We start from the raw sequence: 56729 nt of genomic DNA, 5'->3' as shown, positions 1-56729 counted from the left end.
AGCTCGATCATCGTCACCCTCGGCCTGTTGCTGGTGCTGCAGGCGATCGCCGGGATGATCTGGTCCAACGAGCCGCTGGCGTACCCGTACGCCTTCGACTTCGTCGGCCGGTTCTCCGCCAACGATCTGTTCGTGGTGCTGGTGGTGCTCGTGATCGCCGCGCTCGTGCTGGTGGTGTTCAAGTACACCCCGCTCGGCCTGCGGATGCGGGCCGCCGCGTTCGCCCCGGACGTCGCGCGCACGCTCGGCGTGCGGGTCGGGCTGATGCTCACCGTCGGCTGGGGCATGGCCGCGGCCGTCGGCTCGCTGGCGGGATTGCTGGCCACGCCGCCGTTCCTCTTCCCGAACGTCCTCGACGGCGTCTTCGTCTACGCCCTCACCGCGGCGGTGCTCGGCGGCCTGGACAACCCGCTCGGCACCATCGCCGGCGGGTTCGTGCTCGGCGTCGGACTGTCCTATGTGTCCGGCTACCTCGGACCGGAGATGGTGACGCTCGCCGCGCTGGCCATCCTCATCGTCGTGCTGATCGTGCGTCCCAGCGGGTTGTTCGGCCGCGCGAAGGTGAGGCGGGTATGACCGTGCGCACGAGTGTTCCGGAAACCCGCGTCGAGACGGTGAAGAAGAAGCGGGTGCTGCCGCCCCTGCTCCGCCACGTCCTGTTCGCGCTGGCCGCGTTCGCCGTCGTCGTGGTGCTGACTCTGGTCACCGACGAGTTCACCAACCTGCGGATCGCGACGATCGGCTACTACCTGATCGCGGTCGCCGGGCTGACCCTGCTCACCGGCCTCACCGGGCAGGTTTCGCTGGGCCACGGCGCGTTCATGTTCATCGGCGCCTACACGGTGGCGCTGCTGGTGCGGCGGGTCCCGACGTTCCCGCTGTGGGCCGACCTGCTGCTCGCCTCGGCCGCGGGCGGGCTCGCCGGGCTGCTGGCCGGGGCCGCCGCGGCCCGGCTGCGCGGCCCGTACCTCGCCGGGGCGACGCTCGCTTTGGCTGTCGGCCTGCCCGCGCTGACCCGCCGGTTCCAGGACTTCCTGGGCGGCAGCAACGGGTTGAGCTTCACCGTCCACAGCAGACCGGCCGGGCTGGTCGGCGTCATCCCGGAGCTGCGCTGGCAGACCTGGATCGTCTGGCTCAGTGTGCTCATCGCGCTGGTGATGGTGGTGAACGTCGTCCGCGGCCGGCTCGGGCGCGACTTCCGGGCGGTCCGCGACGACGAGGTCGCCGCGTCGCTGAGCGGGATCGCCGTCGGCCGCACGAAGATCCTCGCGTTCCTGATCAGCGCGGTGTGCGGCGGCCTGGCCGGTGGCCTGCAGGCGTTCCTGCTCGGCACCGCCGCACCCGGCTCGTTCACCCCCGCGCTGTCGCTGAGCCTGCTGGCGGCCGTGGTGCTGGGCGGGCTGGGCTCCCTCTGGGGCGCGCTGTGGGGCGCGGTCGCCCTCGTGTACTTCCAGGCGTGGTCCGAGGACCTCGCCGACGTCCTGCACTTGAACACCGACGTGGCCAACAACCTCCCGCTCGCGGTGTACGGCGTGATCCTCATCGTCGTCGTGCTCGCCTTCCCGCGCGGCATCCAGGGCGGGTTCCAACGGCTACGCGGGCTTCTCCGTCGAACCGCCGAAAAGAAGGAGAACCATGAGAACCACTAGAACCGTCGCGGGAATCGCGGTGTTGGCGCTCGCGCTCAGCGCGTGCGGCGGTGCGGGGGAGAGCGACGGCGGTGGCCAGCAGGCCGCCGACTCGGCCGTCGGCGTCACCAAGGACTCCGTCCTCATCGGCAGCCACCAGCCGCTGACCGGGCCGGCCGCGCCCGGGTACAGCAAGATCTCCGTCGGCGCCCGCGCGGTGTACCAGGCCATCAACGACGGCGGCGGGATCAACGGCCGCAAGATCGACTACAAGGTCGAGGACGACGGCTACAACCCGACGAAGACCGTCGAGGTCGTGAAGAAGCTCGTCCTGCAGGACAAGGTGTTCGCGATCGTCGGCGGCCTGGGCACGCCGACGCACTCGAAGGTCGTCGACTACCTGAACACCGAAGGCGTGCCGGACCTGCTGGTGTCCTCGGGTGCGCTCGCGTGGGACAACCCGCAGAAGGCGCCGATGACCTTCGGCTACCAGGTGGACTACACCCGCGAGGGCAAAATCCAGGGCAAGTACATCAAGGACACCTTCGCCGGCAAGAAGATCGGGTACTTCACGCAGAACGACGACGTCGGCCGCGACACCCAGGCCGGCCTCGACCAGTTCGTGAAGGACCAGACCGTCGCCCGGCAGGGCTACGACAGCGCCAACACCGACGTCACGCCGCAGCTGTCCGCGCTGAAGGCGGCGGGCGCCGAGGTCGTCGTCTGCGAGTGCATCCCGGCGTTCACCGCGCTGTCGATCCTGGCCGCGGCGAAGATCGGGTACAAGCCGCAGTTCGTCGTCAGCAGCATCGGCGCGGACCCGGCGACGCTGTCCGGGCTGCTGCAGGACTTCGCCAAGCGGGGCGGCGCCAGCGTCTCCAGCGCACAGCTGCTCAACGGGCTGATCGGCACCGGCTACCTGCCCGACGTCGCGCAGACGTCCGACCCGTGGGTCGCCTACTTCAAGGGCATCCACGACAAGTACATCCCGAAGGAGCCGCTCACCAACACACTGTTCTACGGGATGGTGCAGGCGTACACGTTCGGCCAGGCGCTGAAGGCCGCCGGGCCGGACCCGACGCGGCAGAAGATCGTCGACGCCATGAGCTCCGGCGCCCTCAAGGGACCGGGCCTGACGCCGTTCGGGTTCTCGAAGGACTCGCACTCCGGGTACACCGGGGCGTACGTCTTCAAGATCAACCCGGACACCACGACGACGGTGATCCAGCCACCGTCGGTCACCGACCGGAGCACCGGGGCGATCACGCCGTACACCGGTGAACGCGCCACTCCGGATCAGGTGAACCTGCTGGGTAAGTGAGGACCGGGCCGGCTCGCGGCGCCGCGCGAGCCGGCCCGCCCGCTCACATAGGGTGGCGACATGAACGTGCGGGACAAGGTCGTGCGGGCGGCAGTGCGCCTGTTCGCCGACAAGGGGTTCGAGGCCACGACGGTCCGGGAGATCGTCGAAGAGGCCGGTGTCACCAAAGGTGGGCTGTACCACTACTTCGAGTCCAAGGACGACCTGCTCTTCGAGATCTACGCGGCGATGCTGCGGATGCAGACGCGGCGGATGGTGACGATCGCCGAGTCGGACCTGCCGCTGCCCGAACGCGTGCACGCGATCATCGCCGACGTCGTCGTCACGAGCATCGCCGACCTCGACGCGGCGACGGTGTTCTTCCAGTCGTTCTCCCTGCTGGAGAAGTCCAAGCAGGTCCAGGTGCGGGCCGAGCGGCGCACCTACCACGAGCGCGTGCGGGACCTGGTTTCCGAAGGTCAGCGCACGGGCGTCTTCCGCGACGACGTCCCGGCCGACCTGGTGATCAACTACCACTTCGGCGCCATCCACCGCCTCGGCATGTGGTACCACGCCGAGGGCGAGCTGTCGGGGGAGCAGGTGGGCGAGCACTTCGCGAACCTGATGCTGGGCAGCCTCCGTCCTTGGTGACGGAGTTGCCCCGCTTCCCCGCCCACGTGCGGCGGGATCGTCTTGCGCCCGCTATCCCGCGCTGCGCAACAGGATGTCCCGCATCGAACCCATGCCGTACTTGTCCACCGTGCTCGACAGCTCCGCGACTTCCCGCAGCAGCGGCCCGACATCCACACCCGCCGCGCGCGCCTCGGTGCAGATGTCGTTCACCGCGAGGATTTCGTCGCGGGTGTCGCGGCCGTGGTCCCGGGCCGACAGGTGCAGGAGCCGGGTGCGGAAGTCCGCGCCCGGGAGGTGGGCGGCCCAGCAGAACGACGAGTACCGGTCGAACATCGCGCGCACGGCGGTGCGTGTCTCGTCGTCGCCGTGCTCGTAACGGTCCAGCAGTGCTCGCAACGCTTCCTCGGCTTCGGCGCGGATGCCGGCTTCGTCCAGGGGCTCGGCGGTGCGCAGCTTCTCCTGCCAGCCCGGGTCGGACAGGTCGACGGGACGCTTCGCGATCGGTTCCAGGCATCGGTCCAGCCGCGCGACCGTCTCCTCGAGTTCCAGCACACCTCACCGTAACCGGTAAGGTCGGGATCATGGCGAGCCCCGAAGCGTCCAGGGCCGGGCTGTCGGTCATCCCGGCAGCCCGGTAACTTCCGCTTCCCCGGGCCCCCGGGTGACCACGAATCGTCCGCCGACTTCGTGATCCCTGGAGCTTCGTGTGTCCCTGTACCTCCTTGCCCTGGGCGTGTTCGCCATGGGCACGTCCGAATTCATGCTCGCCGGGCTCGTACCCGGCATCGCCGCCGCGCTCGACGTCTCCGTCGCGCAGGCCGGGTACCTCACCTCCGCCTTCGCCGCCGGGATGGTCGCCGGGGCGCCGCTCATGGCCGCCCTCGCGCGGACCTGGCGTCGTCGGATCGCCTTGCGAACCTTCCTGGCCCTCTTCGTCGTCGCGCACGTCGTTGGTGGGCTGGCGACTTCCTTCGCCGTCCTGCTCGGGACGCGGGCGGTCGCCGCCGTCGCCAACGCCGGGTTCCTCGCCGTCGCCCTGACCGTCGAACGTCGGGGCCGTGGCATCGCCGTCCTCCTCGGCGGGACGACCTTGGCGTGCGTCGCCGGCATCCCCGGTGGGGCGCTGCTCGACGCCGCCTTCGGCTGGCGCTCGGCCTTCTGGACCGTCGCCGTGCTGTGCCTGCCCGCCCTCATCGGGGTGTCACGCATCGCCGACACCCCGGCCGGAGGCGGCGCCGACCTGCGGGGCGAACTCCGGGAGCTCCGCCGTCTGGTCGACGTGCTCCTGCTCGGCGCGCTCGTCAACGCGGCCACCTTCGGCGCCTTCACCTACCTGGCGCCGGTCGCCGGCAGCGCCGCGCCGGTCGTGCTCGCCGCCTTCGGCGCCGGGTGCTTCGCCGGCATCACGGCGGCGGGGCGGCTCGCCGACCGGTGGCCCGGCCGCATCATCGCGATCGGCGGCTCACTGCTGCTCGTGGGCTGGATCGTGCTGGCCCTGGTCCCCGGGGCACTCGTCGGTCTCGTCTTCACACAGGGCGCGTTGTCCTTCGCGGTCGGCGGCACGGTGATCACCCGGATCCTGCGCCTGGCCACCGGTGCGCCCACGATGGCGGGGTCGTACGCCACCGCGGCCCTGAACGTCGGCGCGACGGCGGGCCCGGTGCTCGCGGGCGCGGCGAACCCGTTCTGGGTGGCCGCGGCCCTGGTCGCCGCGGCGCTGGCTACCGCCGCCGCCGGACGTAGTGGACGACCAGCAGGACGAGGGCGACCGTCGCGATCGCGCCGGCGGTGATCCGGAGGGGCTCGGCCAGTCCGGTGAAGGAGCCGATCGCGTTGACCGCGGCGGCGACCAGCAGGACCGGCCAGAGGACGAGGGGAGCCGTGGTGCGGGCGGGGGAAACGTTGTCGTTCGTCATGACCGGAACACTACGAACGCGGCCCCGCCGGATCGATGCCGTCCGCACCCGGAACCGGGGTGGTGCCTGCGCTACCCCGCGTCGCGGCCGAGGTAGGCGAGCACCGCCAGCACCCGGCGGTGCCCGCCGCCCTCGTCCGACGGCAGGCCGAGCTTCGCGAAGATGTTGCGGATGTGCTTGAGCACCGCACCGTCGCTGACGACGAGCAGCTCGGCGATCGTGCCGTTGTTGTAGCCCTCGGCCATCAGCGCCAGCACTTCACGCTCCCGCGCGGTCAACGCCGCCAGCGGGTCCGCCGCGCGCCGGCGCGCCATGAGCTGGCCGATGACCTCCGGGTCCATCGCCGTGCCGCCCTTCGCGACCCGCTGGAGCGCGTCGACGAACCGCTCGACCTTCCCGACCCGCTCCTTGAGCAGGTAGCCGACCGCGCCGACGCCGTCGGCGAGCAGCTCGACCGCGTAGCTCGTCTCCACGTGGGCCGACAGCACCAGCACCGGCAGTCCCGGGTGGATCTCGCGGGCGCGGACGGCGGCGCGCAGGCCTTCGTCGCGGTGGGTCGGCGGCATCCGGACGTCCATCACGACGGCGTCCGGCCGGTCGCCTTCGACGAACGTCAGGAAGTCCTCGGCGTTGTCGAACGCGGCGACGACCTCGATGCCCGCCGTCTTCAGCAGCAGCGCGAGGCCCTCGCGCAGCAACGCGTCGTCCTCGGCGATCACGACCCGCATGGCAGCTCCACTCGCAGCACGGTCGGCCCACCGGGTGGGCTGGTCAGGGTGAGGGTTCCGTCGAAGGCTTCGGCGCGGCGGCGGATCCCGGCGAGCCCGCTGCCGCGCGTCTCGTCGGCGCCGCCGCGGCCGTCGTCCCGGATGTCCAGGCGCAGCACCCCGGAGCTCCCGCCGAGGGTGATGTCCACTTGGGACGCTTCGGCGTGCTTGGTGACGTTGGCCAGCATTTCGGCGACGACGAAGTACGCGGCGGCCTCGACCGCGGCCGGGCGGCCGGTTTCGTACTCGACGGTGACCGCGGCCGGTACCGGGCAGTGTTCGGCGAGCGCGCGCACCGCCCCGGCCAGGCCGCGTTCGCTCAGCAGCGGCGGGTAGATGCTGCGCACGACCGTCCGCAGCTCGGCGAGCGCGTCGGTCGCGGTGTCCTGGGCCTTGACCAGCAGGTCGCGCGCCGCGGTGGGGTCGCGGTCGTAGAGCTGGCCGGCGATGCCCAGCTGCAGGACGACGGCGGCGATCCGCGCCTGGGTGCCGTCGTGCAGGTCACGCTCGATGCGGCGCAGCTCGGCGCCGTGCGCCTCCAGTGCGGCCGCCCGCGTCGCGGTCAGTTCGGCGACCCGGTCGGCGAGGACGACGCCCGGCGCCGGCCGGAGCAGCCGCTGCGCGGTCCGGGCCTGCCAGCGCGCGGCCCGCGGCAGCAAGAGCGTCGCCGCGGCCATGGCGGCGGCGACCAGGAAGTCGAGTCCCGCCCGCGGCCACGAGTTCACCATGATCCCGAGCGAACCCTCGATCCCGCCAGGCACCGCGGGCCAGACGAGGACCGTGACGACCTGCTGGACCGCGCCCAGCGGCAGCCCGATCGCGAGGGCGCCGAGGACCAGCCCGGTCGCGGCGTGGATCGCGAGCCACGCGAGGTCGCGGCGGGTCGCCGGGTCCTTCAGCGGGGAGCCGTCTCGATACGGCTCGGGAATGGCTTCGCCGAGCCTGCGCGCGGCCCGGCGCCGGTCGACCCCGACGGGCCACCGGGCCAGCTTGATCGCGGGCGCGAGCGAGGGAATGCCGACGCCGAACGGGCACAGCAGCAGCACGGCGAAGAGCCCGGCGAGGGCGAAGATCGACAACAGCGACGTGCCGGCGCCGACCACGAGGTAACGAGCCGCCGACCAGCACTCGCGCAGGCGGGTCGTCACGCCGACAGTGTCCCACCCCACCGCCGTGGTGGTGCTGGCGCTACCCCGGATCCACCCCTCCACAGGATCGAGCTCCCGGCCCCGCCGCCCTAGTTTTCCTTGGGACAGAACAAAGGGGAACACCGATGACGACAGCGAACGCGCTGGAACTGGCCGGGGTCCGGAAGGTGTACGGCTCCGGTGACGGCGCCGTCACCGCACTGGACGGCGTGACGGCGGACGTGCCGCGGGGGACGTTCACCGCGGTGATGGGCCCGTCGGGCTCGGGCAAGAGCACCTTCCTGCACTGCGCGGCCGGCCTGGACCGGCCGACGTCGGGCCGGGTGCTGCTCGGCGGCACCGAGATCGGGCGGCTGAAGGAGAACGAGCTGACCCGGCTGCGGCGCTCCCGGGTCGGGTTCGTCTTCCAGGCCTACAACCTGATGCCGTCGCTGAACGTGCTGCAGAACATCACGCTGCCGCTGCGGCTCGCCGGCACCAAACCGGACCCGCAGTGGCTGCGCGAAATCGTCGAAGGCGTCGGGATGGCGAAGCGGCTGGAGCACCGCCCGGCGGAGCTGTCCGGCGGGCAGCAGCAGCGCGTCGCGATCGCCCGGGCGCTCATCGCCCGGCCCGACGTCGTGCTGGCCGACGAGCCGACCGGCGCGCTCGACACCCGCACCGCGCGGCAGGTCCTCGATCTGCTCCGCGCCGTCGTCGACGGCATGGGCCAGACCGTGCTGATGGTGACCCACGACCCGGTCGCGGCCTCGGCCGCGCACGGCGTGCTCTTCCTCGCCGACGGCAAGCTGGCCGGGCACCTCCCGCACCCCACCCCCGAGCGGGTCGCGGAGCGGATGACGCACCTCGGGGAGTGGTGACCGTGCTGTCCCTGGCCTGGCAGACGATCCGGACGCGGCTCGGCGGGTTCGCCGGCGCGTTCATCGCGATCCTGTGCGGCACCGCCCTGGTGGCGGGCTGCGGGGTCCTCATGGAGTCCGGCCTGCGTGCCGGCGTCCCCACCCAGCGCTACGCGGCCGCAGCTGTCGTCGTCGGCGGTGCCCAGACCGTGCACCCGCCGGGCGCCGACGCGCTGACGTCCGAGCAGGTCGGCGAGCAGCCGTCGGTGCCGGAGACGCTGGCCGGCCGGATCGCCTCGGTGCCCGGCGTCCGCGCGGCGGTGGCCGAGCAGAGCTTCCCGGCGCAGGTCGTGACGGCTTCCGGGGAGGTGCTCGGCGGCCCGCAGTCCCTGGGCCACAACTGGGACGCGGCCGTGCTGGCGCCGTTCACGCTGCGGGCCGGTGCGGCGCCCGCGGCCCCCGGCGACGTCGTTCTCGACGCTGACCTGGCCCAGCGGGCGGGTGTCGGCGTCGGCGGGCAGGTGCGGATCGCGACCCGGTCGGTGCCGCAGACGTTCCGGGTCAGCGGTGTCGTCGACGCCCTGTCGCGGCAGTCGGCGCTGTTCTTCACGCCGCAGCGGGCCGCGGAGCTGACCGGACAGCCCGGCCAGGCCCACGCGATCGGCGTCCTGGCCGAGCCCGGCGTGACGCCGGAGACGCTCGCCGAGCGGATCGGCGCGGTCGTGGCCGGCGCCGAGGTCACCACCGGCGTCGAGCGCAGCACGATCGAGTTCCTCGACGTCAGCCAGACGCGGCTGCTGCTGTTGGCCGTCGCCGGCTCGTTCGGCGGGTTCGCCCTGCTCGTGGCCGTGTTCGTGGTGGCGAGCACGCTCGCTCTGACGATCAACCGGCGGCGCCGGGAGTTCGCGCTGCTGCGGGCGGTGGCCGCTACGCCGAGGCAGATCCGCAAGCTCATCGGCATCGAAACGACGTTGGTCGCGCTCGTCGCCGGCGTGCTCGGTGGCGCGCTGGGCCTGGCGGTGGCGGCCGGGCTGCGGGACGCGTTCGCCGCGATCGGCGTGATCCCGCCCGACTTCGCGCTGGCGATCAGCCCGCTCCCGCCGATCGCCGCGGTGCTGCTCGGCCTGGGCGCGGCCCGGCTGGCGGCCTGGGCGGCGTCGCGGCGGCCGTCGATGATCCGGCCGGTCGAAGCGCTCGGCGAGGCGGCGGTCGAACGCCGTGAGCTGGGCCGCGGCCGCTCGATCACCGGCTGGAGCCTGGTGCTCGTGGGCTTCGGGGGTGCGCTGGTGCCGCTGTTCCTGCGCGGCGAAATCGGGACCGCGATCTCGACGATGGCGACGCTGGTCGTCGTCATCGGGCTGGCGGTGGTCGGCCCGCAGGTGACCGCGCTGGTGATGCGTGTGCTCGCGCCGGTGCTGGGGCGGGTCTGGCGGATCAGCGGGTACCTGGCCGGCGCGAACGCCCAGGCCAACACCCGGCGGCTCGCGGCGGCGGTGACCCCGCTGATGCTGTCGATCGCGTTCGCCTTGGCGACGTTCTACAGCCAGACGTCTTCGACGGCGGCCGCGGCGGAGGAGTCGGCCCGCTCGACGACGGCCGACTACGTCCTGAGCGGCCCGGCGGGTGTCTCGCCGGAGGTCGCCGCGGCGGTCGCCCGGGTGCCGGGGGTCGCGGCGGCGACGCCGGTGGTGCGGACGTCGGTGATCGTCGCGACGGCCACCGGCGACGCCATGGACGTCCAGCGGAAGCCCGCGCAGGGCTTGGCGGGCGACCAGGTCCGGGGCGCGCTGGAGCTGGGCGTCGACGCCGGGCGGCTCGCGGACCTGCGGGGGGACACGGTGGCGTTGAGCCGGTCGGAGGCGGACTGGCTGGACAAGAAGATCGGCGACGAGGTGTCGTTCTACTTCGGCGACGGCGTCCCGGCGAAGCTGCGCTTGGTGGCGACGTACACGCGTGACATGGCGTTCGGCGACTTCGTGCTGCCGGTCGGGCTCGCACGGGAGCACAACGGCGGCCGGCTGGACGACTCGGTGCTCGTCCGGCGTTCTCCCGACGCCGATCCCGCGGTGATCGCATCGGCGCTTCGCTCGTTGCCGTATCCCGGCTTGACGGTGGCTTCTTCGCCGTCGGCCCCCGAAGGCGGCGAGCGGCAGGCGCAGTTCTACTTGAACCTGGTCGCGGTCGGCGTCATCGTCGGGTACCTGGCGATTTCGGTGGCCAACACACTGGTCCTGACGACGGCGCAGAGGTCGCGCGAGTTCGCGTTGCTGCGGCTGGTCGGCACGACCCGCCGCCAGGTGACCCACATGATGCGGCTCGAGGCGCTGGCGACGGTCGGGATCGCGGTGGTCGTGGGGACGGTGGTCGCGGTGGTACCGCTGGCTTTGCTGAACGTGGGACTGCGGGGAAACCCGCTGCCGTCGGGCCCGCTGTCCGTCTACTTCGGAATCATCGGCGGCGCGGCCCTGCTGGGACTGCTGGCGATGGGGCTGTCGACGTGGGTGGCACTGCGGGCCCGCCCGATCGACGCGATCGGCCTGCGGGAGTAGGTGCCGCAGTGAATGACTCATTCCTGGCGCTGGACGCCAGGAATGAGTCACTCATTGCATCGGGTCAGCAGCCCGCGCCGGTGCCTTCGCCGGTGTAGGACAGGACGCGCCAGTCGGTGGTCCCGCCGAGCGGGACCACCGCACCGGCGGCGACGCACTTTTCGCCGATCAGGGTCTTGAAGACACCGCCGTAGGTCAGGGAGTAGACCTTGATCTTCGTGGCGGCGGAGCCACAGTTGCCCCACTGGTAGTCCCGCGCGTTCGGGCCGGAGGAACCCTGCGTCCACTGGGTGCCACAGGTGATGGCGGCGGTTTCCGCGGAAGCGGCAGTGCCCCCGACGAGCGGCAGGACGGTTGCCGCCAGCCCGAGCGTGATCGCTGCGGTTGTGCGTTTCATGGAATTGACCCCCTGCGTTTTGGAAACAGTACGGGGGTCAAGCTAACGGGGAAGCAACCGGAATTTCCCTAATTCCGGTGAACGGTTCCCGGTCACGCCTCGCTGTCCTTGTCGCGGTTGAGGACGGTCGCGGTGTCGTCGAGGTACACCATCGCGAGCGCGGCGTGCTCGGCCAGCACGCGAGCGGTCTTGCGCCGGAGCGACAGTTCCCGAGTGACCTCACCGGTGAAGATCGTGGCCGATGTCGCGACGGCCATTCCGGCGACGCCGCCGTCGTGGAGATGCTGCACGAGGAGGTCGTGGACCCGCTGGCTCGTCTGCTGCGTCGGGCCCGGCCGACGGTAGTGCCCGGTCCGGCGGGACAGGTCCTCGGATTCACCGACGTAGACCTGCGGCCGGTCCTGACCCGGGGCGCCGGACAAGATGAGCCGATAGACGCCGGCTGTGTGCGGCAGCACCGGGAACAGGAGCCCTCCGGCGTCGTCCAATGTCACGTCGGCAGGCAGGTGCCAGCGCATCTGCACCCGTACGTCGAGCTCGATCGGGTCGAACTCGTCGGGCAGCACGGGCGCAGCCTTCTTCGTGGCCGGTCGCCGGCCACGTGCGAGGTAGCTGCCACCCACCTTGCCGCGGGCGAACCTCACGCGCCGGCGGTCGAAGCTCACGGTGTCGACGTGCCAGTCCGCCTGCCGCCACGCTTCGGCCTGGGTGACGCTGCTGTTGGCCCACCACTGCCGGGTGCTGTAGGCGGAAGCGGGAAGTCCGTGCACCAACTCCGCGATTTCCGCGAAGGTGAGCTCCACCGAGGGCCCGTCGCGCGCGGCGAGGTGCTGTCGCAGGGGTTCGTACTTGCCGGTCACAGTTGCTCAGTCGCGATGGCAGGCCCAGCCGTTTCGGGTGTCCCGCCTCAAGAGCTGGGCGGCGGCCACAGCCCGAGCTTCGTGAACTGCTCACGGACGTGGTCCCGGATCGGGTCGTCGAGGTCGGCGACGAGGGCGATGGTCTGGCGGGACTCGTTCCACGCTTCGGCCTGCCGGCCCGTCGCGGCCAGGGACCGGACCAGCGCCACCAGCGCGCGCACGACCTGGATGTGGTCGGCGGGAGAACGGGAAACCCCCAGCGCTTTCCGGGCGAACAGCAGGACGTCGCTGTGCTCTTCGGCGTCACAGGCCGCTTCGCTCAGCTCGACCAGCGCCGTGAGCGTCCGCTCGTGGTCGGCCGGGTGACGGTCGTGCAGCGTGACGGCCTCGGTGAACTGACGGATCGCCTCCGTGGTGCGGCCGGACCGGCGGCTCAGCAGGCCCAGTTCCAGCGCCATCGCGGCGTGGCGTCGGTGGTCGCCCAGTTCGGCGTACAGCATTTTCGCGTGGGCGAGGTGCGTCTCCGCTTCTTCGAGCTCGCCTTGACGACGCAGGTGCGTGCCGAGGGCGCCGTGGACCGCGGCGCACTGGGCCGGTTCGTTGAGGCTGTGCTGGATGTCGAGGGCCTGGCGCAGACAGGATTCGGCGCGGATCCGGTCGCCGGAGTCTTCCGAATGGCGGGCGAGCAGGACGAGGACTTCGGACCGGTCACGGCTGTTGCGGGTATTGCCGAAGATCGCGCTCGCCAGCTCGAGGGATTCCTCCGTCTTCTCCGGATCGCCGAGGGCGCGATGGATCCGCGCCAGGGTGGCCCAGGCCTGTCCCTCGGCGTCGAGGTCGTGTTCGGCCCGGGTCGCGAGCAGCACGGCCTGGACGGCGTCGTGCCATTCGGATGCGGTGTCGCCGATGGCCAGGTGGGGCCGCGCCAGCCGGAGCAACGTCACCGCCCGGGACAGGCTGCCGTCCGCCGCGCGGCCGATCGCGGCGCACAGGCTCGCTTCCTCGTCGGCCAGGAACGCTTCCGCGGCCATGAAATCCGGCAGACGCCCGGCCTGGGGCAGCTCGGCCGTGCGCCGCAGGGCGGGCGCCAGGACCTCGGCGGCGTCCGCGACCCGGGCGATGTACCAGTCGAGGAGCCGTGTCTCGGCCTCGCGGCGATCGGCGGGGGAGTCGTGGGCGAGCGCGAGCCGCGTGCCGGCCGCGCGGGTCAGGGCGTCCATTCGGTAGCGGCCGTCTTCCCTGTCGACGAGGTACAGGGAGCCGAGCATGTTGATCGCGCCGCGGGAGATTTCGTCGTCGGTTCCGTCGAGGGCGCAGATCGCTTCCACGGAGAGGCTGGGGCCGATGTGGAGCGCGAGTGAGCGGAAGAGCCGGGCGGCCGCCGGATCCAGGGCACGGTAGGACCACAGCACCGACGTCAGGATCGTGCCCGACGCCAGTTCGCCGGCCAGCAAGAGCTCGGTGACGCTCGGCAGTGCGCCGGCCCCGGGCAGGAGTTCGGCGAGGGTGCGGACGACTTGCGGGGCGCCGCCGGTCAGCGCGAGCGCGGCCGCCGGATCGGGCGGCTCGGCCGGGGAGTCGCGAAGCAGGCTCTCGAGCAGCCGGGCGATCTCGGCTTCGGAGAAGCGGGCCACTTCCAGCCGGTAGGCGCCGTGGCGGGTCACGAGGTCGCTCAGCCGATGCCGGCTGGTCACGACGACCACGGCGTGCGCGCTGCCCGGCAGCAGGGGCACGATCTGCTCGGAATCCCGGGCGTTGTCGAGAAAGAACAGCACGCGACGGTCGTCGAGCAGGGTCCGCAGCATCCTGGTCCGGGCGCCCAGGCTCGTGGGCACGGCCGCGGCGGCGACGCCGAGCGCGTCGAGGAATTCGGCGAGCACGTCGGCGGGGTCCCGGGGCGGGCCGGTGCCGTACCCGGAAAGGTCCGCGTGCAGCTGGCCGTGGGGGAACCGCTCACGGATCGCGTGCGCCCAGTGCAGTCCCAGCTCCGTCTTGCCGACCCCGGCGGGCCCGGTGACGGCGACGATCAGCGTCGCGGGCGGACCGCCGACCCGGGAGCGCAGGAACAGTTCGTTCAGCCGCCCGAGATCTTCGTCGCGATCGACGAACTGGCTGACCGTCGACGGCAGCTGGGCGGGCGGCAGCGAGCGCAGCGCCGCCTGGGTGCGGTGCAGGTCGGCCGGCGCGAGCGAATCCCGGGACTGCAGCAGCCGCTGGTGCAGTTCTTGCAGCTCGCGAGAAGGCCCGGTCCCGAATGACCGGACGGACCGGTCGTAGACCTGTTTCCAGTAGGCGTCGAAGACTTCGTAGCGCCCGAGACCGTTCAACGCGGTGAGCCGTTGCGCGATGTACTGCGGGTCGAGCTCGTGGTCGACCATGGCGTCGTCGAGGATCCGCAGCACCTCGCGGTGGTTGCGGCGTTCGAGCTCGACGGCGCACAACGACTGGTAGGCGGCGACGCGGTCGTAGAGGTCGAGGTCTTCCCGTTTCTGCTCCATCCAGATGCTGCCGAGGTCTTCGACCACGGGGCCCCGCCAGAGCTCCATCGCTTCCCGCAGAGCGTTCGCGGCATCGTCGAGCCGTCCGGCTTGCCGCGCGTGCTCGCCGTCGCGGATCAAGGTCTTGAAGCGCGCGTAGTCGAGCTCGTCGTCCTCGGGCAGGAACTGGTAGCCGGCGCGCTGGGTGACGATCCGCGCGGAGACCCCGAACCCGCGCAGGCAAGCCCGCAGCCGGCTGACGTAGGTCTGGAGATCGTTCTTGGCATGGTCGGGCGGGCTGTCGTCCCAGAGCGCTTCGATGACGGTCCGGACGGCGACGACCTTGCCGTGGTTGAGCATCAGCACGCCCAAGAGGCACCGTTCCTTGGCCCGCCCGAGCGCAACCTTCCGATCGCCGAGCAGGAGCTCCACGGGCCCCAGGATCCGGAACTCCATCGGGTTTCCCCGTCCACCCGGCCGGTCTTCCTGCCGAGCACCGTAACCCGGCGGCTGAGCGGTTTCAGCGCAGGTCAAGGGGCTGTCAAGGTTTTGTCCAGCAGGCGGCAAGCGAAGTGTCCACCGGGTGAGTTCACGATCGCGTCATGTCGTGGACGGATGTGTGGCAATGGCTGCGGGGGAGTTCGGTCGAACTCGTCGAACCGATCGCGGACCCGGTGCACCACACCATTCTCATCGTCGAAATCGACGGGTTCGCCGCGGTCGACCGGACCAACATGCACCGGCTGACCCTCCGGGCGGGCCTTTACGACGTGATGCAGCGGGCGCTGGCGGCCAGTGGCGTTTCATGGCTCGGCTGCTACCGCGCCGACCTCGGCGACGGAGTGCTCGTGCTGGTGCCCGCGAGCTACCCGAAGGCAGTGTTCAGCGAGCTGGTTCCCGCCGCGCTCACGACTTTTCTGGCCGACCACAACGGCCTGCACCGGCTACCGGAGAGAATCCGCCTCAGGGCGGCGTTGCACGCGGGAGAGGTGAGCTACGACGCCCACGGCAGAACAGGAGCGGCGATCGTGCACGCTTTCCGGCTGCTCCACTCCGTGATGCTGAAGGATGCGCTGGCGGCTGCGGAGGGAGAACTCGCGGTGATCGCTTCGGCTTGGTTTTATGACGAGATCATCCGGCACAGTCCGGTGAGCCGTCCCGAGCGGTACCGGCCGGTTTTCGTACAGGAGAAGGAGACGGCGGCTCAAGGATGGGTCCGGTTGCTGGGGCCGGGGGAAGAAGAGGACGTAGGTCGGGTGGACGGCCTGGCAATGGGCTGATGAGGGCGCTCGGGAGCGCCCTCATCAAGCTACATCGATCCGGCGTCAGGAATGTCCGGGCGCTAAGTTCTCGAGGAAGCGGGTCCACGCGTCCGACGAGTATTCGGCGACCGGCTGGTCGAGCCGGCGGTCCTTGCTGTCGCGGACGAGGGTGGTATTCGGCGTGAACATGACTTCTACGCAGCTGCCACTGGCATTCGAATGGCTGCTCTTGCGCCACCCGCCGCGGGTGGGCGTGAGGCATCGCTTCATTTGATCAACCCAATTCCTTGATTATTCAATGTGTTTATCTGCGACCTTTATCGGTTTTTATTGAGTAGCACCTGCAGGAATCCTGTCCAGGCTGCCGCCGAGAACTCGATTGCTGGCGAGTTCGTTCGGCGGTCTTTGCTGTCACGCACCTGGGCGGCATGTCCTTTGAGGCGAGTCTCTACGCAGCTCCCGCCAGCATTGGAGTAGCTGCTCTTGAACCATTCGCTACGATAAAGAACGGTGGAACGCGAGATTTTTTTTTTCAATTATTCTATTCCAGCTCCCCGGCGTGGTGGCGGATCATTTGAAGGGTTTTTTCCTTGTTCAGGGCCCGCCGGTAGGCATCCTGAAACGTTGTGGTGAGATTCCTGACCTGTGTTGGGTCATCGATCGTTCCCCAGGAAGTGACAGTTTCCTGCCATGCCAAGGTCGGGAGCTGAGGGTTGTCGAAGTCGAGAAGTACCACGGTCGCTCCCCCGAACAGTCCGCACGCGGTCGCCGTGAATGGGATCACTCGGATGTCGAGCGTGTCCGGGCGTTGCTCGATCAGGGTGGCGAGGTGCTCGAGCTGGTTGCGGAGCACGTGTCTGCCACCGATCTGCTGTCGGAGCGCGGCTTCGCTGATGACAGCGGTGAAGGTGAACGGGTCGTTTTCGTCGGCGAGTCGCACTTGCCGGCGCAATCTGGCCTCTACGCGCTGGTCGACCTCGACTGGACGCATGGTCACGTCGGGCATCATGATGCCTCTGGTGTAGTCGGCTGTCTGCAGTAGTCCGGGAATGAGCAGGTTTTCGTAGTCCCGAATGCTCCGGGCGCCCTGCTCCAGGCCGAAGAGTCGCTGGATCTCATTGTCGAAAAGCGCAGAATAACGCGTCCACCAGCCGCGCTCCTTGGCTGCGGCGCGGAGGGCAAGGAGCTCCTCTTTCTCTTCGGCGTCGAACTCGAACAGCTCGACGATCCGCGTGAGGCTCTCCAAAGAGAGGATCTTGCGCTCGTTCTCCACCAAGGACCAGTAGTTGCGCGTGAAGCCGAGTGCCTCGGTGATCGTCCGGACTTCGACACCCAGCTGCTCGCGGCGCCGCTTCAAGCGCAGGGCGAGCTCCCAAGACGCGACGACCGGCGACGAGGGCGCTGACACGTCGAGCTCCTTTGCATGTGCAGGCGCAGCGGCGAGAGGATGTTCGTGGTTACAGTAACCGAACAGTGCTACAGAGGTGGTAGTGGTGGAGTATCCGGTTGTTTAACCTAAGGATAGACATCAGCTAGCCGCGACACGCTCGATGACGTTCGCTCGATCGGCTGATGTTGGCCGAAGGGGCTGAGAATGTCCGATCCCGAGACAACCAGGCCGCCCGCAGCGCGGCCAGGCGGGCGGACACGTGGCGCGGGCCGGCTGAGGCCTGGCCAAGCCCCCGGGGCGTTCGGCGTCGCCCCGTTCCTGGAGGCTCAAGCAGATGAGGTCGACTGGCAGGGCAGTCTCGGGCTCAACACCGCTCACTGCACGATCGTGGTCGTCGATGTCGAGGGGTTCGGGCGGCGCAGCCGGACCAATCCCAACAAGGTGCGCATCCGCCGCGGGATGTATCGCGCTCTTGAGCGGGCTTTCGTCACCGCCGAGATTCAGTGGGCCGGTTGCCGGCACGTGGATCTGGGGGACGGTGTGCTCGTACTGGCTCCCGCGCAGATCTCGAAAACGCTCTTCGTCGACCTGCTCCTCGAAGCGCTGACCGACGAACTCGTGGCCCACAACATCGCCCATCTGCCGCCGGAACGGATCCGGCTCAGACTTGCCTTGCACGCCGGGGAAGTTTCTTACGACGATCATGGCGTCACCGGCTCGTCGATTCTCCACGCGCAGCAGTTGCTCGACGCGCCCGAGTTGAAGCAAGCCTTGGCCGAAACCAAGGCAGTGCTCGCCGTGATCGCGTCGGACTGGGTCTTCGACGAAGTCATCAGGCACAGCGAACGGAGCGGCGCCGACACTTACCAGGCCGTCGAAACCTCGGGTGGGCGAGCCTGGATCCGGCTTCTCGCGCGGCGGCGTGACCTCGCCCGGCGCCGGCGGCTCGGGTGATTGGGTAAAGCCTGCCGTACTCCCGAAACTTTCCGAAAGTTATTGCCCCACCGCCGACCCCGATCACATGCTTTCTCCATCCTGGCCAGCCTCGACGAGGAGGAAGCATGCGCATCAAGAACCGCTTCAGGGTGTTCGCCGGTGGGGCCGCCCTCGCTCTCATCGCCACCCTTCTGCCCGGCGTTGCCCGGGCCGACACCGTCATCACCACCAGCCAGACCGGGAACAACGGCGGGTACTACTACTCGTTCTGGACCGATGGTGGTGGCTCGGTCCAGATGACGCTCGGCTCCGGCGGGAACTACCGGATGAACTGGAGCAACGTCGGGAACTTCGTCGGGGGCAAGGGGTGGAGCAACGGGAGCCGGCGGACCGTGAACTACTCCGGCAGCTTCAACCCCTCCGGCAACGGCTACCTCGCCCTCTACGGCTGGACATCGAACCCGCTCGTCGAGTACTACATCGTCGACAACTGGGGCACCTACCGGCCGACCGGGACCTACAAGGGCACCGTCACCAGTGACGGCGGCACCTACGACATCTACCAGACCACGCGGTACAACGCGCCGTCCGTCGAGGGGACCAAGACCTTCAACCAGTACTGGTCCGTGCGGCAGCAGAAGAAGACCGGGGGCACCATCACCACCGGCAACCACTTCGACGCCTGGGCGCGCTACGGCATGCGGCTCGGCAGCTTCAACTACTACATGATCCTCGCCACCGAGGGCTACCAGAGCAGCGGCAACGCGAACCTGTCGGTGGGCTGACCATGCGTCCTTGGATCCTGGCGGCCGCCCTGGCCGTGACGACTATGACCTCTGTCGCCCCGGCGCACGCCGCCGCCTGCAACGGGTACGTCGGCCTCACCTTCGATGACGGGCCCTCGAACGCGCACACGCCCGCCCTGCTGAACGCGTTGCGGCAGAACGGGTTGCGGGCGACGATGTTCAACGAGGGCCAGTACGCCGCCGCGTACCCGGCCCAGGTGCGGGCCCAGGTGAGCGCCGGCATGTGGGTCGGCAACCACAGCTACACCCACCCGCACCTCACCCAGCAGAGCCAGTCCCAGATGGACTCCGAGATTTCCCGGACGCAGCAAGCGATTTCGGCGGCCGGCGGCGGCACGCCGAAGCTGTTCCGCCCGCCGTACGGCGAAACCAACGGGACGCTGCAGGCCGTCGAAGCGAAGTACGGCCTGCGGCAGATCATCTGGGACGTCGATTCGCAGGACTGGAACAACGCGAGCGTGGACGCGATCGTCCAGGCCAACGCCCGCCTCGGCAACGGCCAGATCATCCTGATGCACGAATGGCCGGGCAACACCCTGTCCGCGATCCCGCGGATCGCGCAGACCCTGGCGAGCCGCGGGCTGTGCGCGGGGATGATTTCGCCTCAGACGGGCCGGGCGGTGGCCCCGGGCTGAGGCCCGCGGGTGGCGTGGCGGCCCCGAGTCCGCCGCGCCACCTCCTCAGCCGACGTACCACTCGGCCCGGACGGCGTCCGGCGCGAGGGTCCGCAGCCCCACGCACACGGTGTGGTCCACCACGACCCCGGTGTGCCGGCAGTACTGGGGGATCTGGGTGATCCCGCTCTGAGGTGCGGGCGTGAAGTGCCGCTCCAGCACGTACTCGCGCATGACGTCGGGGGCGCGGTCGCCGGTGGCTTCCAGGACGCCCCAGCAGTCGTGGGAGCCGCACCCGATGCTCCGGGTGATTCGCAGCTGGGCAGGGCCGGGCGCGACTCCTTCGTCGCCGGGCGGGGATTCGTACGCGGCGAAGAGGGCGCCGCCGGTGACGACGAACCCGGCGACGACCAGCAGGAACAGCCGGACGACCCCGCGCCGGGCCCCGATCGCGCAGATCACCGCCGCGAGCGTCGTGTGCAGCCAGTAGACCTCGATGGGCGCCGGGACCCACCGCCCGGCGAAGCCCAGCGCGCCCGGCAGCACGAACCACGCCAGCAGCGCCACCAGAACGAGCCCGACGACCAGCCCGGTCCGCGGCGAGGGCGCCAGCCCGCACCACAGCAGGATCGGGAGCAGGCAGAAGACTCCGGCGAACGGGCTCGCCGAGAAGCAGGCCACGGCCACCGCCGCCACCACGAGCGCGCCGCGCCACCAGTGGGTCTTGACTCGCTCGGAGATCAGCACGCGGTCATTCTCCCGGCCGGACCAGCTCCGCGACGCGGTGCGGGTCGGCGACGATGGTGATCTCCACGAACCGGCCGCCGCGGACGGTGGGACCGAACACCGCCACCGGCCGCCCGCCGACGGTGGCGACCAGCCCCGCTTCGCCGTTGACGACCTCGCGCTGCGCCGGCTTCATCTTCAAAGGCACGCCAGCAGCTCGTAGGACCGCCGCCGGTCGGCGTGGTCGTAGACCGGGGTCGTCACCATCAGCTCGTCGGCGCCGGTCGCGTCCGCCAGGGACCGCAGGCGGTCGCGGAGGGTCGGCGGCGAGCCCACCAGGACGTGGTCGAGGGGGTCGGCCGGCTGCGGCGCCGCCTCCTCCGGGCTCGGCAGCAGGATGCGTTCGCCGCGAAGCCGTCGCGCCACCTTCACCCGGTTCGGGCCGGCGAGCCAGTCGGCCCGCTCGTCGGTCCCGGCTGCGATCACGGCCACGCTGACCAGCGTCACCGGCGACGAACGGAGACCGGGCCGGAACGCCGAGCGGTACGTCCGGGTCGCCTCGGCCGCGTCGCGGGGGTTGAGGTGGCGGGCGAACGCGTACCCGAGCCCGAGTTCGCCGGCGAGCCGCGCGCTGGACGGCGACGAGCCGAGCAGCCAGACCTCCGGGGCGTTGCCGGCCGCCGGGACCGCGAGCGGCTTGTCCCCGGGCGTGAAGTACCCGAGCAGCTCCTCGACCTGCTCACGGAAGTCCGGTGCGGTGCGGCCGCCGCGGACCAGGTCGACGGCGGACCGGGGTCCGCCGGGTGCCCGGCCCAGGCCGAGGTCGACGCGGCCGGGGTGGAACGCCGTCAGCGTGCCGAACTGCTCGGCCACCACGATCGGTGCGTGGTTCGGCAGGAGCACCCCGCCCGCGCCGACGCGGATGCGGTGCGTCGCGGCGGCGAGCCGGCCGGCCACGACGGCGGGCGCGGCGCTCGCCACCCCGCGCATCCCGTGGTGCTCGGGCACCCAGTAGCGGTGGTAGCCCAGCTCGTCGGCCAGGACGGCGAGGTCGAGGGTGTTCGCCAGCGCCTGTCGCGCGGTCGACCCGGCGACGATCGGCGAGGTGTCCAGCACGGACAACCGGATGTCCACAGTGGACCCCTCAGGTACGCCGGCGGGTGGTCGTCACCCTCGTGAGGATACCCACCGCGGGGCGGGCGGTGATGCGGCAGACTGCGGGTCATGGGTGAGCCGCGGGCGATCAAGGTGATGGTGGTGGACGACCAGCAGGTCGTGCGCGAAGGCCTGGTCGCGCTGCTGGGCCTGCTCGACGACGTCGAGGTGGCCGGCTCGGCGGCCGACGGCGCGAAGGCGCTCGACCTGGCCGGGCGGCTCGACGGGCTCGACGTCGTGCTGATGGACCTCAACATGCCGGTCCTGAGCGGGGTCGAGGCGACCCGGCGCCTCACGCGCGAGCACCCGGACGTCGCCGTCCTGGTCCTCACGACGTACTCGGACGACGAGTCGATCGCCGGCGCGCTGGCCGCGGGCGCCCGCGGGTACCTGACGAAGGACGCGGGCCGGCACGAGATCGGCGCCGCGCTGCGCGCCGTCGTCGCCGGGCAGCTGACGTTCGGTGCCGACGTCTCGCGCCAGGTCGCCGGAGCGCTGTCCGGAACCGCGAAACCCCTGCCGCGCAAGGAAAGCCTTCCGGACAGGCTCACCGCGCGCGAGGCCGAGGTGCTCGGCCGGATCGCCGCCGGGCTGAGCAACGGCGAGATCGCGGCCGCGTTGTTCATCGGCGAGACGACGGTCAAGACGCACATCAACAACGCGTTCGCCAAGATCGGGGCCCGCAACCGGATCGAGGCCATGCGCTACGCCGTGCGGCACGGCCTCGACCACGACTGACCGGTCACGATTTGCGGCGCTCCTCGAGGTACTCGAGTGCTTTGCTCCCGGCCTGCTTCGCCTGGTCGTACCGGCCCGCTTTCTTGAGCGCGTAGACGACCACGCCGAGCAGCAGGATCAGCAGGAAGATCCCGCCGCCGATGATGGCGAAACGGAGCAGCATGAAACCGAGTACTTCACCCATGGTGGATTCCCTCCCGATGGCGGCGCCGCTTTCCCGCGGTGCCCGACCGGAAGGAAACTAGCGCCGCCACCGGGTGGAGCAGGACCTCCTCGGGGTGGAGATCCGGGTGGAGACGCGGCCGCGGGTCACTCGGCGACTCTGGTGCGGCCGCACCAGGCGAACACCGGTACCTGGTCGCCGCCGCTGGTCGTCGTGAACTCGCCCTCGTGGGAGAAGTGCTCGTACCCGGCGCCGAAGCTGACCTTCGCGACTTCGCCGATGCTGCCGACCGTCCAGTCGCGGTGCTGTTCGACCAGCTCGGCCGGACCGCCGGAAAGCGTCACTTTGATATTCGTCATGATTCATCTCCGTGGGTTCATCTGCGCGGAGGAAAGGCTGGAAATGTGGCCTTCGTCTCTCGACGATGCCTGACGGACGTTCGCCGTGTCAAGATTCCCGGTTCTGTGCGGAATGGCAGAAATAGGGGTTGACTAATTCACTTCGCGGCTCAGCCGGTGGATGCGCAGGGCCAGGTGGACGTCCAGCGCGCGGTCGCCCTCCTGCCAGTCTTCGCCGAGCAACGCCGTGATGCGGTCCAGGCGCTGGTAGAGCGTGTTCGGGTGGATCGTCAGCTCCTCGGCCGCGGTGGCCTTGCGGCGGCCGCCGCGCAGGAACACCTCCGCCGTGTGGACGAGGTCCGTGCCGCGCTCTTCGTCGTGGGCCAGCAGCGGGGCGAGGGTCCGGGCGGCGTACGCGCCGGCCTCCGCGCGGCCGGCCTGGCTGAGCAGGTAGCGGTACGGGCCGAGATCGGCGGGCGACGCCGTGACCCCGGTGCGGCCCAGTGCTTCCAGGACCCGCACGCACGCGACCGCGTCGTCGTACGCGTCGGCCAGCGCGGTCGTGCCGGTCGCCGGGCCGGCGAGGCCGGTCGTGCCCAGCGACCAGGACCGGACCGTCGCCTCGTCCGCGCGGACCAAGGCGACCACGCGACCGTCCACTCTGGACGAAAGCGGGGCGAGGTTCCGCAACCGCTGGTCTTCGCTCACCACGACCAGGTGCGGGCGCCGCAGGTCGCGGGCGTACGCGGGGACCTCGCGGACCCGGCGGGTCACCAGGTGCTCGACCAGCTCCTCGGTCGTCCGGCGTTCGGCCCGCTCGACCGACGCCACCAGTGCGACCGTCATCGCCGAGCGTTCCAGCAGCCGGACGTCCGCCTCGTCGAGCGGCGCGTCGAGAACCACTTGCAGCGCACCGAAATACGTGTTCGCCGAGGCGACCGGCACGGTGACCGCCCGCTCGGTCACCTGAGTCCGCCGGACACCGGCGAACAGTGCCGACGGTGTGCCGTCGAGCGGCGCCTCGGTCAGCGTGCCGTCCCGGGCGGCGGCGCGGACCTCGTCGTGCTCGTCGGCCACCACGACCAGGCCGGGCACCAGCTCCGAGAGCGGGACCACGACGTCTTCGGGAGCGCCGCCGCGCAGCGCCACCTCCGATAGCCGGTCGTGCAGCCGCACGGCGCGTTCCAGCCGGTCGTTCGCCGCGGCCAGCGCCGTGACCAGCTTGGCGTTCTCGATGGCGATGGCGGCGAACGAGCCGAGTGACGTCAGCAGCGACGACTCGGCCGCGGTGAACCGGCGCACCGCGCGCTGCGACACCATCAGCACGCCGGCCACCTTGCCCCGCAGCCGCAGCGGCACCCCGAGGATCGTCCGCAGGCCTTCGTCCTCGGCGACGCGGTCGACCTCGCCGAGGTGCGTCAGCCGGGCATCGCCCAGGTAGTCGGCGCTCTGCACCGGTTCGCCCGTGTCCGCCACCTGCCCGGCCAGCCCGCTGTGCGGCGGCAGCACGACCCCGCGCAGCCGCGGGCCCAGCGAGCCGTCGGTGACCCGGATGACGAGCGAGCCGTCCGGTTCCGCCAGGGCCAGGTAGGCGACGTCGACACCGAGCAGGCGCCGCGCGTGGTCGACGACCTCCTGCACCAGCGCGTCGAGGTCGTGGACCGCCGACAGGCGCAGGACGAGGTCGTAGAGCTCGCGCTGGGGGTCCATCAGCCCAGGTGGGTCGTTTCGTCCGCGGCCCAGCCGGGGTCGCCGGTGGCGGCGAACCGCGTCCAGGCCGCGTTGACCTCGCGGGCCAGCTCGGCGGGCGGGTGGTCGCCGACGAGGCCGGCGGACGCCTCCAGGGAGTCGAACACGAACGGCAGTTCCATGCCGTGGCACGCGCCCAGTTCCGGGGCGCGCCAGTCGAACTCGTACCGGAACGAGCGGCCTTGGTGGTTCTCGACGAGCTCCTTGACGCCGTCGCGGAAGACGAGGTCGGTCATGGCCTCGACGAACACCTCGCCCGCCTTCCGGCCGTCGCCCAGGCCGTAGCCCTTGAGCACGCCCGCCGCGTCCGGGTGCGACGCCGACAGCATGGCCACGGCCTGCTCGTCGGTCAGCACGTCGAGCAGCCCGGTCGGGCCGAAGTAGAGCAGCATCTCCTCGCGGCACGTGCCCGCGATGAGGTCGACGCCGGCGCCCGCGCCGTTCCGGATCGCCTCGGCCGGGTGGTTCGGCAGGACGTCGTCGCCGACCAGCGGGAGGAACGGGCTGAGGCCGAAACTGCGGTCGCGGCCGTCGTCGTCACGCAGGTCGGGGCCGCCGCCCGGCTTCAGGAGGGCGTCCTGGGCGTCGAGCAGCTGCTCGGTCGAGAGCTTCCGGAACGCGTCGGCGGTGGGTTCGACGCCGAGCCTGTCGGCGACCACCCGCGTCACCCGCTCCAGCTCCGCACGCCCGCGCACCATGTTGGGATGTCCACTTTGGACGATTGCGCGGCGGAAGAGCCCGGCCGACAGCGGGGAACCGAGCAGGCACGCGACGCTGATCGCGCCCGCGGACTCGCCGAAGAGCGTCACGTTGGCGGGGTCGCCGCCGAACGCCGCGATGTTCTCCTGGACCCAGCGCAGCGCGGCGAGCTGGTCGCGGAGGCCGAGGTTGGTCGCGCCGCCTTCGAGGGGCAGGAAGCCGTCGACGCCGAGCCGGTACTGCAGGGTCACGAGCACGGCGCCGCCGCGGGTGAACGCCGTGCCGTCGTAGGCCGGGGCCGAGCCGGTGCCGCCGATGAACGCGCCGCCGTGCACGAACACCAGCACCGGCAGTCCTTCCGCGGCCGGGTCCGGCGTCCAGACGTCGACCGTCAGGTAGTCCGGGCCCGGTCGGGGGCTGCCGACCAGGGGCGAGAGGTCGAGGCCGGGAATCTCACGATGCCGTTGGGGCGCGGTGGGTCCGGCCTCGCGGGTGTCGCGGACGCCGTCCCAGGCGGGCGGCGGGACCGGCGCGGCGAACCGCAACTCGCCTTCGGGCGCGGCGGTGTAGGGGATGCCGCGGAACCGGACGCCGGTGGCGATCGGCTCGCCGCGGACCTCGCCGGCGGTGGTGCGGACGATCATGCGGGTGTCCCTTCGGGGAAGACCTTGCCGGGGTTGAGGATGTGGTGCGGATCGAGGGCGTTCTTGACCGCGCGGTGCATCGCGAGGACGCCCGGGCCGAGCTCCCGGGCGAGGCCGGGCTGCTTGAGCAGGCCGACGCCGTGTTCGCCGGTGACGGTCCCGCCGAGGTCGAGGGCGTCGGAGATGATGTCCTCGAAGGCGGCCTGGGCGTTCTTCCGGGCGGCCTCGTCGCCGGCCGGGGTGACCAGCAGCGGGTGCAGGTTGCCGTCGCCGATGTGCGCGACGTTGGCGATGTGGACGCCGTGACGCTGTCCCGCCGCGTCGATGCGCGCGAGCATCTCGGGCACGGCCTGGGTCGGGACGCAGACGTCCTCGGTGAGCACCGGGCCGAGCCGTTCCAGCGCGGGGTAGGCGAGGCGGCGGGCGGCGAACAGCGCGTCGGCCTCGGCCCGGTCGGTCGACTGCGCGGCCCAGGTCGCCCCGGCCTGCTCGAAGCAGTCCAGGATCTCCGCGGCTTCGTGCTCGCCGAGGGCACCGGGGGAGTCGGTGCGGGCGAGTAGCACGACGTTCGCGTCGGCGCTCAAGCCCATGTTCTTCCACTGGTCGACCGCGGCGAGGCAGTGCCGGTCGACGAGCTCCAGCGCCGACGGCAGCACGCCCCGGGCGGCGATCGCCGCGGCGGCCTGCCCGGCGGCGACGGTGGTGTCGAAGTAGCCGGCGACCGTGCGCTCGGCGGCGCGGGCGGGCCGCAGGCGGACGGTGATTTCGGTGATCACGCCGAGCGTGCCCTCCGAACCGACCATCAGCCCGGTCAGGTCGTAGCCGGCGACGCCCTTGGCGGTGCGGCGCCCGAGCCGGACGAGCTCACCGGTGCCGGTGACGACCTGCAGGCCGAGGACGTAGTCGCGGGTGACGCCGTACTTGACGCAGCAGACGCCGCCGGCGTTGGTGGCGACGTTGCCGCCGAGGGTCGACCACGGCGAGCTGGCCGGGTCGGGCGGGTACCAGAGGCCGCGTTCGGCGCAGGCGGTGCGCAGGTCGTCGTTGACCACGCCGGGCTCGACGACGGCGTACCGCTCCCGCTCGTCGATCTCCTTGATCGCGGTGAGCCGGTCGGTGACGAGGACGACGCAGCCGCCGACGGCGTTCGCGCCGCCGGAGAGGCCGGTGCCGGCCCCGCGCGTGACGAGCGGGGTGCGGTGCTCCAGGCAGGCCCTGACCACGGCCTGCACCTCTTCGGCGGTGTGCGGCCGGACGACCACCGCGGGCTGCGCGTAGGGCGCCCACTCGGCCTCGTCGTGGGCGAAGCTCGCCACGACGTCCGGGTCACGGACCAGCCGGTCCGCCGGCAGCCCGGCCGCCAGGTCGTCGATCAGCATCCGCGGGAACCTCCTCGTCACCGGGTTCCCACGCTAGGGCGGCGGCGCCGGTCTGGCCATGGGGAGAATCCCCACCGGATGCCGCCGCGGGTGTGCGTTCTACCCGCTGACGACCTTGCCGAAGACCTCGTTGAAGGCTTCGGTCGTGCTCGGGTGCGTGTAGATCGAGTCGCGCAGCTCGGTCGCGGTGATGTGGTGGCGGATGGCCAGCGCGACGGTGTTGATGACCTCCTGCGCGTCGATGCTGAGCAGCGCCGCGCCGAGGATCAGGTCGGTGTCGGCGTCCACGATGAACTTCATGACCCCGCGCGTCTCCTCGACCGTGTAGGCCCGCGGCATCGCGATGATGTCGGCGACCTTTTCCCGGGACACCGTGATGTTCCGGCCCTCGGCGCGGGCTTCGCGTTCGGTCAGGCCGACGGTCGCCAGCGGCGGGGTGACGAAGAGCGTGTGCGGCACGGCCACCCGGTCGGTCGTGGTGCGCTTGCCCTCGCCGAGCAGCTGGTCCAGCACGATCCGGGCGTCGTCGAGGGCCACGTAGGTGAACTGCGGGCCGCCGTTGACGTCGCCGACGGCGTAGATGTGCGGCTGGCTGGTGCGCAGGTGCTCGTCGACCTCGATGGCCCCGTTCGGCGTGGTCCGGACGCCGGCCGCGTCGAGCCGCAGGCCGTCGGTGACAGCCCGGCGGCCGGTGGCCGGCAGGAGGGCGCTCGCTTCGACTTCCTGCGTCCGCCCGTCCTTTTCGTAGACGACCTTCGCGACGGCGCCGCTGTCCTCGACCTTGGTGATCTTCGCGCCGGTGATGATCCGGACGCCGTCGCCTTCGAGGATTTGCCGGACGGTCCCGGCGATGTCCTCGTCCTCGCGGGGCAGCAGCCGGTCCGCTCCTTCGAGGACCGTGACGTGCGTGCCGAAGTGCCGGTAGATCGACGCGAACTCGAGCCCGAGGTAGCCGCCGCCGACGACGATCAGGCGCTCGGGCAGGGTCGCCGCCTGCGTGAGCTCGGTGCTGCTGACCAGGTGCTTGCTGGTGGCCAGGCCCGGGATCGGCGCGATGACCGGCGCGGAGCCGGTGCTGACCAGGATCGTCGGCGCGGTGACGGTGATGCGGTCGTCGCCTTCGCCGATGGCGGCGGTGTGCGGGTCGACGAACCGGGCGGTACCGGTGATGACGGCCGCGGTGTCCTTCCCGTCGAGCGACGCGAAGTTGCCCGCGCGGAAGGCGCTGGTCAGAGCGCGGACGCCGGCGATCGAGTGGGCGAAGAACTCCTGCGCGTCGTCCTCGATGCGCCGGGCGTTCGAGTAGTGGACGAGCATCTTGGTCGGCACGCAGCCGACGTTCGGGCAGGTGCCGCCGTACATGTTTTCGGACTGTTCGACGAGGACGACGCGCTGGCCCGCGTCGCTGAGCGCGTGGGCGGCGGTCTTCCCGCCCTTGCCGAAGCCGATGACCAGGACATCCGCGGTGAGCTTTTCCATACGGTCGAGTGTGCGTCGGCTGTGGTGATACGACCAGGCTTGCCAGTATCAGTTTTCTGCTCGAAAGTATCAGAGTGGACACTGTCAGCCGGTTGCTGAGCCGAGCCCAGCTCGAAGCGACGCTCGAGAAGCACTGCCTGCTCGGGGCGGGCACGCGCATGGACGTCGCCCGGTACGGCGAGCTGGAGGTGCCCTTCCACGTCCTGCTCGAGGGGGAGTGCCGGCTTTCGGTCGGCCACCAGGTGTTCGAGCTGCGTCCCGGCGACGTCGTGCTGATCCCGAGCGGCGCCGAGCACCGGGTGACCACGGCCGGGCCGGGCGAGCCGCGCGGCATCGTCGACACGGGCGGCGACGCCTTCGTCACGACGCGCAGCGAGCGCGGCGGCGACCCGGTCATCGACCTGTTCTGCGGCCACTTCAGGGTCAACGCGGGGGCGGGCGCGCTGCTGTTCCGGAGCCTGCCCGGCGCGGTCCACGTGTCGTTCGGGCAGTCTCCCGAGACGGACGAGGTCCTGCGTGGGCTGAGTTTCCTGATGCGCGGGGAGGCAGGTCGGGAGGGGTCCGGCACGGCGGCGATCCTGTCCGCGCTGTGCACGGTCCTGCTGGCGATGGTGCTGCGGACGGCCCGCGGCACGGCCACGGCGGACGTCCTGTGGACGGCGGTGGCCGACCCGGGGATCGCCTCGGCGGTCTCCAGTGTCCTGGACGACCCCGGGGCGGCCTGGACGATCGAGCGGCTCAGTCGTCAGGTGGCGATGTCCCGCGCGACGTTCCTGCGACGGTTCGTCCGCGAGACGGGGATGACGGCGGGGGCGTTCCTCACCCGGGCCCGGATGATGGCGGCGGCCCAGCTGCTGTCGACTTCCTCAGCGACGGTCGCCTCCGTCGCAGGCCAGGTCGGCTACCAGTCGGAATCGGCGTTTTCCCGGGCGTTCCGGGCCGAGCTGGGCACGACGCCGGCCCGCTTCCGGCGTCGATCTGCATCGTTTACGCATCGGTTGTAGGGTGAGGGGAGTAGCGGTTCAGCCTGCAGCCGTCGTGCCTCGATCCTGCAGCCCTTTTCACTTGGGCTGCCGTGGGCCCGGACCCTTTGTCCGGCCTCACCGTGCTTCGCCAAGGAGGCCCTCAGCGATGCTCATCCCCGCTCCCCGAACCCGCCCGTCCGCGACCTTCGACCTGACTTCGACCGCCGAAGCGAGCGTGATCGCTGCCGTCGGTGACCTCGACCTCGCGGTCACCGACCGTTTCGACGCCCTGCTGAACCGGGAGCTCTTGCTCGCCCCGCCGGCGCTGGTGTTCGACGCTTCGGCGGTGACGTTCTGCAGCGCCCGAGTCCTGACGATCCTGCTGGACGCCGGGGCCGGCGGAGTGCCGTTCGCGATCGCCGGGCGGTGCCGGTCGCTGCTTCGGCCGATCACCGCGTTGGGGTTGGAGCGGATGCTGCCGGTGCATTGGGATACGGCTGAGGCGATCGCTTGGCTGAAGCTGGTGCCGCAGTTGTCTTAGGTGCTGCTGGGGGCGTCCTTTGTGATCGGGCCCTTGCTAGATGATCACCTGTTCGTGTGATGAACGTGCGTTCGGTTGTCGGTAATCTTGGTTTGTGGACAGGGAAACGGTGTGGCGTGCGGATGCGGTGGCTTTGGCCGACCGTGTCTCCGCGCTGCTCACGGTTGTGCGGTCTGCCGAGGCTGAGATCGGTTCTCTGCTGGTGGAAATCGAGTCCCGCGGTGTGATGGAGTTGTTCGGATACCGGTCTGTTGCTCGGCTTTTCGAGCACCTCGCCGATGTTCCCAAGTCCGCTGCCGAGACCGTGGTGAAGCGAGCCCGGGCTCTCGCGCCTGGTTGCAACCTCGACGGCACTCCCATCCCCGCGGTTGCTCCCGCCACCGGTGCTGCTGCCCTGGCTGGCCGGTTGAGCACGCCGATGATCGACACGATCGTTGGTGTAGTGACTCAACTTTCGCCCGAACATCGCGACGAGGCCGAGCAGCATCTGCTGTCGTTCGCCGAGGATGCCGGGTACAAGCAGGTCGCGGCGTTGGGTGCCCGGATCGTGGCCCACCTCGACCCCGACGGCGCCGAATCCGACACGACCGAATCGGCCACGCCCAGCCGCGAGCTGTCGTTGCGCCGCAAAAGAACCGGGGTCTGGGAGCTGCACGGCCGCTTCGACGACGAGACCGGTACCCGCGCCAGTGCTCTGCTGGACTCCCTGGCTCAACGCCGCACGACCGACGAGGGCCCGGACTTGCGTTCGCCGCAGGAACGTTACGGCGACGCCTTCTCCGACGCGATCGACCTCGCTCTGAATTCCCCAGAGTTGCCGATGCAGGCTGGCGAGCGAGCGCACGTGATGATCGCGGTCTCGTTGGAGGATCTGAAGTCCGGCATCGGCACAGCCCCGCTCGGCGACACCGCCACACCCAAGGCCGGCGCCGGCCGGGCCACCCTCGGCGACCTCGGCACCATGTCAGCCGCCGAAGCCCGGATCCACGCGTGCGACTGCATGCTCATCCCCGCAGTCCTGGGCAAGAAGAGCGAACCCCTGGACCTCGGCCGCCAAAGCCGCCTGATCTCCACCGGAATCCGCCGCGCGCTGTACTTACGCGACCGCGGGTGTGCGTTCCCGGGTTGCCATCGCCCACCACGACACTGCCAGGGTCATCACATTCGCCACTGGGCCGACGGCGGCCCCACCGAGCTGGGCAACCTGGTGCTGATGTGCGCTCATCACCACCGACTACTGCACCGCTCGGGCTGGCAAGTCCGCATCGCCGCCGACGGGTTGCCTGAGTTCTTGCCACCGGTGTTCCTGGACAGGCGCCGAAAACCCAGGCGCAACAACCTCCACGAGCCGCTGCCATTCGCAGCGTGACCAATCGAAGACGGGATAGGCCCGTAGTCACCGGCTGCGGGCCTACACCCACGCCCCGGCACCCCGCAGGCACCTCGCCGGGCAGAACAGTTTCTGCCCGGCAGTCGCCGGTCGGCTCGCAACCTTGACAGATACTTTCCAGAAAGCCGCAGGGAATCCGCCGACGCGGCGACATCCGCACCATCAATCGCTTGCTGGACAAGGCGGATCCCCTGGCGGCCGCAGGTAGGCCCGCGGGCAATCGCTCCGGACCTGCGCGTGCCTGCGGCGCTGCGAATTCCGCCGAAGCCGCTCAAGCCCCGCGGGCACCTGCGTCCAGCGGCCGCTGCATCCGCGGAAACCAGGCCCACCTTGCTGCCCAGCACCTGCGGATCCAAGGCGAGCCGCCCAGGAAAACGTCGAGCTAACTCTCCGAGCACTCCACCCGAGCCCAGACCAGTTTCCCATCGTCATGACGACTCACACCCCAGTCGAGGCAAATCTGGTCAACCAACAACAACCCCCGCCCACCACCACGCCCCGGCGCCCGCAGCACCGGCTCGCCCCTCCCGGCATCCGCCACCGCCACCGTCACCTCGCACGGGTCATGCCCCCGGTGGATCCGCAGCTGACGAGGCCCTCCACCATGCACATACGCGTTCTCCACCAGCTCGCCGACCACGATCAGGGTGTCGATCAAGTCGGTCTCGCGCAGGCTGCCCAGCCTGGTCTCGACCCACCTGCGGGCCGTGGTCAGCCCGCGCCGGTCGAGGCCCGCCACGTTCAGGACCTGCCACTTCGCCTGGTCGGCTTCACTCCAGCTCTCCTGCACTGTGCGACACCTCCGCGGACGACGCATACCCACCCTGGCCGCATTTACCCGTCACCCCCACCGTTAGGGGGCCTTAGGGGTCGTTGGCCCGCACCTCCGCTGGCTAGCTTGGCCGGGAGGAGTCTCCGAGACGGGAAGGGCGGTGGGACGACATGGTCGCCCACGTGGACAACGCCGAGGAGAACTGGTTCCGCCGGTTCGCGGCGGCACCCGAGGCCAAGGCGCGGCTCGTCTGCCTGCCGCACGCCGGTGGCTCGGCTCCCTTCTACTTCCCCGTCGCCAAGGCGCTTGCTCCGGACATCGAGGTCCTCGCCGTCCAGTATCCGGGGCGGCAGGATCGGCGGCACGAACCCTTCCTGACCAGCATCGATGCCATGGCCGAGCGGGTTGCCGAGCTGCTGCGCAACTACACTGACCGGCCGCTCGCGCTGTTCGGGCACAGCATGGGCGCCATGGTCGCCTACGAAACGGCCCGCCGGCTCGAGCGGGGCGGCGTCGAAGTCGCCGCCCTGTTCGTCTCCGGGCGGCGCGCTCCCTCGCGGGTGCGGGACGAGAGCGTGCACACCCGGACCGATGACGGCATCATCGCCGAACTGCGGCGGCTCAGTGGCACCGAAGCCGACCTGCTCGGTGACGACGACGTCGTCCGCATGATCCTGCCGGTCGTGCGCAACGACTACCGGGCCGTCGAGACCTACCGATACGCCCCGGGCGCCCCGCTGAACGCGCCGATCGTGGCCTTCACCGGCTCCGACGACCCGATGGCCACCGTCGACGAGGTCGCCTCCTGGGCCGACCACACCGCCGGCGGCTTCGAGCTGGTCGAGCTGTCCGGCGGGCACTTCTTCCTCACCCGCCACCAGGGCGTCATCCTGGGACGCTTGGCCGACGAGCTGGGAGGCGTCCGTGTCTGACGCACCGGCCGCGTTCGCCAACCGGCTCGACGAACTGCGCGAGATCAAGGACGCCGCGCGACGCGGGCCCGACGACGCCGCGACACAGCGCCAGCACGAGCGCGGCAAGCTGACCGCGCACGAGCGGATCGAGCTGCTCCTCGACCCCGGCTCGTTCACCGAGCTCGAGGCCCTGCGCCGGCACCGGGCCACCGGGTTCGGCCTGGAGCAGCGCCGGCCGCACTCCGACGGCGTCGTCTGCGGCTGGGGCACCGTCGACGGCCGGACGGTCTTCGTCTACGCCCACGACTTCCGGATCTTCGGCGGCGCGCTCGGCGAGGCGCACGCGCAGAAGATCCACAAGGTGATGGACCTCGCCGAGGCCGCGGGCGCGCCGCTGGTTTCGCTCAACGACGGCGCCGGGGCCCGGATCCAGGAAGGCGTCACGGCGCTCGCCGGCTACGGCGGCATCTTCCGGCGCAACACCCGCTGTTCCGGCGTCATCCCGCAGATCTCCGTGATGCTCGGCCCGTGCGCGGGCGGCGCGGCGTACTCGCCCGCGTTGACCGACTTCGTGTTCATGGTCCGCGAGACCTCGCAGATGTTCATCACCGGGCCCGACGTCGTGCAGGCGGTGACGGGCGAGGAGATCACGCAGAACGGCCTCGGCGGCGCCGACGTGCACGCCGAAACCTCCGGCGTCGCCGCGTTCGCCTACGACGACGAGGCGACCTGCCTCGCCGACGTCCGGTACCTGCTTTCCCTGCTGCCGGCCAACAACAACGAGGCGCCGCCGCACGTGCCGGCCGCCGATTCGCCCGGCCGCCGCACCGACCGGCTGCTCGACATCGTGCCCACTGACCCGGCCCGTGCCTACGACATCTGCGACGTGCTCGCGGAGATCGTCGACGACGGCGAGTTCCTGCAGGTGCACGCCGGCTGGGCGACCAACGTCGTGTGCGCGCTCGCCCGGCTGGACGGCCACGTCGTCGGCATCGTCGCGAACCAGCCCGCCGTCCTCGCCGGGGTGCTCGACATCGAAGCGAGCGAGAAGGCCGCCCGGTTCGTGCAGACCTGCGACGCGTTCAACATCCCGCTCGTCACGCTGGTGGACGTGCCCGGCTTCCTGCCCGGCGTCGACCAGGAGCACGGCGGGATCATCCGGCACGGCGCGAAACTGCTCTACGCCTACTGCAACGCCACCGTGCCGCGGGTGCAGGTGATCCTGCGCAAGGCCTACGGCGGCGCGTACATCGTGATGGACTCGCGGTCGATCGGCACCGACGTCTCGCTGGCGTGGCCGACGAACGAGATCGCCGTGATGGGCGCCGAGGGCGCCGCGAACGTGATCTTCCGCCGCGAGATCAAGGCGGCCGACGACCCGGAAGCCGTGCGCGCGCAGAAGATCAAGGAGTATCGCACCGAGCTGATGCACCCGTACTACGCGGCCGAGCGCGGCCTCGTCGACGACGTGATCGAGCCGGGCGAGACGCGGGAGCTGCTGATCCGCTCGCTCGCGATGCTCCGCACCAAGCACGCCGACATCCCGGCGCGCAAGCACGGGAACCCGCCGGTCTGATGGGCGACCCGGTGGTGCGGGTCCTGCGCGGCGCGCCGGACGAGACGGAGCTGGCGGCGCTGGTCGCGGTCTTGGCCGCGATCGGCGCGCCGAAGCCGGCCGAACCCGAAGTGCCGGCCCCGCGCCCGCGCCGCCTGCCGCATTTCCAGCCGGCGACGAGCTGGCGCACCCTTCGCTGATCGCAAGCGGCTTCGAGTGCCGCGAATGACTCATTCGGGACCTCCGAGGCCGCGAATGAGTCATTCGCGACGTCAGGCCCGGACGGTCGTACTGTCCAAATAGGTCAGCACCGCGCGGATCCGGCGGTTCTGGTCACGGCTGGCTTCGAGGCCGAGCTTCGCGAAGATGTTGCTGATGTGGTTCTCCACCGCGCCCTGGGTCACCACCAGGTTCTTCGCGATGGCCGCGTTCGACAGGCCCTGCGCCATCTCTCCGAGGACCTCCGTCTCGCGCGCGGTCAGGCCTTCGAGCGGGTCGCGGTTGCGGGACAGCATCTGGGCGACCACGTCGGGGTCGATCGCCGAGCCGCCACCGGCCACCCGGCGGACCGCTTCGAGGAAGTCGGCCACGTCGGCGACGCGTTCCTTCAGCAGGTAGCCGACGCCGGAGGTGCCTTCGGCGATCAGTTCGACCGCGTAGCTGCCCTCCACGTACTGCGAAACCACCAGCACCGGCAGGCCCGGGACCTCCTTGCGCGCCGCGATCGCGGCGCGGATGCCCTCGTCGGTGAACGTCGGGGGCATCCGGACGTCGGCGATGACGAGGTCCGGCTGGTGCTCGCGCACGGCGACGAGCAGGTCGTCGCCGTTGGACACGGCGGCCGCGGTCTCGATGCCGACGTCGGCGAGCAGGCTCTGCACGCCGGCCCGCAGCAGGACCGAGTCTTCGGCGATGACGACACGCATTTCGCACTCCCGGGGGTTCACCAGCGGACGGGCAGGTCGGCGCGCACCACGGTGGGGCCGCCCACCGGGCTGACCACGGTGAGCACGCCGTCGATGGTCGAGGCCCGGTCGGAAAGCCCGGCCAGGCCGCCACCGGGACGGACGGAGGCGCCGCCGTGACCGTTGTCGAGGATCTCGACGACGACGGTCTCGTCGTCGCGGGTCACGCGCACCGACGCGCGGTCGGCACCGGAGTGCTTCGCGATGTTCGTCAGCGTCTCGCTGACGATGAAGTACGTCGTGGTCTCCACCGGCGCGGGCGGGCGCGGGTCGACGGTCACCTCGACGTCGACCGGGATCGGCATCCGCGCGGTGAGCGAGGACAGCGCCGCGTCCAGGCCGCGGTCCTGCAGCACCGGCGGGTAGATCCCGCGGGCGAGGTCGCGCAGCTCGGACACCGCGAGCTTGGCGTCCGCGTGTGCCGCGCCGATCAGCTCGCGCACGGCGGTGGGGTCGTCCAGGTCAAGTTTCAGCTGCGCCCGGCCCAGGCTCATCGCGACGGCCACCAGCCGCTGCTGGGCACCGTCGTGCAGGTCGCGTTCGATGCGCCGGCGCTCGGCCTCGACGGCGTCGACGCCGCGGGCCCGCGAGTCGCTCAGCTGCCGCGTGCGGGCCTCGAGCTGCGCCGTCTTGTCCGGCCCCAGCATCGACGCCGTCAGCGCGGCGTGCAGCGCGCCGATCCGCGGCGCCACGAAGATCCCGAACGGCGGCACGGTGACCGAGACGATCCCGGCGACGAACTCCACGATGCCCAGCGGGAACGCCAGCAGCACGTAGTTCACTTCGCGCCAGGTCGCCTGGTCCACCAGCCGGACCTGCCAGGTCTGCAGCAGCCCGGGGCCGTGTCCCCGGCGCCGCGGCGGCGGGACGTCGACGTCGAGCATGCGGTGGACCCAGCGGCGCTCGAAGGCGGCGAAGCCCTGGACCATCGAGGTGGCGGTGATCAGGATCGGGATGCCGACCCACAGCATGGTGGTGGCGATGCCGAGCAGCATGGTGACCAGCGTGACGACGAAGGCGGCGATGCGCAGAGGCAGGCTTCCGATGAGGAACCCGATGGTGCGCACCACCTTCGGCCGCGAAGTCACTACCATCGCGCGATCCGTTCCAGCTCCGGCACGAGGTCGTCCAGCGTCGGCGTGGCCAGCATCTCGTCCCGGACCTCGAGCGCGCAGTCCCGGAAGGACGGTTCCTCCAGGAGCCGGTTCAGTCCATTCCGGACGGACTGCGGCGTGACGTCCTCGAGGTCCAGCACCAGGCCGTTGCCGCGCTTCTCCTGGGCGACGGCGGAGACCCGCTCGCTCCACGTGGTGCCGGGGATGACGAGCTGGGGGACGCCGTTGACGACCGCGTTGCCGATCGTCGCGCCGCCGCCCTGGTGGATGATCGCCGAGCAGCTCGCGAGGAGCTCGTTCATCGGCACGAAGTCCACCGCACGCACGTTGTCCGGGATCTTCTTCACCGACGCGAGCTGGGCCTCGTTGAGCGTCGCGATCACCTCGACGTCGAGGTCCGCGAGTCCGTCGAGCAGGTCGGCCACCGACGTCTCCTCGACGCCGAGCACCTGCCGGTTCGAGATGCCCAGCGTCAGCATCACGCGCCGCCGTCCGGGCTTTTCGAGCACCCACCGGGGGATCGCCATCGGCTTGTTCTGCGGGACGAACCGCGCCGGCACGTAGTCGACGCCGACGCCGTCGTAGCGCAGGTAGGACGGGTGGCAGTCGAGGGTCTTGACGCCGTGGCGCAGGGACTCGTCGTACGAGGCGCCGAACCGGCCGACCGCGGCGGACATCCACTCGACGAACGGGTCCGGCGTGGTGTCTTCGGGGTGGCTCGCGCGCAGGTCCCGGTACTGCGCGGCGATCCGCGCCGTCTGGTCCGCGGCGTACATCATCCGCAGGTGCGGTACGCCCAGGGCGTGCGCGACGATCGGGGCGGCGTAGATCATCGGGTCCCACACGACCAGGTCGGGCTTCCAGCCCTTCGCGAACCGCACCAGCTCGTCGAGCAGCGAGTCCGGGGTGGTCCAGCGGAAGACGTCGACCCAGTGCTCGTAGACGGTGCGGACGTATTCCTCGGTGTAGCGCTCCGGCCGGCTCTCGGAGATGCGGAAGCCGCCCTGCATGGCGTTGTCGCCGTCCATCTGCAGCTGCCGGTGGCGGGCGATGTCGAGCTCGTCGCCGAACCACATGGCGTCGAGGCCGGTCTCGGCGAACGACGCCACCTCGCGCGGGTTGCACTGGCCGACGAAGCGCACCTCGTGCCCGGCCGCGGCGAGCGCCCAGCCCACCGGAGCCATGCTGTAGACGTGCGTCCTCGTCGGGAACACCATCATCATGACGCGCATCGACGCACTCTCCGAACTCGGGGGCAAAACACCGCTACAAGGGAAAAGGTAGTGCCGGCGCGCCGCCAGGCCGACCCGGCAACGCGGCGGTAGGGGTCGCGAACCCCTGTTCCGGCGCGGATTCCTTCCGCCGCGCACCGCTGTGCGCTAGGGAGGTGGGAGCGAGCTTAGAACGGCTTTAGACGCCCCTTAGGGGCTGGTGACGGCGGGCCCGCGGCGGATAGACATGAACGTGGGTCCGGCCGTGTGCGCCGGCGGTGAGGGAAACGAACGAGGTGATGAGCATGGCCGTGGCACCCATCGCGAAGGGCTGGGTTCCCTTCGGCGGGTACCGCACCTGGTACCGGGTCACCGGTACCGCCGGGGGCGAGCTGCCCGCCGTCGTCGTGGTGCACGGCGGGCCGGGGAGCACGCACGACTACCTGCTGAACCTCTGCTCGCTCGCCGAGCACGGGTTCCCGGTCGTGCACTACGACCAGCTGGGCAGCGGCGGTTCGACGCGGCTGCCGGACCAGGACCCGGGGTTCTGGACGCCCGAGCTGTTCGGCGACGAGCTGGACAACCTGGTGCAGCACCTGGGCATCGAGGACAACTACGTCCTCTTCGGACAGTCTTGGGGCGGCCTGGTCGTCGCGCGGCACGCCGCGCAGCGCCCGGAGGGCCTGCGCGGGCTGGTGATCGCCGACTCGCCGGCGTCGTACCCGCTGTGGCGCCAGGAGATGGACGTGCTGCGCGACCGGCTGCCGCCGGGCGTCGACGACCAGCTGCGGGCGCACGAAGCCGCGGGCACCACCGGCGCGCCGGAGTACTTCGAGCTGATGCGCGCGTTCTACGACCGGCACGTCTGCCGCGTGCTGCCGTGGCCGGCCGACTACCTGGCCTCGTTCATGGAGATGGCGGACGACAACACCGTGTACGCCACGATGAACGGGCCGAGCGAGTTCACCGTCACCGGCACGCTCAAGGACTACTCGGTGATCGAGCACCTCGACGACATCGAGGTGCCGACGCTGCTCGTGTCCGGGCGTCACGACGAAGCCACCCCCGTCACGATCCAGCCGTTCTTCGACCGGATCCACGACGTGCGCTGGGAGATCTTCGAAGACTCCAGCCACGTCCCGCACCTCGAGGAACCGGAGCGGTTCCGCGAAGTCCTGCTGGGTTTCCTGCGGGACATCCAGCCCAGCGCGCCCGCAGACCGGGTCGCCGAACGAGAGGTCGCCAGCCATGGATGAGGACACCCGGCCGGGATCGGCGGTCGTCTTCCCCGGGATGAGCCCTTGCCGCTTCGCCGACTTCGGCAAGTTCCTGCTCATCAACCCCTTCGCCCGCAGGCTGATCTCGGAGGCCAACGACCGGCTCGGCTACTCGCTGGTCGACCGCTTCCGCGAGACCGAGGGCGACTACTCGGCGTACGCGCAGGTCGGGTTCATGCTCACCTGCGTCGCCTTGGCCGAATGGGCCGAGGAGGAGCAGGGGATGAGTCCCGACTACTGCGCCGGCCCGAGCTTCGGCGAGAAGCCGGCCAGCGTGTACGCCGGATCGCTCACCTTCCCGGACGCGGTGTGGATGACGGCGGAGCTCGCCCGCTGCCTCACCGAGTTCTTCGCGACCGAGTACACCGACGTCGTGACGCACTCGTTCGTCCGCACCCCGGAGGAAAAGCTCACCGACGCCCTGTCGCAGCTGGACGCGAAGGGCGAGTGGTTCGACATCTCGTGCTACATCGACCATGACTTCTACATGGTCTCGTTGCGCGAACGGAACCTCGACTGGCTCAAGCAGACGGTCCGGAGCATGGGCGGGCTCTCCCTCTACACGATGCGGCCGCCGTTGCACTCGCGTGCGTTCGGCGCGCTGCGCCGCAAGGCGGAGGACGAGGTGCTCGGCGACCTGGACTTCCACGACCCGCTGCTGCCGATCGTCGCCGACCAGGACGGCGAGATCCTCCGCACCGGCGAGCAGGTGCGCACGATGCTGCTCGACAGCATCGTGAAGCCCCTGCGCTGGCCGGACGTCGTCTCGACGCTGGCGGACAACGGGGTGCGCAAGCTCTGGATCGCGGGGCCGGACACGCTGTTCGGGCGCGTCCGCGTCACCACGAGCCGCTTCGAGGTGGTCACGGTGAACCCGCGCATGGCCCTGCAACCCCGACGCCGGGGCGCAGGACCTTCGCGCGTCAGCTAGTGGGCTGCAGAGCGGACAGCGTGTTCCACAGGCGGCCGGGGTTCTCGAACGTCTCCAGGTTCAGGGCGTCGTCCTCGAAGCGCACGTTGTAGTTCTGCTCCAGCACGGAGAGCAGCTCCACGGTGGCGAGCGAGTCCAACCCGTACTCCCGCAGCGGCGTCTCGGCGGTCAACGCCTCCTCAGCGGGCAGGAACGGGAGGTACGAGCGCAGCGTCTCGTCGAAAGTGCTGTCCCACATGGCTACTCCGGATCGCTAGGTTGGGATCTACCGAGAGGAAACCGACCGCCCGGTTCGGTTTTGGACTCTACCGGCGTCGCCCTCCCGGATCGACGCATCGGCACCCCTATTTACTGCGGAGGACGACGATGGACACGGTTATCCCGGCCGGGCTGCACACGCGGTTCCTGCGCGGCCTCGAACGCTCCGGCGGCGGCGTGGCCGTCCACGTCGGTGACCAGGCACTCGGCTACGAACGGCTGCACGACCTGGCGCTGCTGTGGGGCGGGGCGCTGGCCGAAGCCGGCGTCCGCACCGTAGGGGTCCTCGCCGGCAAGGGGGTCACGGCGTACGCCGGGATCCTGGCCGGGCTGTACGCCGGCGCCACGATCGTCCCGCTGCGGCCGGACTTCCCGGCCGCCCGGACCGCCCAGATGGTCGAGGCGGCCGGGATCGACCTGATCATCGCGGACGAGCGCGGTCTCACGGTGGCGCCCGAGGGCGTCCCGGTACTCGCCCCGGAGAGCGCCCCGCTGCGGGCGTCGCAGGCGTTGTCGGCGCCGCTTGCGCCGTCATCGGACACCGCGTACGTGCTGTTCACCTCGGGCTCGACCGGCCGGCCCAAGGGCGTGCGGATCGGGCACGCGGCGGTCGACCACTACTTCGGCCTGCTCGACGCGCGCTACGACTTCACCCCGGACGACGTGTTCTCGCAGACGTTCGACCTGAACTTCGACTGCGCGATGTTCGACCTGTTCTGCGCGTGGGGCGCCGGCGCACCCGCCGTCGTGCTGCCGGGCGGGGCGTACCGGAACCTGCCGCGGTTCGCGGCCGAGCGCGGGCTCACCGTGTGGTTCTCCACGCCGAGCGCCATCGACCTCGTCCGCCGCACCGGCGGCCTGACCCCGGGCGCGCTGCCCGGGCTGCGGTGGAGCTTCTTCGCGGGGGAGGCCCTGACGGTCCGCGACACCGCCGACTGGCGGGCCGCGGCGTCGTCGTCGATCGTGGAGAACCTCTACGGCCCCACCGAGCTGACGGTGACGGTGTCGGGGTACCGCTGGGACGACGTCGAGACGCCGCGGGTCGCGGTCAACGGCGTGGTGCCGATCGGTGAGGTGCACGCGGGGCACGACTACCTGCTCCTGGACGAAGAGTCCGGCGAAGGCGAGCTGTGCATCGCCGGACCGCAGATGACCCCGGGCTACCTGGACCCGGCGGACGAGCAGGGCCGGTTCCTGGACCGCGACGGCAAGCGCTTCTACCGCACGGGCGACCGCTGCCGCCGCCTCGGTGGCGAGGACCTGGCCTACCTCGGACGGCTGGACTCCCAGGTGCAGGTGCTCGGCTGGCGCGTCGAGCTGACGGAGGTCGAGCACGCCCTGCGCGACTGCGGCGTCCAGGACGTGGTGGCGCTCGGCGTCGCCGGGGACGTGGGGACCGAGCTGTTCGTGTTCTACACCGGCGGGGAGCGGCCGGTGCTGGAGATGGTGCGCGCCCTGCGGGCGGTACTGCCGGAGGGCGTGATCCCGCGGCACTACCGGCACGTGGACGAGTTCCCGCTGAACTCCAACCGCAAGATCGACCGCAAGACCCTGGCGGCGCGGGCCGCCGAGATCCTGGCCCCGGTACCCGTGGGCTGACCGAGCCCGGCGCCGACCCGTCCACCAGTCCGGCGCGGTGGACGGGTCGTTCGCGCGCCGTCTCCCGGTGCGGGGGTTAGGGGCCGTTAGGGGTGTGGATCCGCAGGTCAGCACGGCTAGCTTTTCGAAGCGTCTCCAGGTGTGTGTCTTCCACGCCGGCACGGTGATCCTTCGAGTCCTTACGGAGTGGCAGTCGTGAACGATTCCTTGGTCCATTCTCTGCTCGACGCCGCGGTGGCCGACGCGGCCGGGGCGTCGGCCGTCCGCGACCGCGCCGGTGCGTGGACCTACGGCGAGCTCGAGGCGTGGAGCCACGCCGTCGCCGTGGTGCTCGCGCGCCGCGGGGTCGGGCACGCCGACCGCGTGGTCGTGCAGCTGCCCACCGATCGCGCGCTGGTCGCGCTGTTCTACGGCACTTCGCGCCGCGGCGCGGTGTTCGTGCCGATCAACCCGGCCATGAAGAAGTTCCACTTCGACTCCGTCGTGGCCAACGCCGAGCCGGTCCTCGTGCTCACCCCCGAGGAGTTCGGTCCCTTTTGGACTGACGTCGAGGCAGCCCACGGCGAACGCGCGGAAACCGTCGAGGTGAGCGAAGACGACATCGCCGTCCTCGTCTACACCTCCGGCAGCACCGCCGCGCCGAAGGGCGTGATCGGCCCGCACCGCCAGGTCACCTTCGCCACCGGTGCGATCCAGGAAGTCCTCGGCTACCGCCAGGACGACGTCGTGTTCTGCCGGTTCCCGATGTCCTGGGACTACGGCCTCTACAAGGTGCTGATGTCCACGCTCGGCCGCAGCGAGATCGTCCTCGCCGACGCCGAGTCGGACCTGCGGCTGCTGCAGCGGATGCGCGAGGTCGGCGCCACCGTCGTGCCGATCGTCCCGTCGCTGGCCACCATGATCGCCACGCTCGCCGCGCGCGACACCGAGCCGGCGGCGCCGGTCCGGCTGTTCACCAACACCGGCGCGGCCCTGCCCGACGCCACCATCGCCCAGCTGCGCGCGGCCTTCCCCGGCGCCAAGGTCGTCCGCCAGTTCGGGCAGACCGAGTGCAAGCGGATCACGATCATGCCGCCGGACGAGGACACCGAGCGCCCCGGCTCGTCCGGGCTGCCGCTGCCGGGGACCTCCGTGCTGATCCTCGCCGCCGACGGGACCGAGTTGCCGGCCGGGGACATCGGCGAGATCGTCGCCGCCGGGCCGCACGTGATGCCCGGCTACTGGCGGGCGCCCGAGATCTCCGCCCGCGCCTTCCGCCGCGACGAGACGACCGGCGAGCTGCGCCTGCACACCGGCGACTACGGCCGCCTCGACGCCGACGGCTACCTCTACTTCGAGGGCCGCCGCGACGACATGTTCAAGCGCAAGGGCATCCGGATGTCCACTTTGGAGATCGAAGCCGCGGCGATGGACATCCCCGGGGTCCGCGCGGCGGGCGCGATCCCGCCGAGCGAGACTCGGGACCTCGCCATCTGCGTCGAGACCGACCTGCCGCCCACGACGGTGCTGCGCGAGCTCGCCCAACGGCTGGAGCCGCAGAAGGTCCCGTCGCTGTGCCACGTCGTCGAGGAGTTCCCGCTCACGGCGCACGGCAAGAACGCCACGAAGGAACTCGCGCTGCTGGTTGAGGGGGCTCGCGCATGAGCAGGTACACCGATCTCGCCGGGAAGTACGGCACGCCCGCCTACGTCTACGACCTCGACGTCGTCGCCGAGTCGCGCGACCAGCTGTTCGGCCTGCTGCCCGAAGGATTCCAGCTCTTCTACGCGCTGAAGTCCAACCCCCACCCCGAAATCGCCCGCGAGCTGCGCAGCGGTGGGTGCCGCGCGGAGATCAGCTCCACCGGCGAGCTGGCCAACGCGCTGCAGGCGGGGTTCGACCCGGCCGGGATCCTCTACACCGGGCCCGGCAAGACGAACGACGAACTCGAGCACGCGATCGCCACCGGCGTCCGGCTGTTCTCCGTCGAGTCGCTGACCGACCTGCAGCACGTCGGGGCCGCCGCGGAGAAGCACGGCGTCACCGCGTCCGCGCTGCTGCGCGTGAACACCACCGCGAGCAGCGGCGGCACCGGCATCCGGATGATGGGCCGCCCGTCGCAGTTCGGCATCGACGCCGAGACGCTGCCCGAGATCATGCCCGCCCTCAAGACAGTGCCCGGCACCCGGGTCGTCGGCGCGCACTTCTTCACCATGAGCAACGCCCAGGACGAGGACGCCCTGCTCGGCGAGTACGAGTTCGTGCTCACCTCGGCCGCGAAGCTGCGTGACGAGGTCGGGCTGCCGCTGGAAGTCCTGGACATCGGCGGCGGGTTCTCCTCGCCGTACGCCGTCCCCGGTCCGCGCACCGACTACCCGAAGCTGCGCTCGGGGCTGGAGACCTTGCTCGACCTGCACCTGCCCGAGTGGCGCGACGGCGGGATCGAGCTGGCCTGCGAGTCCGGCCGCTACCTCTCCGGCAGCTGCGGCTCGCTGCTCGCCGGCGTGGTGAACGTCAAGGACAGCCGCGGCAGCCGGTTCGTCGTCCTCGACGCCGGGATCAACGTCGTCGGCGGGCTGTCCGGGATCGGGCGGCTGCTTCCCGCGGCCGTCGGCATCGAGGAAGCCGGGGACGAGACCGGCAGCCTCGTCGGTCCACTGTGTACTCCCGGTGACTCGCTCGCCAAGGCGGCGAAGCTGCCCGAGCTGGTTTCCGGCGACGTCGTCACCGTGCCCAACGTCGGCGCCTACGGCGTCACCGCGAGCCTGATCAGCTTCCTCGGCCGCCCGGCACCGACGGAGGTCGTCGTGCGCGGCGACGAGGTCGTCTCGGTGTCGCGGCTGGACTACCAGCGCGCCTACGAGGTTTCGCCATGACGGAAGAACTGCGGGCCTACGGCGCCGGGGTCGTCACCGAACCTTCGCGGCGGACGGTGATCGTCAGCAGCATGGCCTCGGACTCCCACACCTGGAACCTGGTCTACCTGGAGCTGCTCGTCGGTGAGCTCGGCTTCGAGGTGGTGAACCTCGGCGCGTGCGTGCCCGACGAGCTGCTCGAGTCGGAGTGCCTGAGCCGCCGGCCGGCGATGCTCGTGCTGAGCAGCGTCAACGGCCACGGCCACCAGGACGGCCTGCGCGTGATCCAGCGCCTGCGCACCTTCCCCGAGCTGCGGGCGATGCCGGTCGTGATCGGCGGCAAGCTCGGCGTCGGCGGGGCGCTGACCGCGGAGGAGACCGCGCAGCTGCTGCTGGCCGGGTTCGACGCGGTGTTCGACGACCAGCAGGGCGCGGCGTCGTTCCGGCGGTTCGCCGCGACGCTGTCCGCGGGTGCGACTCAGGTGGAGGCGTGAGCACCGCCGACGTGCTTCTTCCCGCGGAGGCGGCATGAGCTTCGAAGAGTTCGTCGCGCGACGACACGCCGCCGGCGAGCTCGTCGTGCAGCCCCGCATGGGGTTCGCCGACCCGGTCGTCATGCGTGCCGGGCTGGCCGCGACCAAGGCCGCGGCCGCCGCGACCGTCGGTACCGTCACGCTCGACAGCTACACCCGGGTCTGCGACACCGGGTCCGTGGCGCACGCGCTGCGCAACGGGATCGCGCTCAACGGCTACCCGATCGTCAACCACTCGGCCGACGTCACGCGCGAGATGCTCGACGGCCTCGAAGGCCCGGACTTCCCGGTGCAGGTGCGCCACGGTTCGGCCCGGCCCGCGGACATCTTCCGCGCCATGATCGCCGCCGGCCTGCACGCCACCGAGGGCGGCCCGGTGTCCTACTGCCTGCCCTACAGCCGCACCCCGCTCGACGAGTCCGTGCGGAACTGGGCGCACTGCTGCGACCTGCTGCTGGACGCCGAGCACCCGGCCGGCCGGCCGCACCTGGAGACGTTCGGCGGCTGCATGATGGGCCAGCTCTGCCCGCCGAGCGAGCTGGTGGCGCTGTCCGTGCTGGAGGCGTTGTTCTTCTACCGCAAGGGCGTGCGCAGCATTTCGGTGAGCTACGCCCAGCAGACCAACATGACGCAGGACCAGGAGGCGGTCTCCGCGCTGCGCCGGCTGTGCGCCGAGCTGCTGCCCGACGCCACCTGGCACGTCGTGATCTACGCCTACATGGGCTTGTTCCCGCGGACGTCGGAGGGCGCGCGGGGCCTGCTCGGGACGGCGGCCGAGCTGGCCGTGAGCACCGGCTCGGAACGGCTGATCGTCAAGACGACCGCCGAGGCGCACCGGATCCCGACCGTCGCCGAAAACATCGCGGCCCTGGAGCACGCCGGCGCGGTGGCGAGGTCGGTCACCGAGCGGGTCGTCGTCGAGGACGACAACCAGGTCTACCGCGAGGCGTACGCGCTCGTCGACGCCGTGCTGAACAGCCACGCCGACCTCGGCCGCGCGATCGTCGTCGCGTTCAAGCGCGGCCTGCTCGACGTCCCGTACTGCCTGCACCCGGACAACGCCGGGCAGGCCCGCAGCTACCTCGACCCGACGGGCCGGCTCGGCTGGTCGGAGCTCGGGTCGCTGCCGCTGCACCGCGTGGTGGAACGCCGCCACACGGACCGGATCACCTCGTCGACGCTGATGTCGGCGCTTTCCCACATCCAGAACGTCTACGACGCCGAGGCGCTGGAACAACCGATGAGAGCGATTGGGGGCGAGTCGTGACGAGTTCACGCCGGACAGTCCGTGCGTATCCGTTCGACATGCACGAGATCTCCGTTTCCGAGCAGTACCACGTCCTGCAGCGCGAAGAGCCGATGAGCCGGGTGCAGATGCCCTTCGGCGAACCGGCCTGGCTGGCGACGAAGTACGCCGACGTCAAGCTGGTGACGACCGACCCGCGGTTCAGCCGGGAGCTCGCGCAGGGCCTCGACCAGCCGCGGATGCGCCGCCAGCAGATGGGCGACGGCATCATGGGGATGGACCCGCCGGACCACTCCCGGCTGCGTCGCCTGGTGGGCAAGGCGTTCACCGCCCGTCGCCTGGAGCAGATGCGCGACGGCGTGAAGGACCTGGTCAACCGCCTGCTCGACGACATGCAGGCCCACGGCGACAGCGCGGACCTCGTCGAGGACCTCGCGCGGCCGCTGCCGGTCACCGTGATCTGTGACCTGCTCGGGGTGCCGCAGGAAGACCACAAGATCTTCCGCGAGTGGACCCAGGCGCTGGTCAGCGACGCCACGGCCAAGGGCGACGTGCTCGACGTCTACGGCGACCAGCTCGACAACTACGTGGCGGGCCTGGTGGCCCAGCGCCGCGAGGAGCCGACCGACGACCTGCTCGGCGCGCTCGTCTACGCCCGCGACGCGGGGGACAAGCTGACCGAGAACGAGCTGATCTCGATCGCCGGCGCGGGGTTGCTGACCGGCGGCGTGGAGACGGTGTCGACGGCGTTGCCCAGCTTCATCTTCACGTTGCTGACGCAGCCCGAACTGCTGGCGCAGCTGCGTGCGGACCCGGACCTGATGCCGACGGCGATCGAGGAGCTGCTGCGGTACGTGCCGATCAACACCGCGGCGATGTTCGCGCGCTACGCCACCGAGGACATCCGCTTCGGTGACGTCGTGGTGCGCGCGGGCGACCCGGTGCTGCCGGCGCTGCACGCGGCCAACCGCGACCCCGAGGTGTTCGCGGACCCGGATCGCATCGACCTGACGCGCAAGCCGAACCCGCACGTCGCGTTCGGGCACGGCCCGCACCACTGCATCGGCGCGCAGCTGGCCCGCCTGGAGCTGCAGGAAGCGCTGAAGGCGATCCTGGCGCGGTTCCCGGACCTGCGGTTCGCGGACGGGCGCGAGGGCGTCAAGTGGGAGTACGGCGTGATCGTGCGCGGGCCTTCGCTGCTGCGCATCGCCTGGTGACTTCCCGCCCCTAGAAGCGTTTTCAGGGGATCCGGCCGCGCTGCGCGCCGACCTACGATCGAAAAAGACGACCTTGAGTGCTGGCTTGCTACAGCGGTGGAGTGCGGAATGCGTGAGTTTGAAACCGAATCGAATCGGGCGTCCGGGTTCGCGGAGCGGCTGACCGAACTGCCCCCCGGTGACCGCTCGGCATTCCTGGCCGACGTCGTCCACGACGCCACGCGGGCCGCGCTCCTGGCGGCCCGGCCGGACGTCCCGGCGGTGCTCGACCCGGAGAAGGCGTTCTCCGACCACGGGTTCGACTCGCTGGCCGCGGTGGAGCTGCACGCGCGGCTCACCGAGGCCACCGGGCTCGACCTGCCGGTCACCCTCGCCTTCGACTACCCGACGCCGGTCGCCGTCGCGCGCTTCCTGCACGCGGCGGTGTTCGGTGCCGAGGTCGTCCACAGTGGACCAGTGGTCGCGGGTGACCACGACGAGCCGGTCGCGATCGTCGGCATCGGCTGCCGCTACCCGGGCGGGGCCGCCTCGCCCGAAGAGCTGTGGCGGCTCGTCGCCGAAGAGGTGCACACCATCTCCGGGTTCCCGGCCGACCGCGGCTGGGACCTCGACGGCCTCTACGACCCGGACCCGGACCGCCCGGGCAGCAGCTACGTCACCTCCGGCGGTTTCCTCCCCGACGCCGGCGAGTTCGACGCGGGCTTCTTCGGCATCTCGCCGCGCGAGGCGTCCGCGATGGACCCGCAGCAGCGGCTGGTGCTCGAGACGGCCTGGGAAGCGCTGGAGCGCGCCAAGATCGACCCGACGACACTGCGCGGCACGCCCGCGGGCGTCTTCATCGGCGCCGAGGCCCAGGAGTACGGCCCGCGCCTGCACGAGGCCCCCGACGGCCTCGACGGCTACCTGCTCACCGGCAACGCCCCCAGCGTCGTCTCCGGCCGCGTCGCCTACGCGCTCGGCCTCGAAGGCCCGACGCTGACCGTCGACACCGCGTGCTCCGGCTCGCTCGTCGCGCTGCACCTCGCCGTGCAGGCCTTGCGCCGCGGCGAAACCCCCCTTGCGCTCGCCGGCGGCGTCGCCGTCATGGGCGGGCCCGGCACGTTCACCGCGTTCAGCCGCCAGCGCGGCCTCGCCGAAGACGGCCGCTGCAAGGCCTTCGCCGCGGGCGCCGACGGCACCGGGTTCGCCGAAGGCGTCGGTGTCCTGGTGCTGGAACGGCTGTCCGACGCGGTCGCGAACGGCCACACCGTGCTCGCCATCGTCCGCGGCACCGCCATCAACTCCGACGGCGCCTCCAACGGCCTCACCGCCCCCAACGGCCCGTCGCAGCAGCGCGTGATCCACCGCGCGCTCGCCGACGCCCGGCTGGAAGCGTCCGAAGTGGACGCCGTCGAGGCGCACGGCACCGGCACCCGCCTCGGTGACCCGATCGAGGCGCAGGCACTGCTCGCCACCTACGGCCAGAGCCGCGAGACGCCGCTGCTGCTCGGCTCGATCAAGTCCAACATCGGCCACACCCAGGCCGCGGCCGGCGTGGCCGGCGTGATCAAGATGGTCGAGGCGATCCGCCGCGGCCACCTGCCGAAGACCCTGCACGTCGACGCGCCGACCCCGCACGTCGACTGGACCGCGGGCGAGGTCGAGCTGCTGACCGAGGCCCGCGAGTGGCCCGCGGTCGAGCGGCCGCGCCGCGCCGGCGTCTCGTCGTTCGGCGTCAGCGGCACCAACGCCCACGTCATCATCGAGCAGGCGCCGGCCACCGCCGACGAGACCGTCGACACCCAGCCGCTCCCGGTCGTGCCGCTCGTCGTCTCGGCCCGCAGCGAGGAAGCCCTGCGGGCGCAGGCCGGGAAGCTCGTGTCCACTGTGGAATCGACGAACCTCACCGAGGTCGGCTTCTCGCTGGCCGGCACACGTGCCGCGCACGACCACCGCGCCGTCGTCGTCGCCGAGAGCACCGAGGACGCGCTCCGCGGCCTGCGCGCGCTCGCCGCCGGCGAGCAGGACTCCGCCGTCTTCACGGGCGAGCGCACGCCGGGCAAGCTCGCGATGCTGTTCACCGGCCAGGGTTCGCAGCGGCTCGCCATGGGCAAGGAGCTGTACCTGGCCTACCCCGTCTTCGCCGAAGTCTTCGACGAGGCCATCGACCACCTCGACGTGCAGATGGACCGCCCGCTGCGCGACGTCCTCTTCGGCGACGACGCCGACGAGCTGAACGGCACCCAGTACGCGCAGTGCACGCTGTTCGCGATCGAGGTCGCGCTGGCCCGGCTGCTCGAGTCGTGGGGTGTCAAGCCGGCCGTGCTGCTCGGGCACTCGATCGGCGAGCTGGCCGCCGCGCACATCGCCGGCGTCTGGTCGCTGGAAGACGCCTGCCTGGTCGTCGCCGCGCGTGGCCGTCTCATGCAGGCGTTGCCCGAAGGTGGCGCGATGGTCGCGATCGCGGCGACCGAGGACGAGATCGACCCCCTGCTCACCGGCGGCGTGAGCATCGCCGCCGTCAACGGCCCCACGTCGGTCGTCGTCTCCGGCGAGCGCGCCGAGGTCGAAGCCGTCGCCGAGGTGTTCCGCCTGCAGGGCCGCAAGACCAGCGAGCTGCGCGTGTCACACGCGTTCCACTCGCCGTTGATGGAGCCGATGCTCGCCGAGTTCCGGGAGGTCCTCGAGGTCGTCGACTTCGCGGCGCCGTCGATCCCGCTCGTCTCGAACGTCACCGGCCGCCTGGCGACGGCCGAGGAGCTGTGCTCGCCCGGCTACTGGCTCTACCACGTCCGGCGGGCGGTGCGATTCGCCGACGGCGTCGCCGCGCTCGCCGCGGCCGGCGTCACCACCGCGATCGAGGTCGGCCCGGACGCCGTCCTCGCGGCCATGGCCGCCACCGGCCCGCACGGCACCGACATCACCTTCGTCCCCGCGCAGCGCCGCGGTCACGCCGAGGTGCCGGCGCTCGCCGGCGCGCTCGGGCGGCTGCACACCCGGGGCGTGCCGGTCGACTGGACCGCGTTCTTCGGCCCGGCGAACGCCGTCGACCTGCCGACGTACGCCTTCCAGCGCAAGCACTTCTGGCTCACCGCGCCGGGGCGCGGCGACGCGGCCGACTTCGGCCAGCTCGCCTCCGGCCACCCGCTGCTGGCCGCCGAGATCGGCCTGGCCGACCACGACGGCCTGGTCCTGACCGGCCGGATCGGCCTGCGGTCGCACCCGTGGCTCGCCGACCACACCATCGCCGGCACGGCCCTGCTGCCCGGCACCGCGTTCGTCGAGATGGCCCTGCACGCCGCCGAGCGGGCGGGCTGCGACGTCGTCGACGAGCTGACCCTGCAGGCGCCGCTGCCCGTGCCCGACGGCCGGGGCGTCGAGGTGCAGGCCGTGGTCGGCCCGGTCGAGGACGGCCGCCGCACCATCGAGTTCTACTCGCGGACCGAGCAGGACGTCGCCTGGACCCGCCACGCCGTCGGCGTGGTGGCCGAGGCGCCGGCCGCCGAGCCCGCGCCGATGACCGAGTGGCCGCCGTCGGGCGCCGAGGTCGTCGCCACGAACGAGCTGTACGAAGAGCTGGCGGCGCAGGGCTACGGCTACGGCCCGCTGTTCCGCGGGCTGCGGACCGCGTGGAAGCGCGACGACGTCGTGTTCGCCGAGGTCGCCCTGCCTCCCCGGGACGAAGACTTCGGGATCCACCCGGCGCTGCTCGACGCCGTCCTGCACGCCACCGACTTCGCCCCGGGCGAGGCCCGCGAAGCCGACGAGATCCGCCTGCCGTTCGCGTGGACCGGCGTGCGGCTGCACGCCTCCGGCGCGACCGAGGTGCGGGTCCGGATCACCTCACCGGCCACCGGCGGTGTCTCCCTGGAGGTCACCGACCCGGCGGGGACGCCGGTGCTGTCGGTGGAGTCCTTCCGCTCCCGCCCGGTCAACGGTGCCGACCTGGGCCCGCGGGCGCAGGACCTGCTGCACACCGTCGAATGGACGCCGGTCCCGGCCGCCGAAGGGGACATCCCGGTCGTCGAGGTCACCGACCTGGCCAAGCTGACCGAGGTGCCGGACACGATCGTCGTGCCGGTCGCCGCGAAGGGCCGGAGCATCCCGGCGGCGGCCAAGCAGGCCGCCCACCGCGTGCTCGCCGTCCTCCAGGAGTTCGTCGCCGACGAGCGCTTCGCTTCGGCCAAGCTCGTGCTCCGGACTCCCGGCTCGCTCGCCGACTCCGTCGTGCGCGGGCTGGTGCGCTCGGCGCAGGCCGAGCACCCGGGCCGGATCGTCCTGATCGAGGGCGAGACCACCACGAAGACCCTGGTCACCGCACTCGCGTCCGGCGAGCCGGAGGTGCGGATCGACGGCGACCACGTCCGGGCCCCGCGGCTCGTCCGCCTGCACACCGACGCGCCGGCCTGGCAGCCCGACGGCGCCGTGCTGGTCACCGGCGGCACCGGCGGCCTCGGCGCGCAGGTCGCGCGGCACCTCGTGACCACGCACGGCGTCCGGCACCTGGTGCTGCTCAGCCGGCGCGGAAGCGACGCCCCGGGCGCGGCCGAGCTGGTCGCCGAGCTGGGGACGAGCGCAACGGTGCAGGTCATCGCCTGTGACGTCACGAAGAAGCGGTCGCTGTCGGCCGCGCTGAAGAAGATCGAGCAGCCGCTGACCGCCGTCGTCCACACCGCCGGTGTGCTCGACGACGCGATGATCGGCTCGCTCACCGACGACCGCCTCGACACCGTCCTCGCCCCCAAGGTCGACGCCGCGTGGGCGCTGCACGAGCTGACCTCCGACCTGGCCGCGTTCGTCCTGTTCTCGTCCTCGGCCGGGCTGGTCGACGGCGCGGGCCAGGCCAACTACGCCGCGGGTAACACCTTCCTCGACGCGCTCGCCGAACACCGCCGCGAGCAGGGCCTCCCCGCGACGTCCCTGGCCTGGGGCCTGTGGACCGACGACGGCGCCGCGCTCGGCATGAGCGCCGGACTGTCCGAAAAGGACCTGAGCCGGATCGGCCGGCTGGGCCTCGCCCCGCTGACCGCGTCCGAAAGCCTGGCCGCGCTGGACGCTGCGATCGCCACGGGCACGCCCACCGTGGTGCCCACCCGCGTCGACCGCGTCGCGCTGAGCGCCCGCGACGACGTCCCGGCGCTCCTGCGCGGCCTCGTCCCCGCGAACCGGCGCCGCATCGCCGCGGCCGCGGGTGAGCTGACGCCGGAGCGGCAGTTCGCCGAGCGGTTCGTCTCGCTGTCCGAGGCCGACCGCGACCGCGCGGTGCTCGACCTGGTGCGCACCCACGTCGCGGCTGTGCTCGGCCACGACGGCCCGTCGGCGATCAGCCCGTCCCGCCCGTTCGGCGAGATCGGGTTCGACTCGCTGGCCGCGGTGGAGCTGCGCAACGTGCTCGACTCCGTCACCGGCCTGCGGCTGCCCGCGACGCTCGTGTTCGACCACCCGACCCCGCGCGCGCTGGCCGAGTACCTGGTCACGCGCGTCGCCGGGCTGGCCCCGGCCACGCCGGTCGCGCCGGTGACCACGGCCGACCCGGAGGAGCCGATCGCCATCGTCGGCATCGCCTGCCGCTACCCCGGCGGCGTGGCGACGCCGGAGGACCTGTGGCGGCTCGTCTCGGGCGGCGAAGAAGCGCTCACGCCGTTCCCGAGCGACCGTGGCTGGAACGTCGACGCGCTGTACGACCCCGAGCCCGGCAAGCCCGGCCACAGCTACGTCAAGCACGGCGCGTTCCTGCACGACGCCGCCGAGTTCGACGCTGACTTCTTCGAGATCAGCCCGCGTGAAGCGGCCGCGATGGACCCGCAGCAGCGGCTGCTGCTGGAAGTGTCCTGGGAGGCGTTCGAGCGGGCCGGGATCGACCCGGTCTCCCTGCGCGGCAGCGCCACCGGCGTGTTCGCCGGCGTCATGTACCACGACTGGGGCACCCGCCTCGGCACGGTTTCCGACGACATCGCGGGCTACCTCGGCAACGGCAGCCTCGCCAGCGTCGTCTCCGGCCGCGTCTCGTACGCCCTCGGCCTGGAAGGCCCGACGGTCACGGTCGACACCGCGTGTTCGTCCTCGCTGGTCGCCCTGCACTGGGCGGTCCAGGCACTGCGCCGCGGCGAGTGCACGCTCGCCCTCGCCGGTGGTGTCACCGTGATGTCCACTCCGGACACCTTCGTCGACTTCAGCCGCCAGCGCGGCCTGTCCGCCGACGGCCGCTGCCGCTCGTTCGCCGACTCGGCCGACGGCACCGGCTGGGGCGAGGGCGCCGGCATGCTGCTCGTCGAGCGGCTCTCGGACGCCCGCCGCAACGGCCACCCGGTGCTCGCGCTGCTCAAGGGCTCCGCGGTCAACCACGACGGCGCGTCGAACGGCCTCACCGCCCCGAACGGTCCCTCGCAGCAGCGCGTGATCACGAAGGCGCTGGCCGACGCCGGTCTCGCACCGTCCGAAGTGGACGCCGTCGAGGGCCACGGCACCGGGACCACGCTGGGCGACCCGATCGAGGCGCAGGCCCTGCTCGCCACCTACGGCCAGGACCGCGCCGAGGACCAGCCCCTGTGGCTCGGCTCGATCAAGTCCAACATCGGCCACACCCAGGCCGCGGCCGGCGTCGCCGGCATCATCAAGATGGTCATGGCGCTGCGCAACGAGCAGCTGCCGCAGACCCTGCACGTCGATCGTCCGTCCACTGTGGTCGACTGGGACACCGGTGCGGTGCGGCTCCTGACCGAGTCGCGCGACTGGTCGCCCAACGGCCACCCGCGCCGCGCCGCCATCTCGTCGTTCGGCATCAGCGGCACCAACGCCCACGTGATCATCGAGCAGGCCCCGATCGACGCCGGCGTCGAGCAGCCCGCCGAGCCGCAGCCTGAAGCCGTCGTGCCCGTCGCGCTCTCCGGCCGTACCCCGGCCGCGGTGCGCGGCCAGGCCGCCCGGCTGCGGGCGTACCTCGCCGACCACGAAGACGTCACGGTCGTCGAGCTGGCGCGTTCGCTGGCCTCGACCCGTGCCGCGCTGGAGCAGCGGGCAGTGGTGGTCGCCGGGACCCCGGCCGAGCTGGCCGAAGGTTTGGACGCGCTGGCGTCCGGCGAGCCCGGCACCGACGTCGTCACCGGCACCGCCGGCGAAGGCAAGCTGGCCTTCCTGTTCTCGGGCCAGGGCGCCCAGCGGGTCGGCATGGGCCAAGCGCTCTACGACACCTACCCGGTGTTCGCCGACGCCTTCGACGCCGTCTGCGCCGCGATCGACCCGCTGCTGGACATCCCGCTGCGCGACGTCGTCTTCGGCACGACGGCGCTGGCGAACCGTGGCCTGCTCGACCAGACGCAGTACACGCAGACCGCGCTGTTCGCGGTGGAGGTCTCGCTCTTCCGGCTCGCCGAGTCGTGGGGGATCGTCCCCGACGCACTGGCCGGGCACTCGATCGGCGAGCTCGCCGCGGCCCACGTCGCCGGCGTGCTTTCCCTTGAGGACGCGGCCGCGCTCGTCGCGGCACGCGGTCGCCTGATGGGCTCGCTGAGCGAGCCCCCGGGCGCCATGGTTTCGCTCGCCACGACCGAAGAGGCCGCGCGGGAGCTGCTGCGCGGGCTTGAGGACGAGGTCAGCGTCGCCGCCGTCAACGGCCCCGAGTCGGTCGTCGTCTCCGGCGTCGCCGAGGTCGTGGCCCGGATCGAGCGGGCGGCGACGGTCGCCGACGTCCGGACCCGCCGGCTGCGCGTGAGCCACGCGTTCCACTCGCCGCTGATGGCCCCGATGCTCGACGAGTTCCGCGAGATCGCCGCCGGTCTGACGTTCAACGCGCCGCGGATCCCGATCTTCTCCACGGTTTCGCCCGGTTCGGACCTGACTTCGCCGGAGTACTGGGTCACCCACGTCCGCGAGGCCGTGCGCTTCGGGGACGCGGTGGCGGCCCTGGCCGCCGACGGCGTCGAGACGTTCCTCGAGCTGGGTCCGGACAGCGTGCTGTCGGCGCTCGGCCCGCAGAGCGTGGCCGACCCCGCCGCGGTCGCGTTCGTGCCCTTCGGCCGCCGTGACCGGGACGAGGTGCGCACCGCGCTGGCCGCGCTCGGCCGCCTCCACACCCGCGGTGCGGCGAAGCTGGACCGCGTGCTCGGCGACGGCCCGATCCGGCTCGACCTGCCGACCTACGCCTTCCAGCACAAGCGTTTCTGGCTCGACGCGACCCCGTCCGGTGACGTGACGGCGGTCGGGCAGCAGCCGCTGCCGCACCCGATGCTGGGCGCGGTCGTGCCGCTGTCCGGTTCGGACACGACGGTCCTCACCGGCCGGTTGTCGGCCGGGTCGGTGCCGTGGCTGGCCGACCACGTCGTGAAGGGCGCGATCCTGGTGCCCGGCACCGGGTTCGTCGAGCTCGCCATCGCGGCCGGCGACCAGGTCGGCCACTCGACGGTCGACGAGCTGACGCTGCAGGCGCCGCTCGTCCTGCCGCCGGACGGCGCCGTCGCGCTCCAGGTCGTGGTCGGTCCCGCCGACGGTGACCGCCGCCCGGTGACCGTGTTCTCCCGCGCGATCGACGGCGACGAGTGGACCCAGCACGCGGTCGGCACGCTGTCCGCGGCGCCGCGGCCCGAGCCCGCCGGGCTCACCGAATGGCCGCCGGCCGGGGCGACCCCGGTCATCGTCGAGGGTGCCTACACCCTGCTCGAGGAGCGCGGCTACGGCTACGGCCCGTCCTTCCAGGGGCTCACGGCCGCCTGGCGGCGGGGCAACGAGGTGTTCGCCGAAGTCGCGCTGCCGGAACCGGCGGCGTCGACGGCGAGCCGCTACGGCCTGCACCCGGCGCTGCTCGACATCGCGATGCACGCCGACCTCCTCGGCGACCCG

51 protein-coding genes (2 of these 51 cut by a window edge) are annotated in these 56729 nt (G+C 71.4%); 27 read left to right on the top strand and 24 right to left on the bottom strand.

All coding sequences use genetic code 11. The annotated features are described in order from the left end of the window. The 4 genes in view from AB0C38_RS12185 to AB0C38_RS12170 are tightly spaced (at most 60 nt apart) and all read left to right on the top strand, a layout consistent with a single transcriptional unit that may run on beyond the window. On the top strand, positions 1–576 hold the 3' portion of the coding sequence (locus AB0C38_RS12185) for a branched-chain amino acid ABC transporter permease (RefSeq protein WP_360670742.1). Its footprint begins 276 nt before the window's first position; the window shows 576 of its 852 coding nt (coding positions 277–852); its start codon lies beyond the left edge, outside the window; the stop codon is at positions 574–576. Continuing rightward, a complete protein-coding gene (locus tag AB0C38_RS12180) occupies positions 573–1649 on the top strand; it encodes a branched-chain amino acid ABC transporter permease (protein WP_360670739.1) in 1077 nt (358 codons plus the stop codon). Before AB0C38_RS12185 ends, AB0C38_RS12180 begins: the two co-directional genes overlap by 4 nt. Then, a complete protein-coding gene (locus AB0C38_RS12175) occupies positions 1636–2949 on the top strand; it encodes an ABC transporter substrate-binding protein (RefSeq protein WP_360670736.1) in 1314 nt (437 codons plus the stop codon). Before AB0C38_RS12180 ends, AB0C38_RS12175 begins: the two co-directional genes overlap by 14 nt. A gap of 60 nt (positions 2950–3009) precedes the next feature. Beyond that, entirely contained in the window at positions 3010–3579 is a 570-nt protein-coding gene (locus AB0C38_RS12170; protein WP_360670734.1) for a TetR/AcrR family transcriptional regulator, read from the top strand. Positions 3580–3630: 51 nt separating this feature from the next. Here the strand turns inward: AB0C38_RS12170 and AB0C38_RS12165 are convergent, their stop codons facing one another. Beyond that, a complete protein-coding gene (locus tag AB0C38_RS12165; protein ID WP_360670731.1) occupies positions 3631–4113 on the bottom strand; it encodes a hypothetical protein in 483 nt (160 codons plus the stop codon). A 154-nt stretch (positions 4114–4267) separates the two neighbouring features. Between AB0C38_RS12165 and AB0C38_RS12160 the strand changes: the two genes are divergently transcribed. After that, the gene (locus AB0C38_RS12160) at positions 4268–5353 is read left to right on the top strand and encodes an MFS transporter (RefSeq protein ID WP_360670728.1); all 1086 of its coding nucleotides are present in this window, start codon (positions 4268–4270) and stop codon (positions 5351–5353) included. Here the strand turns inward: AB0C38_RS12160 and AB0C38_RS12155 are convergent. The 3 genes from AB0C38_RS12155 to AB0C38_RS12145 form a co-directional block, all read right to left on the bottom strand. Beyond that, positions 5283–5477: a hypothetical protein gene (locus AB0C38_RS12155; protein WP_360670725.1), complete on the bottom strand. Its 195-nt coding sequence runs from the start codon at positions 5475–5477 to the stop codon at positions 5283–5285. The genes AB0C38_RS12160 and AB0C38_RS12155 overlap by 71 nt on opposite strands. 71 nt (positions 5478–5548) lie before the next feature. Beyond that, a complete protein-coding gene (locus tag AB0C38_RS12150; RefSeq protein WP_360670722.1) occupies positions 5549–6205 on the bottom strand; it encodes a response regulator transcription factor in 657 nt (218 codons plus the stop codon). Beyond that, positions 6193–7392 (bottom strand): sensor histidine kinase, encoded by a 1200-nt coding sequence (locus AB0C38_RS12145; RefSeq protein WP_360670719.1) that lies wholly within the window; start codon positions 7390–7392, stop codon positions 6193–6195. The genes AB0C38_RS12150 and AB0C38_RS12145 overlap by 13 nt, the downstream gene beginning before the upstream one ends. Before the next feature lie 125 nt (positions 7393–7517). Here AB0C38_RS12145 and AB0C38_RS12140 point away from each other — a divergent pair, with 125 nt between their 5' ends. Both AB0C38_RS12140 and AB0C38_RS12135 read left to right on the top strand, forming a co-directional pair. After that, positions 7518–8252: an ABC transporter ATP-binding protein gene (locus AB0C38_RS12140; RefSeq protein WP_360670716.1), complete on the top strand. Its 735-nt coding sequence runs from the start codon at positions 7518–7520 to the stop codon at positions 8250–8252. A gap of 2 nt (positions 8253–8254) precedes the next feature. Next, entirely contained in the window at positions 8255–10780 is a 2526-nt protein-coding gene (locus tag AB0C38_RS12135; RefSeq protein ID WP_360670991.1) for an ABC transporter permease, read from the top strand. 64 nt (positions 10781–10844) lie between these two features. Here the strand turns inward: AB0C38_RS12135 and AB0C38_RS12130 are convergent, their stop codons facing one another. The 3 genes from AB0C38_RS12130 to AB0C38_RS12120 all read right to left on the bottom strand — a co-directional run bounded on the left by AB0C38_RS12130 (position 10845) and on the right by AB0C38_RS12120 (position 14970). Then, on the bottom strand, positions 10845–11177 hold the full coding sequence (locus AB0C38_RS12130; protein WP_360670713.1) for a hypothetical protein: 333 nt from the start codon (positions 11175–11177) through the stop codon (positions 10845–10847). 92 nt (positions 11178–11269) lie between these two features. Next, on the bottom strand, positions 11270–12037 hold the full coding sequence (locus AB0C38_RS12125; RefSeq protein WP_360670710.1) for a hypothetical protein: 768 nt from the start codon (positions 12035–12037) through the stop codon (positions 11270–11272). Positions 12038–12084: 47 nt separating this feature from the next. After that, the gene (locus tag AB0C38_RS12120) at positions 12085–14970 is read right to left on the bottom strand and encodes a BTAD domain-containing putative transcriptional regulator (RefSeq protein ID WP_360670707.1); all 2886 of its coding nucleotides are present in this window, start codon (positions 14968–14970) and stop codon (positions 12085–12087) included. Positions 14971–15116: 146 nt separating this feature from the next. Here AB0C38_RS12120 and AB0C38_RS12115 point away from each other — a divergent pair, with 146 nt between their 5' ends. Then, on the top strand, positions 15117–15794 hold the full coding sequence (locus AB0C38_RS12115; protein ID WP_360670704.1) for a hypothetical protein: 678 nt from the start codon (positions 15117–15119) through the stop codon (positions 15792–15794). Positions 15795–15839: 45 nt separating this feature from the next. Here AB0C38_RS12115 and AB0C38_RS12110 read toward each other — a convergent pair whose 3' ends face one another. Genes AB0C38_RS12110 through AB0C38_RS12100 form a run of 3 tightly spaced genes read right to left on the bottom strand, consistent with a single transcriptional unit; the run spans position 15840 to position 17184 of the window. Beyond that, on the bottom strand, positions 15840–16046 hold the full coding sequence (locus AB0C38_RS12110) for a DUF397 domain-containing protein (RefSeq protein ID WP_360670702.1): 207 nt from the start codon (positions 16044–16046) through the stop codon (positions 15840–15842). Positions 16047–16093: 47 nt separating this feature from the next. Continuing rightward, positions 16094–16312, bottom strand: a complete 219-nt coding sequence (locus tag AB0C38_RS12105; RefSeq protein ID WP_360670699.1) for a DUF397 domain-containing protein — start codon at positions 16310–16312, stop codon at positions 16094–16096. A 5-nt stretch (positions 16313–16317) separates the two neighbouring features. Continuing rightward, positions 16318–17184, bottom strand: coding sequence for a Scr1 family TA system antitoxin-like transcriptional regulator (locus AB0C38_RS12100; protein ID WP_360670697.1), 867 nt, complete (start codon positions 17182–17184; stop codon positions 16318–16320). A gap of 186 nt (positions 17185–17370) precedes the next feature. Between AB0C38_RS12100 and AB0C38_RS12095 the strand changes: the two genes are divergently transcribed. From AB0C38_RS12095 to AB0C38_RS12085, 3 genes are all read left to right on the top strand, one after another. Continuing rightward, positions 17371–18120, top strand: a complete 750-nt coding sequence (locus AB0C38_RS12095) for a hypothetical protein (protein ID WP_360670694.1) — start codon at positions 17371–17373, stop codon at positions 18118–18120. 107 nt (positions 18121–18227) lie between these two features. Continuing rightward, positions 18228–18887 carry a glycoside hydrolase family 11 protein gene (locus tag AB0C38_RS12090; protein WP_360670691.1) on the top strand — a complete coding sequence of 220 codons (660 nt, stop codon included), beginning with the start codon at positions 18228–18230 and terminating at the stop codon, positions 18885–18887. Between the two features lie 2 nt (positions 18888–18889). After that, positions 18890–19543, top strand: a complete 654-nt coding sequence (locus AB0C38_RS12085; RefSeq protein WP_360670688.1) for a polysaccharide deacetylase family protein — start codon at positions 18890–18892, stop codon at positions 19541–19543. Positions 19544–19588: 45 nt separating this feature from the next. Here AB0C38_RS12085 and AB0C38_RS12080 read toward each other — a convergent pair whose 3' ends face one another. From AB0C38_RS12080 to AB0C38_RS12070, 3 genes are read right to left on the bottom strand one after another with little or no spacing between them, the layout of a single operon-like run. Then, complete coding sequence (locus AB0C38_RS12080; protein WP_360670685.1) at positions 19589–20269, bottom strand: hypothetical protein; 681 nt, start codon at positions 20267–20269, stop codon at positions 19589–19591. A 4-nt stretch (positions 20270–20273) separates the two neighbouring features. Continuing rightward, positions 20274–20456, bottom strand: a complete 183-nt coding sequence (locus AB0C38_RS12075) for a hypothetical protein (RefSeq protein WP_360670683.1) — start codon at positions 20454–20456, stop codon at positions 20274–20276. Further along, positions 20447–21376 carry an LLM class flavin-dependent oxidoreductase gene (locus tag AB0C38_RS12070; RefSeq protein WP_360670988.1) on the bottom strand — a complete coding sequence of 310 codons (930 nt, stop codon included), beginning with the start codon at positions 21374–21376 and terminating at the stop codon, positions 20447–20449. Before AB0C38_RS12070 ends, AB0C38_RS12075 begins: the two co-directional genes overlap by 10 nt. 96 nt (positions 21377–21472) lie before the next feature. Here AB0C38_RS12070 and AB0C38_RS12065 point away from each other — a divergent pair, with 96 nt between their 5' ends. Then, positions 21473–22141 (top strand): response regulator transcription factor, encoded by a 669-nt coding sequence (locus AB0C38_RS12065; RefSeq protein ID WP_360670680.1) that lies wholly within the window; start codon positions 21473–21475, stop codon positions 22139–22141. Positions 22142–22145: 4 nt separating this feature from the next. Here AB0C38_RS12065 and AB0C38_RS12060 read toward each other — a convergent pair whose 3' ends face one another. From AB0C38_RS12060 to AB0C38_RS12035, 6 genes are all read right to left on the bottom strand, one after another. Then, positions 22146–22325, bottom strand: a complete 180-nt coding sequence (locus AB0C38_RS12060) for a hypothetical protein (protein WP_360670677.1) — start codon at positions 22323–22325, stop codon at positions 22146–22148. A gap of 125 nt (positions 22326–22450) precedes the next feature. Then, on the bottom strand, positions 22451–22663 hold the full coding sequence (locus AB0C38_RS12055; protein ID WP_360670674.1) for a DUF5988 family protein: 213 nt from the start codon (positions 22661–22663) through the stop codon (positions 22451–22453). A 132-nt stretch (positions 22664–22795) separates the two neighbouring features. After that, positions 22796–24352, bottom strand: coding sequence for a GAF domain-containing protein (locus AB0C38_RS12050; RefSeq protein WP_360670671.1), 1557 nt, complete (start codon positions 24350–24352; stop codon positions 22796–22798). Then, positions 24352–25734 (bottom strand): carboxylesterase family protein, encoded by a 1383-nt coding sequence (locus AB0C38_RS12045; RefSeq protein WP_360670668.1) that lies wholly within the window; start codon positions 25732–25734, stop codon positions 24352–24354. Before AB0C38_RS12045 ends, AB0C38_RS12050 begins: the two co-directional genes overlap by 1 nt. Beyond that, the gene (locus AB0C38_RS12040; protein WP_360670665.1) at positions 25731–27113 is read right to left on the bottom strand and encodes an FAD-linked oxidase C-terminal domain-containing protein; all 1383 of its coding nucleotides are present in this window, start codon (positions 27111–27113) and stop codon (positions 25731–25733) included. Before AB0C38_RS12040 ends, AB0C38_RS12045 begins: the two co-directional genes overlap by 4 nt. Before the next feature lie 99 nt (positions 27114–27212). Then, positions 27213–28592, bottom strand: a complete 1380-nt coding sequence (locus AB0C38_RS12035; RefSeq protein WP_360670663.1) for an FAD-dependent oxidoreductase — start codon at positions 28590–28592, stop codon at positions 27213–27215. A 74-nt stretch (positions 28593–28666) separates the two neighbouring features. Here AB0C38_RS12035 and AB0C38_RS12030 point away from each other — a divergent pair, with 74 nt between their 5' ends. From AB0C38_RS12030 to AB0C38_RS12020, 3 genes are all read left to right on the top strand, one after another. Continuing rightward, a complete protein-coding gene (locus AB0C38_RS12030) occupies positions 28667–29596 on the top strand; it encodes an AraC family transcriptional regulator (protein ID WP_360670660.1) in 930 nt (309 codons plus the stop codon). Positions 29597–29723: 127 nt separating this feature from the next. Continuing rightward, positions 29724–30098 (top strand): STAS domain-containing protein, encoded by a 375-nt coding sequence (locus AB0C38_RS12025; protein WP_360670657.1) that lies wholly within the window; start codon positions 29724–29726, stop codon positions 30096–30098. 94 nt (positions 30099–30192) lie between these two features. After that, entirely contained in the window at positions 30193–31467 is a 1275-nt protein-coding gene (locus AB0C38_RS12020; RefSeq protein ID WP_360670654.1) for a DUF222 domain-containing protein, read from the top strand. Between the two features lie 403 nt (positions 31468–31870). On the opposite strand, the gene AB0C38_RS12015 is transcribed toward AB0C38_RS12020, so the two are convergent. Continuing rightward, on the bottom strand, positions 31871–32278 hold the full coding sequence (locus AB0C38_RS12015; protein ID WP_360670651.1) for an ATP-binding protein: 408 nt from the start codon (positions 32276–32278) through the stop codon (positions 31871–31873). 152 nt (positions 32279–32430) lie between these two features. On the opposite strand from AB0C38_RS12015, the gene AB0C38_RS12010 reads away from it, so the two are divergent. The 3 genes from AB0C38_RS12010 to AB0C38_RS12000 are packed head-to-tail and all read left to right on the top strand — an operon-like array spanning position 32431 to position 34929. After that, complete coding sequence (locus tag AB0C38_RS12010) at positions 32431–33192, top strand: alpha/beta fold hydrolase (RefSeq protein WP_360670648.1); 762 nt, start codon at positions 32431–32433, stop codon at positions 33190–33192. 34 nt (positions 33193–33226) lie between these two features. After that, the gene (locus tag AB0C38_RS12005) at positions 33227–34750 is read left to right on the top strand and encodes an acyl-CoA carboxylase subunit beta (RefSeq protein ID WP_360670985.1); all 1524 of its coding nucleotides are present in this window, start codon (positions 33227–33229) and stop codon (positions 34748–34750) included. Then, positions 34750–34929, top strand: coding sequence for an acyl-CoA carboxylase epsilon subunit (locus AB0C38_RS12000; RefSeq protein ID WP_360670645.1), 180 nt, complete (start codon positions 34750–34752; stop codon positions 34927–34929). Before AB0C38_RS12005 ends, AB0C38_RS12000 begins: the two co-directional genes overlap by 1 nt. A gap of 72 nt (positions 34930–35001) precedes the next feature. On the opposite strand, the gene AB0C38_RS11995 is transcribed toward AB0C38_RS12000, so the two are convergent. From AB0C38_RS11995 to AB0C38_RS11985, 3 genes are read right to left on the bottom strand one after another with little or no spacing between them, the layout of a single operon-like run. After that, entirely contained in the window at positions 35002–35655 is a 654-nt protein-coding gene (locus tag AB0C38_RS11995) for a response regulator transcription factor (RefSeq protein WP_360670642.1), read from the bottom strand. A gap of 17 nt (positions 35656–35672) precedes the next feature. Next, complete coding sequence (locus AB0C38_RS11990) at positions 35673–36788, bottom strand: sensor domain-containing protein (protein ID WP_360670639.1); 1116 nt, start codon at positions 36786–36788, stop codon at positions 35673–35675. Next, on the bottom strand, positions 36782–38041 hold the full coding sequence (locus AB0C38_RS11985) for a nucleotide disphospho-sugar-binding domain-containing protein (RefSeq protein ID WP_360670636.1): 1260 nt from the start codon (positions 38039–38041) through the stop codon (positions 36782–36784). The genes AB0C38_RS11990 and AB0C38_RS11985 overlap by 7 nt, the downstream gene beginning before the upstream one ends. A gap of 284 nt (positions 38042–38325) precedes the next feature. On the opposite strand from AB0C38_RS11985, the gene AB0C38_RS11980 reads away from it, so the two are divergent. Next, positions 38326–39276 (top strand): proline iminopeptidase-family hydrolase, encoded by a 951-nt coding sequence (locus AB0C38_RS11980; protein WP_360670633.1) that lies wholly within the window; start codon positions 38326–38328, stop codon positions 39274–39276. After that, on the top strand, positions 39269–40228 hold the full coding sequence (locus AB0C38_RS11975; protein WP_360670630.1) for an ACP S-malonyltransferase: 960 nt from the start codon (positions 39269–39271) through the stop codon (positions 40226–40228). The genes AB0C38_RS11980 and AB0C38_RS11975 overlap by 8 nt, the downstream gene beginning before the upstream one ends. Here AB0C38_RS11975 and AB0C38_RS11970 read toward each other — a convergent pair. Continuing rightward, complete coding sequence (locus AB0C38_RS11970; RefSeq protein WP_360670627.1) at positions 40221–40466, bottom strand: acyl carrier protein; 246 nt, start codon at positions 40464–40466, stop codon at positions 40221–40223. The genes AB0C38_RS11975 and AB0C38_RS11970 overlap by 8 nt on opposite strands. 128 nt (positions 40467–40594) lie before the next feature. On the opposite strand from AB0C38_RS11970, the gene AB0C38_RS11965 reads away from it, so the two are divergent. From AB0C38_RS11965 to AB0C38_RS11935, 7 genes are all read left to right on the top strand, one after another. Next, positions 40595–42085, top strand: coding sequence for an AMP-binding protein (locus AB0C38_RS11965; RefSeq protein ID WP_360670625.1), 1491 nt, complete (start codon positions 40595–40597; stop codon positions 42083–42085). A gap of 195 nt (positions 42086–42280) precedes the next feature. Beyond that, on the top strand, positions 42281–43729 hold the full coding sequence (locus AB0C38_RS11960) for an AMP-binding protein (protein WP_360670622.1): 1449 nt from the start codon (positions 42281–42283) through the stop codon (positions 43727–43729). After that, positions 43726–44940: a type III PLP-dependent enzyme gene (locus tag AB0C38_RS11955; protein ID WP_360670619.1), complete on the top strand. Its 1215-nt coding sequence runs from the start codon at positions 43726–43728 to the stop codon at positions 44938–44940. Before AB0C38_RS11960 ends, AB0C38_RS11955 begins: the two co-directional genes overlap by 4 nt. Next, complete coding sequence (locus AB0C38_RS11950) at positions 44937–45413, top strand: cobalamin-dependent protein (RefSeq protein WP_360670616.1); 477 nt, start codon at positions 44937–44939, stop codon at positions 45411–45413. The genes AB0C38_RS11955 and AB0C38_RS11950 overlap by 4 nt, the downstream gene beginning before the upstream one ends. A 34-nt stretch (positions 45414–45447) precedes the next feature. After that, positions 45448–46719 (top strand): methylaspartate mutase, encoded by a 1272-nt coding sequence (locus tag AB0C38_RS11945; RefSeq protein ID WP_360670613.1) that lies wholly within the window; start codon positions 45448–45450, stop codon positions 46717–46719. A 38-nt stretch (positions 46720–46757) separates the two neighbouring features. Then, the gene (locus tag AB0C38_RS11940) at positions 46758–47915 is read left to right on the top strand and encodes a cytochrome P450 (protein ID WP_360670610.1); all 1158 of its coding nucleotides are present in this window, start codon (positions 46758–46760) and stop codon (positions 47913–47915) included. A gap of 108 nt (positions 47916–48023) precedes the next feature. Next, positions 48024–56729, top strand: the 5' portion of a protein-coding gene (locus tag AB0C38_RS11935) for a type I polyketide synthase (protein WP_360670607.1). 7116 nt of this gene lie beyond the right edge of the window; 8706 of the gene's 15822 nt are visible here — the first part of the coding sequence; the start codon lies at positions 48024–48026; its stop codon lies beyond the right edge, outside the window.

Origin of the sequence: Amycolatopsis sp. NPDC048633 (assembly GCF_040650695.1) — a bacterium.
Classification (GTDB): Bacteria; Actinomycetota; Actinomycetes; order Mycobacteriales; family Pseudonocardiaceae; genus Amycolatopsis.
The sequence above is the reverse complement of the archived record's forward strand: the minus strand, read 5'-3'. Positions and strand labels throughout refer to the sequence as shown.

Bases quoted from the DNA above. Each gene is read 5' to 3' on its own strand.
- AB0C38_RS12180 (WP_360670739.1), top strand. From the start codon at position 573: ATGACCGTGCGCACGAGTGTTCCGGAAACCCGCGTCGAGACGGTGAAG.
- AB0C38_RS12175 (WP_360670736.1), top strand. From the start codon at position 1,636: ATGAGAACCACTAGAACCGTCGCGGGAATCGCGGTGTTGGCGCTCGCG.
- AB0C38_RS12170 (WP_360670734.1), top strand. From the start codon at position 3,010: ATGAACGTGCGGGACAAGGTCGTGCGGGCGGCAGTGCGCCTGTTCGCC.
- AB0C38_RS12155 (WP_360670725.1), bottom strand. From the start codon at position 5,477: ATGACGAACGACAACGTTTCCCCCGCCCGCACCACGGCTCCCCTCGTC.
- AB0C38_RS12150 (WP_360670722.1), bottom strand. From the start codon at position 6,205: ATGCGGGTCGTGATCGCCGAGGACGACGCGTTGCTGCGCGAGGGCCTC.
- AB0C38_RS12140 (WP_360670716.1), top strand. From the start codon at position 7,518: ATGACGACAGCGAACGCGCTGGAACTGGCCGGGGTCCGGAAGGTGTAC.
- AB0C38_RS12130 (WP_360670713.1), bottom strand. From the start codon at position 11,177: ATGAAACGCACAACCGCAGCGATCACGCTCGGGCTGGCGGCAACCGTC.
- AB0C38_RS12120 (WP_360670707.1), bottom strand. From the start codon at position 14,970: ATGGAGTTCCGGATCCTGGGGCCCGTGGAGCTCCTGCTCGGCGATCGG.
- AB0C38_RS12115 (WP_360670704.1), top strand. From the start codon at position 15,117: ATGTCGTGGACGGATGTGTGGCAATGGCTGCGGGGGAGTTCGGTCGAA.
- AB0C38_RS12110 (WP_360670702.1), bottom strand. From the start codon at position 16,046: ATGAAGCGATGCCTCACGCCCACCCGCGGCGGGTGGCGCAAGAGCAGC.
- AB0C38_RS12095 (WP_360670694.1), top strand. From the start codon at position 17,371: ATGTCCGATCCCGAGACAACCAGGCCGCCCGCAGCGCGGCCAGGCGGG.
- AB0C38_RS12090 (WP_360670691.1), top strand. From the start codon at position 18,228: ATGCGCATCAAGAACCGCTTCAGGGTGTTCGCCGGTGGGGCCGCCCTC.
- AB0C38_RS12085 (WP_360670688.1), top strand. From the start codon at position 18,890: ATGCGTCCTTGGATCCTGGCGGCCGCCCTGGCCGTGACGACTATGACC.
- AB0C38_RS12065 (WP_360670680.1), top strand. From the start codon at position 21,473: ATGGGTGAGCCGCGGGCGATCAAGGTGATGGTGGTGGACGACCAGCAG.
- AB0C38_RS12060 (WP_360670677.1), bottom strand. From the start codon at position 22,325: ATGGGTGAAGTACTCGGTTTCATGCTGCTCCGTTTCGCCATCATCGGC.
- AB0C38_RS12055 (WP_360670674.1), bottom strand. From the start codon at position 22,663: ATGACGAATATCAAAGTGACGCTTTCCGGCGGTCCGGCCGAGCTGGTC.
- AB0C38_RS12050 (WP_360670671.1), bottom strand. From the start codon at position 24,352: ATGGACCCCCAGCGCGAGCTCTACGACCTCGTCCTGCGCCTGTCGGCG.
- AB0C38_RS12045 (WP_360670668.1), bottom strand. From the start codon at position 25,734: ATGATCGTCCGCACCACCGCCGGCGAGGTCCGCGGCGAGCCGATCGCC.
- AB0C38_RS12040 (WP_360670665.1), bottom strand. From the start codon at position 27,113: ATGCTGATCGACGACCTGGCGGCCGGGCTGCCGGCGGACCGGCTGGTC.
- AB0C38_RS12035 (WP_360670663.1), bottom strand. From the start codon at position 28,592: ATGGAAAAGCTCACCGCGGATGTCCTGGTCATCGGCTTCGGCAAGGGC.
- AB0C38_RS12025 (WP_360670657.1), top strand. From the start codon at position 29,724: ATGCTCATCCCCGCTCCCCGAACCCGCCCGTCCGCGACCTTCGACCTG.
- AB0C38_RS12010 (WP_360670648.1), top strand. From the start codon at position 32,431: ATGGTCGCCCACGTGGACAACGCCGAGGAGAACTGGTTCCGCCGGTTC.
- AB0C38_RS12000 (WP_360670645.1), top strand. From the start codon at position 34,750: ATGGGCGACCCGGTGGTGCGGGTCCTGCGCGGCGCGCCGGACGAGACG.
- AB0C38_RS11995 (WP_360670642.1), bottom strand. From the start codon at position 35,655: ATGCGTGTCGTCATCGCCGAAGACTCGGTCCTGCTGCGGGCCGGCGTG.
- AB0C38_RS11990 (WP_360670639.1), bottom strand. From the start codon at position 36,788: ATGGTAGTGACTTCGCGGCCGAAGGTGGTGCGCACCATCGGGTTCCTC.
- AB0C38_RS11985 (WP_360670636.1), bottom strand. From the start codon at position 38,041: ATGCGCGTCATGATGATGGTGTTCCCGACGAGGACGCACGTCTACAGC.
- AB0C38_RS11980 (WP_360670633.1), top strand. From the start codon at position 38,326: ATGGCCGTGGCACCCATCGCGAAGGGCTGGGTTCCCTTCGGCGGGTAC.
- AB0C38_RS11975 (WP_360670630.1), top strand. From the start codon at position 39,269: ATGGATGAGGACACCCGGCCGGGATCGGCGGTCGTCTTCCCCGGGATG.
- AB0C38_RS11970 (WP_360670627.1), bottom strand. From the start codon at position 40,466: ATGTGGGACAGCACTTTCGACGAGACGCTGCGCTCGTACCTCCCGTTC.
- AB0C38_RS11965 (WP_360670625.1), top strand. From the start codon at position 40,595: ATGGACACGGTTATCCCGGCCGGGCTGCACACGCGGTTCCTGCGCGGC.
- AB0C38_RS11955 (WP_360670619.1), top strand. From the start codon at position 43,726: ATGAGCAGGTACACCGATCTCGCCGGGAAGTACGGCACGCCCGCCTAC.
- AB0C38_RS11950 (WP_360670616.1), top strand. From the start codon at position 44,937: ATGACGGAAGAACTGCGGGCCTACGGCGCCGGGGTCGTCACCGAACCT.
- AB0C38_RS11945 (WP_360670613.1), top strand. From the start codon at position 45,448: ATGAGCTTCGAAGAGTTCGTCGCGCGACGACACGCCGCCGGCGAGCTC.
- AB0C38_RS11940 (WP_360670610.1), top strand. From the start codon at position 46,758: ATGCACGAGATCTCCGTTTCCGAGCAGTACCACGTCCTGCAGCGCGAA.